The organism is Streptomyces triculaminicus (assembly GCF_017349075.1).
GTDB lineage: Bacteria > Actinomycetota > Actinomycetes > Streptomycetales > Streptomycetaceae > Streptomyces > Streptomyces triculaminicus.
The window spans coordinates 1-42,453 of record NZ_JAFMOF010000009.1; the positions used below are offsets into that span (position 1 = coordinate 1).

The window sequence follows — 42,453 nt, forward strand, 5'->3', positions numbered from 1 at the left end:
GTCGGGGGAGGTGAGCGCCGCGCTGAGCACGGCGATCCGGGACTGGCCGGCGCGCAGGGTGCCGGTCAGTACGGCGCCGGCGGCCGCCAGGTCCACGGCGCCGCCCTGGGTGTAGATCTCGGCGACAGGGCCGGAGGGGACGCGGGTGGTCAGCGCGACGAGCACGCCGCGGGCGACCGCGGCCTCGACGGCGGCGACGACCTCGGGGGTCGCGTTGCCCGCACCCGTCGCTACCAGGACGATTCCCTGGGCGCCCGCCTGGACGGCGGCGTCGAACAGCAGCGGGTCGGCGTCGCAGTGGTGCATGACCATGTCGACGCGGGGGAGGGGCTCGCCGCCGGCCGGAAGGGGAAGCGCCGCCGGGCGATCGGGCCGCCCGTGGACGAGGAGGCGGCCGTCCTTGACGTCCGCGACGGGGTGGCCGGAGGGGTCCGCGAACGCGTCCGCCGCCAGGGTCTGCACCTTGATCGTGCCGCGGGCGGCGTGTATCCGGCCGTCGAAGGCGACCAGGACGCCGTGGCCGCGTACGTCGGCCGAGCTCGCCGCGAGCAGGGCGTCGTGGAGGTTGCGCGGGCCGTCGCCGTCGACGGCCTCGAGCGGGAGCTGGGCGCCGGTGAAGACGACCGGCCGGGGGTCGTCGTGGTGGAGGTCGAGCAGGAAGGCCGACTCCTCCAGGGTGTCCGTGCCGTGGGTGACCACGATGCCGTCGACCTCGGGGTCGGCCAGCACCTCGTGCACGGTTCGCAGGAGGGCGAGCTGATCGCGAGTGGTGAGGCGGGCGCTGTTCACGCTCATCAGATCGACGACCCGTACGGAGACGCCCTCGGGCACCGCGGCCGTGGCCAGGACGTCCCCGCCCCGCGCGTCTGCTGCGAAGCCGGAACCCTGCCAGCGGCTGGCGATCGTTCCGCCGGTGCTGATGACGACGACCTGTCCCACGTGCCCGTCCTTCTCAAGATCGGTACGGCCGTCGACGGGGGCGTGACGACCGGGCAGGGGAACAATAGGACGAATCGCGCGCAATTGGATCGCTAAAAAGAGCGGGGTGACCCGGGAGTCGTGGTGGAAAATTGCGCCGAGTAGAGCGTCAGTAGAAATATCTTGCGCCGGCTCCAGAACGACGGCCGCCTGGCCATCCAGAAGCCCGCCCCGCGCCGGGCTGCCAAAGGAGTCGCCTCACCGCCCGGCGGGCCCCGGGGCGAGGTCGGCTCCTGGGCCGGCGCCATCTCCGTCGTGCCGGCGGTTCTGCCGCCACGTCGCGACGACCTCCTCGACGTCGAAGCGGCCGAGGAGGAGCGGCGGGCCGGGCGGCGGCATCTTCAGGGCCGCGCCGATCTCCTTGTTGATGTCCTCGATGACGCGGCGCGCCTCGGATTCCGAGCGGGCCGCGAGAGCTTCGGCGAGGGCATCCTCGGCCGCCTTGCGCAGGGCGAGCGCCGGCGGGAGGAACGAGACGTGCTCGCGCCGCATCTTCTCCTTGATCCACCAGTCCTCGTCGTACGGACGGCTCACCCCGGCCAGCGGCTTGCCGAAGCCCGGTAGGTCGCTGAACTCGCCTCGCTGCTGTGCCTCGCGGATCTGCTTGTCGACCCACGACTCGAAATCAACCCCGTGGGGTTTGCGCTCGGTCACCGCGTGCTCCTCCCGTTCCCCCCAGCATCCCCCCACCGCGCGCGTACCGGCACCCGAGAGGGGCGCAGCTCCCGTGCGGGTGCTGCGCCCCTGGCGCGTTCTGTGCGTGTGGCGTCTGGATCAGTACGCGGAGTTGACGTTGTCCATGGAGCCGTACTTGTCGGCCGCGTAGTTACAGGACGCGGTGATGTTGGCGACCGGGTCATAAATGTCCCAGGACGTGCCCTCGACGTGATACGCCTTGAACGTCGGGTCGATGATCTGCAGCAGACCCTTCGACGGCACACCGTTCACCGCGTTCACGTCCCAGTCATTGATCGCCTGGGGGTTACCCGTCGACTCACGCATGATGTTGCGCTTGATGCCGTCGTAGGAGGCCGGGATGCCCTTGGCACGCAGGATGTCCAGGGACTCGTTGATCCAGCCGTCCAGGTTGTCCGCGTAGGCCTTCTTCACCGGAGCGGGCTTCGCGGCGGGCTTGGCCGGGGCCGGCTTGGTGGCGGGCTTCATCGGCTTACGGGCCTCGGAACGGCTCGCACGCTCACGGTCGGCCTTCGCCTTCGCGGCGGCATCGGCCTTCGCCTTCGCCTCGGCCTTCACCGCGGCAGCGGCCTTGACCTGCGCCTGACCGGCAGCAGCGTCCGCGGCCTTCGCCAGCTCGGCATCCTGCGTCACACCGAACTCCTGAGCGCTCAGCGACACGGTCTTCACACCGACCGAGTGAGCATCCGCAGCCTGAGCCTGCGGCACCAGGGCGAACGTCAGAGCGGCGGCACCAGCGGCGGTCACCAGACCCGCAGCGGAGAACTTATGAGCCTTGGACAGAGCGGAATAACCGGAGACGGTGGAGCGCATAACGAGCTGAACCCTTCCAATCGCTTACGTCGCAATGGCCGTCAATGGCGCAAAAAGAGCGCCGTTTCTCGGTCGACGGCGCCGTGCGACTCAGCAATTGTTAGCGGCCCGAAAACCCCCTGACAAAGGGTGTGACCTACGAAAAAACCCCGTAGAAGCCCCACCCGAACATCCCGGAATGCCCTATTCGGGACCTTTGGCGCCACGGCCTTTCTTCGTATGTGACGCAGGCCCCATGAGGGGCCTCACAGCCCGGGCCGGGTTCGCTGACGCAAGGTGACGGCCTGTGCGCGCTCTTGATGCGCCGGGGTGGGTGGCCACGCAGACTCGTGCTCATGGAATTCGGTGTGCGGTGGTCGGCCGCGCGGTGGTACGTGATGGTGCCGGTGGTGGCGGTCGGCGTCCTGGCCGCGACCTGGGGGCGTGAGCCGCCGACCGGAGTGATGGCGCTGGTGGGCTGCTGCCTGGCGGGGGCGGTGCTGGCGGCCGTGCACCACGCGGAGGTGATCGCGCACCGGGTGGGCGAACCGTTCGGCTCCCTGGCCCTGGCACTGGCGGTGACCGTCATCGAGGTCGCCCTGATCGTCACCCTCATGGCCGACAGCGGCGGTAAGGGTGCCACGCTGGCGCGTGACACGGTCTTCGCCGCTCTGATGATCACATGCAACGGGATCGTGGGGCTGTCCCTGCTGGTGGGCACGCTCAAGCGGCGTGTCGCCGTGTTCAACGCCGAGGGCACCGGAGCGGCGCTGGCGACGGTGGCGACGCTGGCGGGGCTGAGCCTGGTCCTGCCCACCTTCACCACCAGCACGCCGGGGCCGCGGTTCTCCTCGGCTCAGCTGGTATTCGCCGCGCTGGCCGCGCTGGTGCTCTACGGGCTGTTCGTGGCGACCCAGACCGTGCGGCATCGCAGTTATTTCCTCCCCCTGACCAGCACCGGCGAGGTCGTCGGGGCCGAGGGCCATGTCGAGCCGCCCACGGCGCGCGCCGCGCGTGCCAGTCTCGCGCTGCTGGGATTGGCCCTGGTCGCGGTCGTCGGACTCGCGAAGGTCACATCCCCCACCATCGAGCGCGGTGTGGCCGGTGCCGGTCTGCCCCAGTCGGTGGTGGGGGTCGTGATCGCCCTGCTGGTCCTGCTGCCCGAGACCATCGCCGCCGTGCGGGCGGCTCGGCGCGACCGGATCCAGACGAGCCTCAACCTGGCCCTCGGCTCGGCCATGGCCAGCATCGGCCTGACCATTCCCGCGGTCGCCGTCGCCTCCCTGTGGCTGAAGGGGCCGCTGGTCCTGGGCCTCGGGGCCACGCACACGGTTCTGCTCGCCCTCACGGTCACTGTTGGCACGCTCACCGTGGTGCCGGGTCGTGCGACCCTCCTCCAGAGCGGCGTGCACCTCTCCCTGCTGGCCGCCTACATCGAGCTCGCCCTCAGCCCGTGAGCTGCCCCGTGGCGCGGAATGGGGCGCGGCCGCCGCCCGGGGGCAGAGCGTGGTCGAACCGCCGTATCCCACGGCTCCACTGGAGAGCGCGCGGGACGCTGCGTCAGTCGTTGTGGAGGTGCCGGCGGTCGGTGGCGGTGTGCGGTGTGATGGGGGTTGGGGCGGTCCAGGCGAGGAGCATGCGGAGGGCGTCGTGGGAAGGAGTGCGGGGTTCGGCGGCGTAGGTGATCAGGGCCTGATCGGGGTCGTCCGTGGCGCGCAGGGTCTCGTAGGTGAGGTGGAGGTCGCCGACGAGGGGGTGGTGGAAGCGTTTGGTTCCGGAGGTTTTGTCCTGGACGGGATGTTCCGCCCACCAGCGGCGGAAGTCCTCGCTCTTGACGGACAGTTCGCCGATCAGGCCTGCCAGGTGTGGATCGTCCGGGTACCGGCCGGCTTCCCAGCGGAGATAAGCGACGTTTTCGCGGGCGCAGGCGGTCCAGTCGGCGTAGAGGTCGCGGGAAGCGGGGTTGAGGAAGGTGATGCGGGGGATGTTGCGCTCGGCGGGTGTGAGGGCCGAGTAGTCGCCGAGGAGGGCAGAGGCGGCCGTGTTCCAGGCGAGGACGTCCATGCGTCGGCCCATCACGAGCGCCGGGACGTCCCGTAGTTCGTCGAGCAGTCGCCGGAGCATGGGGCGTACCTGTTGCCGTTCGGGCCGGGACCGGTCGCCGTGCCGGGTGACGGGCCGGGACTGGGCGAGGCGGTGCATGTGCCGGGTCTCGTCCTCGTCCAGGCGCAGAGCGCGGGCGAGGGCGTCGAGGACGGCCGGTGAGGGATTGGCCGCGCGGCCCTGCTCCATGCGGATGTAGTAGTCGACGCTGACCCCGGCGAGCTGGGCGAGCTCCTCGCGGCGCAGTCCGGCGACCCGGCGCCGGCCGCCGAAGTCGGGTAGGGCGACGTCCTGGGGGCGCAACCTGGAGCGGCGGGTCCGTAGGAACGCCCCCAGATCGATCGTTGTGCTCATAGGGTGAATTGTGCCCGGTCGCCTCGGCGGTGAGCCTGGCCCTGCCAGGACTAGGCTCACCGGGCGCGTGCGGCACGATGGCCACCTTGGGCGTTCCACCACAGCGGTCCGGTCGCGATGACCGCCCGGAGAAGGTCAGGCCTGGCGGGTCGGCAGGATGATCGACTGGCGCAGGTTGACGTGCCGGGGACGGCTGACGGTGTAGGAGATGACGTCGGCGATGTCCTCGGAGGTCAGGGCGGGGATCGCGTTGAACATCCCGCCGAGCTGCTCGCGCAGTACCGGGTTGTCGATGTGCCCGCCGAGTTCGGTGTCGGTCAGACCCGGCTCGATGTTGCTGACGCGGACGTCGCGCGGCCCGAGCTCGGTGCGCAAGGCGGCGGACAACTGGGTGACGGCGGCTTTGGTGGCCGCGTAGACGGCGTAGTCGGGGAAGAGGACGTGAGAGGCGATGGAGGAGACGTTGACAAGGTCGGCGGTGCGGCCGTCCGCGGCGGCCGCGGTGAGGTCGGGGGTGAAGGCGCGGATGACGCGCAGGGCACCGGTGAGGTTGGTGTCGATCATGCGGGTCCACTCGTCGATCCGGCCGTCGGCGAGAGGATTGGGCAGCATGACACCGGCGTTGTTGACGACCAGGTCGACCTGGCCGTAGGCCTCGTGGACGGCCTTGACGGCGGCGTCGACCGAGGCCGGGTCGGTGATGTCGGCGGTGACGGCGAGAGCCTGGCCTCCGGCGGCGGCGAGTTCGGCGGCCAGCCCGTCCAGCCGGTCGGTGCGCCGGGCGAGCAGGGCGACGCGGGCGCCGTGGGCGGCGAGGAGGCGGGCGGTGGCCGCGCCGATGCCGCTGGCGGCTCCGGTGACGACGGCGGTGCGCTCGGCGAGGGCGGGGTAGTTCATGGGTGCTCCCGGATCTGCCGCACGGTCCGGCCCCGGCGGGGCCGGACCGGTGCCCGGACCGGGGATGCCCCGGCGGGCTGGGTGCGGTGGCTGACAGGGATCACACTGCGCCCGGCCGGAACGGTGATCCAGAGCTCTGTCTTTCCTGGGAAAGCCAGTACCACCCTGGAGCACCCGGCCGGCCCTGTGCGGCGCGCCGCGGCCGGCACGCTCCGGGTGGTCGCCGTCGGTTCCGCACAGGACGCACCTTCGTCCGGGTCGACGGACCGGGACAGCCCGGCGGCGAAGGACGAGAAGCCGAGCAGGCTTCCCCGCGCCGGGATCCGAGGGCCGACCGCGAGCCGCAGCAGGAACGGCAGTGCTGCGGGCGCCGCCGGGCCCAGCAGCAACATGTGGCTCATGAGGACGTTGACGGCCGGGATCAGCCGGTGTGGGTGGGGCGTGAGTCAGGGAGGGTGCCGGCCGGCCAGAGGGTGTCGGGGAACTGGACGCTGAACGCCAACAGGGGCCCGTTCGTCGGTGCCCAGCGCGGCGGTCACGCGTCGCTTGGTATCCGGGAGCACCGAGGTCCGCCTGCCGTCGGCGTCGTAGAAGAGGCCGGCCGGCGTCGCACGACACTGCCGTTCGGCATCACCCGACGGCACCGCGCCGTTCCCCGGTCCGATGGAGGCGGCGTGTTCCGGGGTGAGGTCGTCGCGGGCGGCGCGCTCTTGGCCTGCTGCCGGGTCAGCCCGCAGTGCCGCAGGCAAAGTCCCAGTTCCTCCGGGCTCCCGTGGGCGGCGATCCAGTCGCAGAAACCCTGCTCAGGAACCTCTCGTCGAACGCGTCGTCTTGTGTGGTGCTCACGTCGGCGAACGCTGTCCAGCGGGCCGGCTCTTCCAACCGGCCGGGTCACGTATGCCCCCGCACTTCCCGATACCGACGCCTGCCTCCGGCGTCTCGTGGTGACCTCGTATGATCACCGGACTCATTCCCCGGCACGAGAGGCAGCCGTCAGTTCCATGGACAGCTCAGCGATCGAGCACGCGCAGCGAGTAGCGGCGCGGGTCACGGCCGAAGCCGGGGGCGAGGCGTGGAACACCCACCACAAGGCCTTGACCTTTTTCCTGGCCGGCGCCCGGTCGGCGATGGAGGAGGAACAGCGCGCCCGGCAGTTGACCGACTGGAGGGAGCGGCTCGTCGCCTGTCTCGCGGCGGACGCCTACGCCGAGGTCGCCGAACTGCAGGACCAACTCCAGGGCTGGATCCTGACGGAGCTCGGGCGTCGTGACGGCTCCGTAGGCGGGCTGCTGGCGCATTACCCCCTGCCCAGGCCGCCGCGCGAACCGCGTTCGGTCTTCCCCATGCCGGCATCGGACGTCTACGGTGACGGCCCCGAGTTCTACTTCGCCGATGTCTTCGCCTTCGTCACCGACTACCTGGCGATCACCCTTCGCCGTCCCTTGGACGGTACGTCCGCCACCTGGTGCCCGCGCTGGTGGGAGCACCCCGAAGCGGGCGCCCGGTTGTCCGCTCTCTGGCTGGCCTGGGAGCACCTGCGTCACGATTCCGGGCTCGGCATGACCACATGGTGGCTCCAGCACGCCGATCCGCACCTGCGAGTCCTGATGGACCCCCGGCAGGGCCCGTTCGCCGCCTGCTCGCCCTCGAAGGGGCATACCCAGACCCCCTTCGAACCGCTCCCGGTGGACCCGTACGACCCCTCCTAGCGCTGTGACGGGGAAGGTTCGCCGGTTGCTGCCGGGCCAAGCCGCAGGGACCGACACTCGCCGGTGCTCCGGCGGAGTCCCCTGTCGTCGCATCACCCGTCGTCGTGAGGCAGTCTCCCCACGCTCGCCCGGTCGACGGAGACGTACAGGCCGCTGCCGGTGACCACCCGGCACTGCTCGCCTTCCTCTTCCTCCCGGAGGACGACCACGGGTGTCCCAGCGGCCAGGACCCCGTCGGGTTGCGGATGCGGCTCGGCCCGGTCGAACCAGTACGGCTGGTCCTGTTCAAGGACGTGGCTGAACCGGTTGGGCGCGGGACGTACGACATTGTCACGGGGGACGAGCGCCTCGGCTCCCAGGACGGTGACGTCCGGCCGCGAAACCACGTACTGTTCCCGTTGCCCTTCCTCCGGCGCGGCCCCGCGCCCGGTCTTCGCATGACGCTTCCGCTCACGGCTCATCGGCCGGTTTCCCTCATGCCGCGGTGACCAGGCTGTCCGAGGGCAGCACGGTCGGAATGGTGGGCAGCACGATGCCGACGTCGATGGGGGCGATATGCGTCCGCAGTGTGCCCTCCTCGGCGAGGTCCAGGAGACTGGGCAGGCTGTAGTCGTCGGCGGCCTCCAGGTCCACCACGTAGCCGAGGTCTTTCATGGCCGCCACGGTCAGACGGCTCAGCGGATTGGGTGCCTCCTTGACGAATCCGGTCATCAGCTCGTTGGCGAACAGCTTCTCCCTCCAGTGCGCGTCGCGTGTGCCCGGCTGCCCCTCGTTCTCCACCGGTACCGGCTTCGGCAGGTCCGCACCCCTCAACTTCCTGTATTCCTCCTGGGCGTTCTGGCCACGGAAGACGGGATTATCGCCGCCGACGCCCTGGACCAGCCCCTTCTTCAGCGCGGGTGAAGTGATGAGGCCGATGACGTGCCCCATTTCGTGGGTGATCACATCCACCAGTGTCCCCTTGGCCTGCATACTGGCCAGATCATCCTTGTCGAAGGACATGATGCCCGTCGCGGGAAGGAATTCCCCGGGCCCGTTGGCCGGTCTGAGCAGCCCCGGTCCCGCCTGCCCCAGGATGATTCCCGGTCCGTCGATGGTCGTGCCCTCGGCCCGGATCAAGAGGTCGTCGATGACCCTGCCGTTGACACTCACGTCCGGCAGGTCTCCTACGATGACCTTGGCCCAGCGGTCCGCCGCGGTGGTGAACGCGGCCTTCTGGGCCTGGTTCAGACCGCCGAGGAATTCCACCTCGATCGTGTATGGGGACGTGGTCGAGGCGAGTTCGCGAGCACGCGCCTCGTCGGCTCTTGCATAGTAAGTTTCGTATTCAGCCATGATTTCCCTCCTCCACGGAAGGGTCTCTGCGGTTGCGGTTGCGGTTGCGGTTGCGGCCGCACCAGAGCGTCATACGAGACGTCCTGCAGGAGCCGGCCGTGCGGGGAGTTGTCCATGGGGTTCGGCTATGTGTGCTTCATGCAGCGAGGGCAAGCTCTGCACAGGCCCCGGCACCTCGCGCGCATCGGCTCCATGCTGCGTCGTCCCGTGCCGGCACGGCTGCCTTCGGCGCCGCCCGAGCAGCGGTCGGCTCGCCGCCCAGTACTCACTACGCTACGCTTCCCCGCCCACGTATCAACCCGGGAGAGGCCCGGAATCCAGGTGGCCGGTGACCGGCCCGCAGCCTCCGCACGGGACTGCCCCATGCGCCGGCCGGCTCCGCGCAGGGAGGCGCCGCTACGGCGACACCGTGTCACGACTGCCCGCGGATGTGCTGATCGCGAAGGAACTGCAACACCCAGGCAGCACCCGCCTCGTGTCCTTCCTCGTTTCGGTGACGCAGCCAGGTCACGGCCGGCCCCGGGGGAACGCTACGTGCGCTACCTCAGGCAGTCGAACGTCCGTCGTCGCACGCCAGCGCGGTCGAGCCCTCGGTTCAGGAGGGATTCGGCCCCGAGTGGTCAGTCATGCGCGGCGATCAGGGGCCGCGAGCTGACGACGTTGTCCTCGGCATCGAGCCACACGTGCTGTCCCGCCTTGTCGATAGTCAGGCCGAAGTTGCCGAACCCCGGTCGTCCCTGCTCAGTCCACCACGTGTGGGCGGCCTCGATCTCGTCCCACAGCCGTCGGTGACCGTATTGGTAAACAGTGAACCTGGCCCCATTGTCACGGAACAGCACGCAGGCCCAGGAACGGTCGTTGAGGCTGAGGAGCCACACCGGGCGGGCACCGTTTTCCACCAGCCCCTTGGTGTGGATGACGGCAGGCACGCACAGGCCCAGAGCGAACTGGTTGGCGTCCCACAGCGTCGTGCCGAACACCTCGTCGTGGGGCAGGGCGGTGTGAGACTTTTGGGCGCCCTCTTTGGCGTCGGCGGTGACGTACGTGTCGTAGTCGCCGACGGTGAGACGCTGTGCCCGAGCCCTGGTACTGGCGCCGTCGTCCCACTGCGTGATGATCGCCATGTCGGAGCAGGCGTACCGGTTCCAGCTCTCAAAGTCAGCGGATCGGTCCACCGTCACGTGCTCCTCGCTCGCCTGGTCGTACGGCCACATCACCGAGGGCAGGAACCGCTTCCGTGGCGTATCCGCGAACGCAGTCACCCAGTCGGGTGTCATCGATCCCTTCGTCAGGAGCTGGCGGCCTAGCGTCTCCCAGCTAGGCCGCCCAGCCTCCTCAGGGCGCTCAAGGTTCACTTGCGGTGCTGCCCATCACCTTGGGGAGGCGCCCCGTCCGGGGTCGGCGGTTCCTTGGGCGGCTCGTACTTCTGCCCGGGCAGCATGTCGTCCTTGTCGTCATCGTCCTTGTTCCGCTTACCCATGTGGCTGCGCCTCCTTGTGCGGGTCGGAGCGGTGACGACAAGACGGTAGTGCTGGACGTGGCGTTTGCAGGCGGTGTTTGCTCATAACGGCCGGGAGGCGATGACAAGCCCACCGCCGTCCAGCGCCACGGCCTGGTGCCCGCGTCGATCCTCCGGCGTTGGTGACCTCGATCCAGCAGGCGCCTCGCACGGCGATCGCGACGCTCACACCCGGTAGAACGCCCTCCCGTTGTTGCGCAGGACCGCGTCCAGGTGCTCTCCGGCCGCCTCTGCGACGAGGTCGATGTCGGAGTCGGTGAAGTGACGTGGGGCCCGGGTCGAGGGGAGGTCCGTCCCCACCATGAGGGCCGTCGGGTCGGCGTTCAGCACGGCGCGGATCGCGGCGGGGACATCGAGGCCGACGCGGCCGAAGCCGGTCGCCTTCACCCGTACCCCGTGCTCGACCAGCGCCAGCAGATGGGGGAGGCCCTCGGCGCTCAGGCCCAGGTGGTCAATGCTCACGGCGGGGAGCGAGGCCAGGGTTCCGGCGAGGTCGGGCAGGTCGCGGGAGTCGACGTAGAGCTCGGTGTGCATGCCGGCCACGTCGTGGACGCGACGGGCCAGAGTGCCGAGGTGCGCGACGGCCGCGGAACCGCCGCGGCGCAGATTGAACCGCACCGCCCGCACACCCCGCCCGGCGAGTGCCGCGATCGCCTCGTCGGGCAGGTCGTGCGGGATCTGAGTCACGCCCACGAAGCCTGGACCGAGCCTGGAGAGCGCGTCGAGCAGACAGCCCTGGTCAAAGCGTTGGAACGACCCTGAGACGACCGCGCCGCCGACGACGCCCAGCGCGGCGACGCGGTCCCGGTACTGCTCGGCGGTGAACTCCTCGGGCATGAAGCCGTCGTTCTCGAACAGCGGGAAGCGGTGGTCGATCACATGGAAATGGGCGTCGAAGAAGTGCCGGTTCGTCATGGACGGACATTCTGCGGTGCCGGTGCCCCGGCCGCCCGGCCGCATGACCAGGGCCTGTCTGATGGGTCGGTGACGAACCGAGACGAGAACTCGTTGGCCACAGTCAACAGCCCTCGTATACGCGTGATGTGATCTCGTTTCGGTCGTCGGGTTGCAGCGCGCACCACCCTGGCAGGGGTTCGCCGCATGCAGCAGGGGACGTTCGGCCGCGGGCACCGGTCCCCGAGGCCGGGATCGGGGTAGGGACGCGGAGGGCCCCGCACGGAACCGGGAGGCCGGGGGTTCACGTGCGGGGCCGCGCTCACGGGGTGGGGGCTGTCAGACTTGGGTCAGGGTGTACGTACCCGTGCCGTCCTGCCTGCCGCTGGAGTACTGGCGGATGAGTTCCCCGTCCGCGTAACGGTCGTGGCCCATCATGGAGCCGGTGTACTTGTTCTGAAGACCGATCTTCGTGCTGCCGGGTACGTCGCGGTAGATGTAGAACCGCTGGAGGTCGTCCTCCCCGCAGGTGGCCGTTGTCAGGTAGGCCTGCTCCTGGTTGGCGATGTTCGCCGGGATGGTCGCGCATCCGCCGTTGCCCCAGTTCCACAGGGACGCCTCGATGACCCCGTTGCGCTCCGTCACGTTGCACAGCCGCCAGTTGTCCAGGTGGGCGCTGAAGAATGTGGATTCGCGCAGGCGGATGCCGTCGTTGGCCAGGAGCGGTGCGCTCCAGTTCAGGGGCTTGCCGGGGACGTCGATCTTGTAGACGGCGGGTTGGCAGTTCAGGGCGGCGCGCGTAGCAGGCTTAGCGGCTTGGGTGGTCTTCATGCTCTGGGCGGCCTTGGCGGCTGTTGCGGCGTTGTCGGCGTCGTGCTTGGCCTGGTCGGCCTTGGTCGAGGGGACGGGACCTGCCGGGTGCTTCGCGGTGGCGGCGGGGGAGCCGCAGTCCAACAGGCCCTTGGCCTTGGCCATGATGCTGTTGGCGGGGACCTTGTCCTCGCAGCGCACCGCGCCTTCTTCGAGGGTGGTGTAGGTGGTGTAGCTGCCGGTGTCGGGTCCCTCGGTCCACTTCAGGCCGCCCGCATCCGAGCGGTTGCAGTTGAGGCTGCCGTAGGTGCCGGTGACCTTCTTCGTTCCCTCGTACAGTCCGTAGTAGCCGGGCTGGCGGAAGTTCCACGAGATCGACTGGGAGGTGCTGGATGTGTGGGTGTAGTTGACCTGGACGTTCAGGCCCAGGCTTGCGCCGACGGAGCCGAGGGCCTCGACGGCGAAGCTGCCCTGAACGGTGCCGTTGAGGCCGACGGAGACGGAGATGGTCTCCGTGGTGTTCGTGTTGACGCTCTGGGTGCCGGTCGAGCCTTCGGTGACGTACCAGCCTTTGAAGTGCGTGATGGTGGGGGCGACTTCGGCGCTCTTGATGATCGGGTGGCGGGTACCGAGATCGGCTGCGGTACAGGTCTGGCCGGGCTGGACCGTCTGCCCGGCGGCGGCCGGGGTGGCGGCCAGGCCCACGGCCGCCGTCGCGGTGGCTATGAGCGCTCCGAGCCCTCTGCCCAGGCGGGTTCTTGTGCGGCGCATCGTCGTTTCCCCCTGTGTGTGGTCTGTGAGGCGAGTGAGAGTGAAAATAGCGCCGCCGAGGACGACAGGTCTATACCACAACTGGCCAAAAAGAATCAAGAACTGTCCCGAATTCGGTTGGCAGGAAAGGGCGTTGACCAGTTCCATGCCTTCGTTGTGCCCGCAAAGGGGCCACCGAAGGAAGGGACCACCTTGTGAAACACGTCAGACGCGGCCTGGCGGCGATAGCCTCGCTCGCCCTCACCGCAGCCCTGTGTGCCCTGGGCACCTCACCGGCCACAGCCTCCCCCGCGAGCCGGGTGACCCCTCAGGGGCACGGCACGTGCACGGCCGCTGCCGACGGCTCCGCGCTGCGCAAGCGTGGTGTGGCCTGGACCTGTGTCGGGGCGGATCCCGTCGCCGACTTCGCCCCCGGCCCCTCCTTCGCCCCCGCTGATCCGGGGGAGGCGCTCAAGCTGTGCCTCGAACACTCCAGTAAACGTGTCATCTCCAACCGGCACGCGTACTGCACGAGGATGCCCCTCAAATACATTCTCCTCGGCAACAAGAACGAGAAGCTCGGCGAGGCCCACATCGTCCTTCTGGCCGTGGGCATGCTCGACTCCTACAAGGGCCAGTGGGACGAGGCCATCATCGCTAACCCCGGCGACATGGACGACAAGGTGTCCTCCGTGGAGGTGGCCCTCAATTCCACGTGCAGCGGCATGTGCAGCACGACAGGACCGGCCTTCGGCGGCACACACGCGATCGTGACCAAGGGCGGCGACCCCGTGCAGAGCACCATCACCTACATATCCGGCGTCGCCGCCAAATCAGGCACCTCCTCCCATAGCATGCCCACCTACTACGTGGACGGAGCCGCCGTCGGCGGGGTCGGCGTTCCCGGGTATGACAGCGCCATCTTCGACGGCCCCGACGTGCGCTGTGACGGGGAGATCGGCAACACCACCGGCTGCATCGTCTTTGGGCACACGCCCAACGTGACCTTCTCGAAGGCGAAATACCGGGGAGCGGCCGTCGCCTACGAGTGGGCGCAGAAGAACCTCACCGGTAAATTCGGCGACGCCAACCACCTGCTGTCGCGGTATATCGACCCTCTTGACCCGGAGGCCGAAAAGAGGCGTGCCAAGACCTGTGACCGTGGGCCGTACGCCTTCCCCCGGGGAGCCACCGGAATACCCAACGACTCGTGTGACGAGTATCCCTTCGCCCGGTCCTGGCAGGGCGGGAACGACGGCGAGCACTGTATAGACATCACCCCGCGCCAGATCGGCGGCGTATGGGACGTCGCGGGCGTCACCGTCGACCGGGGCACCCCGCCCAACGCGCCCTGCATCCGGGCCCATGTCGACAATAAAGACAACACTGCTGCGGGTGGCGAGCTGGGGCGGGCGGTACAGTCCGACCGCATCCTCGATAGTGAGTGGTACCAGGTGATCATCACCCCGTAGGCGGCGGGCCTGCCTCCCCGGGCACCCGGGGAGGCAGACCAGGGGCCGGTTAGGTTCCGTCTGACGGGTCATGCACGAAGCCGCAGGCGTATGGCCGCAACGGTCACAGTGCCGTTGCCGGAGACGAGCGTCTCACCGTTGCAGCGGGTGTCGCGGCCTCGGCGCGGGCGGTTCCGCCGGTCGTCGGCCGCCTGCCGGCTCAGCAGCAGCGACCGATCGCCTGGACCTCGCCGAAGTCGCCCTCCGCGAACGCCCTCGCCGGGATCGTGAAGTACATCGTCCCGGCGTCACCCCAGCCCCAGCCGAGTTCCGCGTCCTCCGCGAGCTGGAGCAGGTGCACCGCGGGGCCGTCGGCGTCGCGGCCGGTCACGGCGGACGCGTACGAGGTGTCGGGCCAGCCGAAGGCGCAGTGGCTGCCCGCGGTGTTCCCGTTGAGGTCGTCCATCGCGTCGAGGATGAGCGATGTCGCGCCCCAGTGCCTGTCCCCGTCGAACTCGATGTCGTCGTCCTCGACGTCCCAGCAGTCGGGAAGCATGGTCACCCCGACCGCGTGGACGAGACGCAGCGGATAGCGCCGGGCCGGCTCCGGTGCCGCCGTCTCGACCGCCCGCGCGGGGTCGGCGGGGACGACGCGCCACGCCTCGGGCGCGTACACGTCCAGCTCGCGGTACTCCTCGTACGGGATGTCCGGGTCGAGGTGGAAGAAGTTGAGCAGGCCCGGCCGTACGGGCAGTTCGTCACCGAGCCAGGCGGCCAGCGCGTCGGTGTCGAGCACGGCGTACGCGGACAGCGGGACGCCGTCGAGTACGGGCCACGGCGTGCCTGGTTCGAGCAGGGCGGATCCGCCGAGCCGGGACAGGCCGGTGGCCGGAGCTTCGTCCGTCGCCGGGATCAGCCGGAAGCCGCGCCGGGCCATCGCCGCGAACTGCCGGCCCGCCTTGTCTCCGAGCCGTTCGGTGCACACCCGGTGCAGGACGGCGGAGTCATCGAATCGCATGCCGGGATCTTCTCAATGCCTGCCGGCGACGGGTCGGCGGGGTCGCGGGACGCAGGGGGACCACCGGGCGTCGTCTCACCCGCCTCAGCCGGACAGCCGGGAACGCAGCAGCTTCTTGTCCGGTTTGCCTGCCGCCGTCAGCGGAATGTCGTGCAGCAGGTGCAGGGCGTCGGGGGCGTAGAGATGCCCCTTGCGGGCGGTGACGAAGTCCCGGATCTCCTCCAGCGAAGGTCGCTGCCCGGCGGCGGGCACCACGGCGACGTGGACGTGCTCCACCGACTCCTCGTCCCGGCTGCCGAAGACCGCGCAGTGGGCGACGCCGGGATGATCCAGCAGCAGGTCCTCCAGCTCCGCCGGGTAGACGTGGCCCCCGACGACCACGATCACCTCCTTGATCCGGTCCACGATGTAGAGGTAGCCGTCCTCGTCGAGGTAGCCGACGTCGCCGGTGTGGATCCAGCCGTCGCGCAACACCTCGGCGGTCAGTTCCGGCTGCTTCCAGTAGCCGCGCATCACATAGGGCGAGCGCACCTGCACCTCGCCCCGCTCCCCGGGCGGCAGGGTGGTGCCGTCGGCGTCCCGGACGGCGATCTCGACGCCGGGCAGGGCCCGGCCGACCGTCAGCTGTCCGCCGCGGCCGGTCACCTCCTGCCCGCCGGGGCCCACTTCGGTGATGTTCATCGCCTCGGCCTGCCCGTACCAGCCGTACAACACGGGCCCGAGGACCTCGGCCGCCTGCCGCAGCCTGGCCGGTGAGGCGGCGGTACCGCCGTAGGTGATCCGGCGCAGGCTGGACAGATCGGTGCCGGCCAGGTCCGGATGGTCGAGGAGCTGGTAGAGCAGCGGCGGCAGCAGCCAGGTGTGGGTGATGCGCTCGCGCTCGATCGCGGCCAGTACGTCCCCGGGGGCGAAACCGTGCCGCAGGACCACCGAGCCGCCCTGGTGCAGCGTCATGTCGGCGAGGAATCCGGCGAGATGGGCGAGCGACGTGCAGGCCAGGTAGCGGGGAGGGTCGCCGGCGTCGGCGAGCCCGTGGCCCAGGGTGCGCCGATAGGAGTCGTGGGTCATCTGGATGCCCTTGGGGATTCCGGTGGTTCCGCCGGTGTGCCGAATGCACCAGTCGTCGCCCGGACCCACCAGGCCGCCCATCGGCCGTGCCGGGCGGCGCGCGGCCGTGGCGAGCACGTCCTCGGCGAAGCCGCACGGACCCAGGGAGAGCATCGGCGGAACGCCGGCGAGCCGCCGCAGCTCCTCGGCGGTGCCGTGCCGCTGGTCGTCCACCAGCAGGAGGGAGCAGTCCACGCTCGCCATGATGCCGGCCATGACCGGCGGGCTCATGCCCTCGTAGAGGCCGACCACCCGGGCACCGGCGAGGTTGGCGGCGTAGCGGGCGACGATCGCCTCGGCGGTGTTGCCGGTGAGCAGGGTGACCGTGCTGCCGCGTCCCACCCCGCGTTCCGCCAGCTCCCCGGCGAGCCGGTGGACCCCGTCCCGGAGCTCCGCCGCGCTGATCACCAGCCCCTGGGCAGTGGTGATGGCCGCTCGCGACGGCTCGGCGGACAGGACATCGAGGACGGCCTCCACATAACTGGTGAAGCCCTCGTCCGTGGCGGTGTGTCGCCGACTCATCGCTCTTCTCCCTTGTCGGAACCCGGTTGACGTGGACACCTGTGACGCTAGTGCCGTCCGCTCATGCCTTCCACGACCGCTTTGGCCATGTGCTCATGACGCGTCGGGCATGAACGACTCCATGGCCAGCCGGCGGAAGTCCAGTGCGGCGGGGGAGAGGTAGGCGTTCTCGCGCCACACCAGGGTCAGCGTCCGGTGACAGTCCGCGGCCGCGTCCAGCCGCGACCAGGCCACCGGGCTGCGTTCGCCGAGGGTCCGCCGGGCGACGGCCGGCATCAGGCCGATGCCCAGACCGGCGCGGATCAGCTCCGGGGTGGCGGCGGCCTCGTCACCCTCGAAGGCCACCCGCGGTGTGATCCCTTCGCGGGCGAAGAGCCGCTCCAGCAGGGCGCGCTGCCAGTGGCCGGTACGCGTGCTGACGAACTCCTCGTCGGCCAGCTCGGCCACCGCGACGCGCTCCCGGCCGGCCAGCCGGTGCCCGGGCGGCACGGCCAGCAGCACCTCCTCCCGCAACAGCTCCGCCGAACACAGTCCAGGACCGCCCAACGGCTGGGAGGCGAGCGCGAAGTCCACCTCGGCCGAGCGCAGATGCCGCCGCATCGAGTCCACCGGAGCCTGGAACAGGCGCACGTCCACCCCGGGCCGGTGCGCGCGGAAGGCGGCCAGCACCCCGGCCAGCTGGAGGAGGGTCTCGGCGGCTACGGCGACCCGGCCCGGGCCCGCACCGGCGGCATCGGTCATCTCTCGGCGGGCGTCCTCCAGTTCGGCCAGCGCCCGCTCGACCCGGTGCAGGAAGGCCGCGCCGTGCTCGTTGAGCCGTATCCGGCGACCGTGCCGGTCGAAGAGCGGGATGCCGAGCTCCGACTCGAGCCGGAGGATGGTCCGGCTCACCGACGGCTGGGCGACCCGGAGCTCCTCCGCGGCCCGGCTGATGTGCTGGTGCCGGGCCACGGCCCGGAAGTAGCGCAACGACAGAAGATCCATGGCGACAGTCTCGCCGAGACCCACAGCACCCTCGGCCGGACTTGATGACCGCCGACCATACCGTGGCCTCCGCCTAGACGCCCGTGCTGAAGCTGTAGTTGGTCGAGGAACAGCAGGGCCGCCACCGCTACGTGCGTCTGGCCGGTCCGCACGTAGCCGAGCTGATCGAGAGCCTCGCCGGGGCCCGACCCGGCGCTGGCATGCACGAGCCCATGAGGCGTGTTTCGGCAACCGAGCCCACCGAGGACCAGGGATTGATCGGTCACTAGAGTCACCTGCATGGCAGCACCAGTACTTCAGGCGATCGAGGCGGACGGAACGACCTGGGACGACCCGTCCGAGGAACAACTTCACGACTTGCTGGCCGATATGAGCCTTACGTGGCGTTTTGTCGTCGTGAGGCGGCTCGACGCGGAACCTGCCGACCAGCACTTCATGCAGGTCTACCTCAACGACGACCTGAGCTGTCAGGTGGAATACCGAGAGGGAGGGCCGGACAGGCACTTCCAGGCATGGGTACCCCGCGAGCACGAGACCTTCGCCGTAGAACCTGTGGCTGAGGTGCTTCAGGCCTGGGCCTACGGGCGACCCGGTTGGCGTGAGGCTCTTCCCTGGATCCCGTGGTCACCCGCAGCGTAAGGCATTCCCCACCATCCCTTCGCGGCCATGCATTGATGACTGCGACCGGGAGAGTTGCTTCGTAGTGGGCGTATAACGCAGGCGGGTGCGGTTCTTCCGAAGGCCAACTCGTGATCCCGTTACGAGCTCACCGGACCTGACGTCCCGAGCCCGGAAAGTCATGTGATCCGTCGGGCAGATCCTGGGGGCGGCGAAGAAACGGACGCGGTCGGCCGTACGGGACAGCCACGCGCCATACCCGCGCCGTTGCTCCCGCCGAACTGGTTGCCGCCCACTTCACCGCAGCCGTGTCCGTCGCCCACCCCGGACGAGTTGGCGAAGGCTTCCGGTCCGCTTTTCGTGTACGGAATCGCCATGGTCCATGTCGTCTCACGGGGCAGCTGTCCCGTGCCACAGAACCTTGACGGATCGCCATCGAAGATGGGTCAGTAGGCGATATATGCCGTTGAATTTTGACCCACCTCGGTCAATACGTCGGCATTGTTGCTGTCTATGTCGTTCGGACTGCCTGACGGCTCCACGGTGTCGTGGGCACGGGACTCGAACCTGTGCGGTGATGTTGTTTCACATGAAGCCGTCCCGTCACGTCGGCGACCCGCTGCTGAGCAGCCCTCGAGCACCTGCTGATGCGAGGTGCTCCGTGTCCGGAATTGCTGCTCGCGGCGCCGAGGTTCAAGGGTTCGGCGTCGTTCGCCCCCTGGCCCTCGCCTCATGACCCACTCCAAGCGCACAACGACCGCCAGCACCCCGGACGACGATCCCTGGGCGATCAACCCCTACGAAAATCGGACAATGGGCCTCGGTGCGTTGCTCGAAACAAGCCTTGCTGTGAGACTCAGGGCGCCTGACCGGAGAATTTCGCCGACGTCTCCAGCGGGCAGCCTCGGGACTCGCGACGCTCGGACCCTTTCCTCTGTACTTACCGGATGCTGTTCGGGCTCTCCGCCGGTCTCCACTGAGAAACCGGAGAAGGTCATGCTCACACGACGTAGATTTTTCGGACTCGCCACTGCGGTGTTGGCGGTGTCGGCCCTCTCCGTGGCCGGTGCGCCTGCGCAAGCCGAAGGCTTCAGCCCGATCAACGTCTGGAATTCGAGCCACTGTCTCGACAATGCCACCGAGAACTCCGCGAAGCTCCACATGTGGTCCTGCAGCGGTGGTTCCGAGCAGAAGTGGCTCGAAGGGTTCAACACCCAGACCGGCCTGTTCACCTTCACCAACCAGCGCACGGGACGGTGCATCACCGCGCCGGCCTCGGGGTCGGGGACGGTCACGATGGCGTTCTGCAACGCGGCAGCCCCCACCCAGCAGTGGCGCGTCCTCTTCGCGGACAACCCCAACGGGCCGCCCTCAGGCTGGTACCAGGTCTGGCAGAACGTGTCGAGCGGGCTCTGCCTGTCGACGCCCAGCGTGCGAAACGGCACCCTTCTGCAAACGACGGTCTGCGATCCCTCCCACCAGTACTACAGGTGGCATCAGCAGTAAGAGCCTGCAGGACGGGAAATGAGGTCATCGGGTTCGCCCAACTTGCGCGCGCCGCGGCCGGAATCCTCGATCGAGGGCCAGAGCATGGGATTCGCAGGCGTCAGGGGCACTCGCAGTGCTCGGCTTCGTGGCAGTCGGACCAGAACCCCTGCAGACCAACGAAGCCGCCCTGGAGACTCTCGCCCGTCCTGGCGTGGTCGGCGTGCCCATCCGTGTCACGACCGAGGCGGCGCCGCGGCAGCGTGCCCGCACCGCGTACGAGGCCGCGCGTCGGGAGGCGAGCGCACCGAACCGCTCATGGGTCGACGTCCGTACGGGGGCCGGCCCGGGACGCTGACCGGAGTCCGGACAAGTGTCTCCCGGAAGGCAGGGTGCTCGACCCGCGTCAGGCCGTGAAAGCGTTCAGCTTCGCGCCTGTCACCGGAGCCTTGGGCTTGAACGTGTAGTCGAACTTGTACGTCGTCTCGTGCGAGCTCGTGAAGTGCGGGCACACCAGCGGGCCGACCATCCCGCCCTTCGCGCCCATCTCGATCCACCAGCCCGCGCAGCGCCCGTCCGGCGTGCCCCAGCCCTTGCCCGGCAGCAGGTCCTCGACCCAGCCGGTGACCCGCGTGGTGCCGTCGCCCTGCGGGCACATCGATATCTCGCCCCGCCCGAAGGACTTCGTCCCGGCGGCCGTGACGCACGCCGGCCCATCGGATGGCGCGGCCTGGGCGGTCGGGGCGGCCAGCAGCGTCAAGGTGCCGGCTGCAGCGGTCGCTCCGGTCAGGGCCAGGATACGGACAAAGCGCCTCATGCTCGTTCCTTCTCCCTTAAAGGGCTGAGACCGAGACAACCACGAAATGGATCAACAACGCCAGGGTGCGTTCAACCGTCCGTAGAGGACGGCCGACGCGGGTACACCGTGCAGCAGATCGCCGACGACCTCGGCGTCAAGCGCACCCCCGTATGCGGGCACTTCGGGTGACGGGGTAGATCTTCCTCAGTCGTCGAGTAGCCGCCATGTGGTGAGGGCGAGCCTGATCCGCATCAGTCCGGTGGGTTCAGTGAGTTCGATGCCCAGGGTCTTCGCGATCTGTTCGAGTCGGCGGGCGACGCTGCTGTGGTGCAGGTGGAGGAGGTCGGCTGCCCGGCGCAGGGAGCCGGTGGCGCAGTAGGTCTCCAGAGTCTCCATGTCTTCCGGGGTGCCGGAGATCCGGGCGATGGCGGCCACGTCGGCGTTGTCGCGCGAGGCTTCCTTGGGTATCTCGGCCAGGAGCGCCAGCGCGCCCAGGTCGGCGTAGCGGACGACCGGTTCGCGCGGGCCGGTGAAGCGGAGGGCGGTGCGGGCTTGCAGCCAGGAGCGGTCGGGGCTTTCCGCGGCGCCGATGCCCGCACGTACGCCCGCCGGAAACCGGGCCGGATCGATGGCGGTGGCCAGGATGACGCCCACGTCGGCGAGAGGTGCCGCCTTCACCGGGCCGGCCGGGCACAACAGGCCGCCGAGCCGGCAGAGCGGGAGCCGAGACCGTACGGCGACGACGCGGACCGGCTGGTCGGCGGCGAAACCCAGCAGCCGAAGCGCCCGTGCTCTGGCCGCCTCGTCGCTGTCGGCGCTGATCGCCAGTTCGACGAGGGCGGGGTCGGCCATGGTGGTGCGGGCTGGGCCGTACTGCTCGGCGACGGCCGCGGCGGCGATGGCGAGCCGGTCGAGGAGCACGTCGTCGAGGGGATTCGGCGGGCCTGGGCGTTCCAGCCACACCGTGCCGATCTCCTCCTCATCGAGGGTGATCGGCACCGTGGTGGACGCGGGTGCCGGCGGGGCGGAAGCGTGCCTGCCGTCGGGCGAGACGCGGGTCACCCGCCCTGTGCCGTGGAGCCGAATCCCTGCCACGCACTCGGCCAGGCCCGCCGAGGCCCGGGCGAGCGCCGGGAGATCCACCCGTCGGCGCATCAGCGTGTCGTAGAACGCGACGATGCGCATCGCGCCGTCGATGTACGGATCCAGTCCCGACAGCCGAACGGCCAGTGCTTCCATGGCAGAAGGATAGAAGGACCGGGGTGCGCCGATCGGTGCGTGATCGCGATGGGATGCGCGACGGATGGCGGGTGACCCACCGGGTGACGACCGTGAGGATGGTCGTCATGGATCCCGAACTCGAAGCATTCATCCCGTTTCTCCCGCAACTGGACATGAACGACCCGGTCACCTCGCGCAAGATTTTCTCCGAGCGTGCCGCCGCGGCGCCGGCACCGGACACCTCGAACATGGAGGTCGAGGACCGCACGGTGTCCGCCGACCCGGACGTGGCGGTGCGGGTCTACCGCCCGCACCAGGCGCAAGGCGCCATCGTCTGGCTGCACGGCGGCGGCGGAGTCTTCGGTGACCTGGACACCGAGCATCCCTGGGCCGCCCGGATCGCGGGCCTCTCCGGGGCGGCGGTGATCTCGGTGGGCTACCGCCTGGCGCCCGAACACCGGTTTCCGGCCGCCCTCGACGACGCCTATGCCGTACTGACCTGGACGGCCGAGCACGCGGACGAACTCGGCATCGACCCCGCGCGGATCGCGGTCGGAGGACACAGCGCCGGCGCGAACATCGCGGCCGCGGTGGCCCTGCGGGCGCGCGACGAGCAGGGGCCAGCGGTCCACTTCCAACTGCTCAACCAGCCGGGACTGGACGACCGGCAGGAGACGTGGTCGGCGCGGAACTTCACCGACACGCCCTGGTTCAACCGCGACAAGCTTGCCGCAGCGTGGCGGCACTACCTGGGCTCCCAGCCCGCCACACCGTACGCCGCCCCGGCTCGGGCCACCGATCTCTCCGGCCTGCCACCGGCCTACATCGCCACCGCCGAGTTCTGCCCGAACCGCGACGAGGACATCGCATACGCGCTGCGCCTGATGCAGGCGGGCGTGTCGGTCGAGCTCCACCAGTGGCCCGGCACCTTCCACGGGTCGCAGGCGATCCTGTCCGCCGAGGTCTCGCAGCGGCAGATCGCCGAACTCGGCGCCGCCCTGCGCCGCGCGCTGGCCCAGTGAGCCGTGGATGCCGAAGGCACGGGGAGAGTCCCCGTTGCACTCATTGATCATGAAAGGACGGATGTCTTGAAGATCCGACGGGCAATATGTGGAAGCGTGGCCGCGCTGAGCGTCTGTGCGGGCACGGTGGCGGCAGCTCCCGCGCCCGACGGGACAAGGGCCGCACCGGCCGCCGGCACCAGCCCGGCGACCGGCCTCGATCCCGTAGAGCTGAAGTCCGCCACGGACGGTGTCCACCGCGCCGGCGTGCCGGGGGTGTATGCCGAGGTACGCGATGCCGGCCGGACATGGCGCGGCGCCTCCGGGGTCGCCGATGTCACGACCGGCCGTCCCGTCACGCCCGACATGCGCCAGCGCGTCGGCAGCGTGACCAAGACCTTCACCGCCGCCGCGGTCATGCAGCAGGTCGAGCAGGGCCGCATCCAGCTCGACGCGCCGATCGGCGGCTATCTGCCGCAGCTGGTGCCGGGAGAGCGCGGCAGGAAGATCACGGTCCGGATGCTGCTCAACAACACCAGCGGCCTCCCCGACTACATCCGCTATGCATTCCCTTCTCTGCAGAACATGTCGCCCAAGAGCCTGGACGACAACCGGTTCAGGCAGTTCCGCCCGGCCGAGCTGATCGAGATAGGGGTCAACGCGCCTCCCGCAGGCGAGCCCGGAGCCACTCCGGGGGTGTACTCCAACACCAATTACCTGCTCCTCGGCCAACTCCTGGAGCAGGTGACCGGTACCACGGCCGAGGAGTACATCACCCGGAATGTCATCGAGCGTGCCGGGCTCAGGCACACCGAGTTCCCGGCCGGGCCGGGTATCAAGGGACCGCACTCGCGGATGTACGAGGCCCTGTGGGGCCTGAACGACCCACCGCGCGACTACAGCGTCTACAACATGTCCTGGACGGGGACGGGGGCCGCTCTCGTATCGACCATGGAGGACCTCAACCGCTTCTACGGCAAGCTGCTCGACGGCAAGATCGTCAACCAGGCGTCGCTGGCTCAGATGCAGCGCACGGTCCCGGTCGTCGCCCTGGACGGAACGATGATCGAATACGGCCTCGGTCTGCACAAGGTCGACATCCAGGGTTGCGGCACCTTCTGGGGCCACGACGGCACGGTGTGGGGGGCCGGAACGATTTCCCTGACCCGGGCCGACGGCAAGCGTCAGATGTCCGTCGCGGTCAACCTTCAGAGGTGGAACAAGCCGGACTCCTCGGGGAAGCCGCAGCACCACCCCATCGACGACGCGCTGAAGACGCTGTACCGGCAAGCGATGTGCGGTGACGCACACGCCCAGGCCAAGAATGCCTCATAGGTCCCGGCATTCGTCCCGTAGCCGGATTGCCGCACGCTCGCTGACCCACAGGGCTTCTCTTCTTCTACGACCCCACGGACCCCGCCGGCCTGCGCGCCGAGGCAGCCGCTCAGAACCAGCCTGCTGCTCGGCCCCGACCTGGCCGAGGTCCCCGAGGGAGCGCCCGGCGAGGTGTACGTCGCCGGGGATCAGGTCGCCCAGGGGTATCCGGGTCTTCCTGCCCGGACCGCCGAACGCTTCGTCGCCGATCCGCACGGCCCGGCGGGCACCCGTATGTACCGTACCGGCGACCGGGCCGTGCGCGGGCCCGGCGGGGCGCTGGAGTATCCGGCCCGCGACGACGACCAGGTGAAGATCCGCGGTCACAGGGTCGAGCCCGGCGAGGTGCGGGCAGCCCTGGCCCCCTGCCCGGGGTGGCCCAGGCGGCCGTGGCGGTGCGGGACGAAGAGCTGAGGTAGCCCGACCGTGTGACGTGCCCGGGCGAATACGGTCGCGTGGCGCGCCGGACTGTCCCGCCCGCGACGCAGGGTGCTTGGGTCTGGGGGCCGGGCATACGACGGCTCTCATGGTCGTCCTGGCGGCCGGCCGGATCCCGGCCTTCTTGTGCGTGTCGCCCGTCCTGGCGTGCGTGCCGTCCGAAACGCCGAAGGAGAGATCGTGGTGCCAGGAAGTGTCGACGAGAGCCGCAGGACGGTGTCCGCGCAGCTTCTCAGGGGCCAGAAGGCGCTGGTGACCGGCGCCAACTCGGGTATCGGCCTGGCGACCGCCGTTGCCTTGGGCCGGGCCGGAGCGGACGTCGTGGTGAACTACGTCGTCGGTGCGGACGAGGCCGAGAAGGTCGTGGCGCAGATCAAGGACTTCGGGGTTCGCGCCTACGCCCACGAGGCCGACGTGTCCGACGAGGACCAAGTGGTCGCCATGGTCGCGCGGATGGTCGAGGAGTTCGGCACCATCGACATCATGGTGGCCAACGCGGGCCTGCAGCGGGACGCGGCCGTGACGGACATGACTCTCGCCCAGTGGCAGAAGGTCATCGACGTCAACCTGACCGGCCAGTTCCTCTGCGCGCGCGAGGCCGCCAAGGAGTTCGTACGGCGCGGTGTGGTGGCGGAGGTGTCCCGTTCGGCCGGGAAGATCATCTGCATGAGCTCGGTCCACCAGATCGTTCCGTGGTCGGGGCACGTGAACTATGCCTCCTCCAAGGGCGGTGTGGGCATGCTGATGCAGACCCTCGCCCAGGAGCTGGCCCCGAAGCGGATCAGGGTCAACGCGGTCGCGCCCGGCGCCATCCGCACACCGATCAACCGCGATGCCTGGTCCACCCCCGAGGCCGAGGCCGACCTGCTGCGCCTCATCCCGTACCGCCGCGTGGGCGACCCGGACGACATCGCCAACGCCGTCGTCGCCATGGCGTCCGACCTGCTCGACTACGTCGTGGGCGCCACGCTCTACGTCGACGGCGGAATGACGCTCTTCCCCGGCTTCGCCACCGGCGGCTGATCACCGATGCAGGATCACGTCACGCCCCGCCGGGTGGTGATCCTCGGCGGGGGCTTCGCCGGGCTGTTCGCCGCCCGCGCCCTACGCCGGTCACCGGTCGCCGTGACGGTGGTCGACCGCCGTGCCCACCACCTCTTCCAGCCACTGCTCTACCAGTGCGCCTCCGGAATCCTGTCCGAGGGCCAGATCGCGCAACCGCTCCGCACGGTGCTGCGACGCCATCACAACGTGAGCTGCCTGCTCGCCGAAGCCACCGACGTGGACGTCGAAGCCCGGCTGGTCCACGCCCGACGACCGGACGGCGGAGCCGTCGAGCTGCCCTACGACGACCTGATCGTCGGAGTCGGCATGCGCCAGTCCTACTTCGGGCACGACGAGTTCGCCGCTCACGCCCCCGGCATGAAGACCCTGAACGACGCGCTGGACATCCGCCGACGGATCTACCAGGCATTCGAGATGGCCGAAACGGCCGCAGACGCCCGGGAACGGCAGCAGTGGCTCACCTTCGCGCTCGTCGGCGGCGGGCCGACGGGTGTCGAACTCGCCGGACAGATCAGGGAGATCGCGGGCCACACGCTCGACCGGGAGTTCCGGACGATCGATTCCGCCCATGCCCGGGTGCTGCTCTTCGAGGGGGCCGACGAGGTGCTGGGCGCGTTCGGCCGCCCCCTGGCCCATCGCGCGGCCCGCACACTGCGGAGCCTCGGCGTGGAGCTCCACCTGGGCACGAAGGTCACCGACGTCGACGCGCACGGCCTGACGGTTCAGGACCAGGACGGCGCGACCACCCGGTTCGAGGCACGCACGGTGCTGTGGACGGCCGGGGTCGAGGCGCCGCCCATCGCCGCCGCACTGGCCCGGGCGACCGGCGCCACACAGGACCGGGCCGGACGCATCGTCGTCGAACCCGACCTCACCGTTCCCGGCCACCCGGAGATCCGCATCACGGGCGACGTGATGAGCCTGAACAAGCTGCCGGGCCTGGCCGAGGTCGCCATGCAGTCGGGCGCGTACGCCGGCCGGGTCGTGCGCCACGCGGTGGAGGGCAGGACGAAGCAGCCGAAGCCCTTCAGATACTGGGACCTCGGCAGCGCCGCCTACATCTCCCGCGGCCGGGCCGTCGTCAAGGCCGGCCCGCTCCACCTGTCGGGCGCGATCGGATGGCTCGTCTGGCTCTTCATCCACCTCGCCTTCCTCACCGGATTCCGCAGCAGGCTGGGAGCGGTGCTCAGCTGGTCCGTCGCCTTCGCCACCAGCTCGCGACGCGAGCGCGCCTTCACTTTGTCGGACGCCGGCGCCGACGCCGGACGAGGTGAAGGCGCGCCCGCCGGCCCGGCACCCGTGCAGAAGGCGCCCCCGCCGCCTCCCTGACCTCGGCAACCGGCCGGCACCTCCCGGCTGCCCCCCTTCGCACCCTTGTCGTTCCTCAGCCCCCGCGTCCCGCGGGGCAGACCCTCGAGGCGCACATGCTCAGCACAGCGGCCCTTCTGGCGAACACCCCGCCCCAGCTCCTGCCGGCTCGTGAGCTGATGGCCTTCACCCTGGCCTCGCACATCCTGCTGGTCCCGTTCGGTGTGGCGCTGCCGTTCATCACGGTGCTGATGCACCACCGGGCGTTGCGCCGCAACGACGCCGTCGCCCTTCGGCTCGCACGGCGCTGGTCGGCGGTGATGGCCGTCCAGTTCGCCATCGGCGTCGTCACCGGCACCGTGCTGTCCTTCGAGCTCGGCCTGCTGTGGCCCGGGATGATGGGCCGCTGGGGCGACGTCTTCGGCCTCGGGTTCGGCGTCGAGGCCTGGGCGTTCTTCCTGGAGGCCGTCCTGATCGCGATCTACCTCTACGGCTGGCGCCGGCTCAAGCCCTGGACGCACTTGTGGCTGGCCGTACCGCTGCCGCCGGCGGCCCTGATGGGCGCGTTCGGCATCATCGCGGCCAACTCCTGGATGAACACCCCACAGGGGTTCGGCCTCGACGCCCAGGGAAATCCCGTCGACGTCGATGTGCGGCAGGCGGTCTTCACACCGATGTTCGGCCCGGAGTACTGGCACTTCGTGGTCGCGATGTTCATGACCGCCGGCTACGTGGTCGCCGGCGTGTACGCGGTCGGCTGGCTGCGCGGGCGCCGCGACCGGTACCACCGGCTCGGCTTCACGCTGCCGTTCACCGTCGCGGCAATCCTCACGCCGGTCCAGTTCATGCTCGGCGACTCCGCCGCTCGTGCCGTCTTCCACAAGCAGCCGGTCAAGTTCGCCGCCATGGAGATCGTCTGGAAGACGGACACCCACGTGCCCGAGTACATGTTCGGACGACTGAACAGCGACGGGACGATCGCCGGCGGACTCAAGATCCCCCAGCTGGACTCGATCCTCGCCGGTTTCAAGCCCAGCACCCAGGTGACCGGGCTGACGTCGGTCCCGGCCGCCGACCGCCCCACCGCCGTCCAGGCCACCATCGCCCACTGGGCGTTCGACATCATGGTCACCATCGGCAGCCTGCTGATCCTGCTCGCTCTCTGGTACGCCTGGTCCTGGTTGCGACACCGGGACCTCCCTCGCAGCCGCTGGTTCTTCCGCAGCGCCGCGATCGCGGGAGCCGCGTGCCTGGTCACCGTGGAGTGCGGCTGGATCACCACGGAGGTCGGCCGTCAGCCCTGGATCGTCTACCACCACATGCGGGTCTCGGAGGCGGTGACCACCACCAGAGCCGGATCGCTGTGGGCGATGCTCGGCATCGTGATGGCCGTGTACGTGGCCGTCTTCGGCGCGTTCCTCGCGATCGTCCTGACGATGCGAACTCGCTGGCGCATCGCGGACGAGGGCTCGGCCGCCGAGCGCGCCGCACTCCCGCCCGAGACCGACACCCCCTACGGGCCCAGAAGCGAGCCCGAGCCGGCAGCCACAGGGGCCGCGCCTGGTGGCGGGTCCGACCGCACGTCCGGCGGTGCGTCATGATGGCCGCTCTCATCGCCTGGGTCATGGTGCTCGCGATCGCCGCCTACGCCTGTGCCGGGGGCACCGACTACGGCGCGGGCTTCTGGGATCTCCTGGCCGGAGGGGCGGAACGGGGCCGGCGGCCCCGGTGGCTCATCGATCACGCGATGGAGCCGGTCTGGGAGACCAACAACGTCTGGTTGATCTTCGTCTTCGTCATCATGTGGACCGGCTTTCCGAGGATGTTCCAGGCCGTGTTCGAGGCGATGTGGCTGCCCCTCGCGCTCGCGGCCGTGGGCCTGGTGCTCCGCGGCGCCGGGTTCGCCCTTCGCAAGCCGTCCCGCCGCCTGGCCCAACGACGGCTCTATGGTGCGATGTTCGCCATCTCGTCGCTGCTCACGCCGTTCTTCCTCGGGGCGGTGCTCGGAGGCATCGCCGCCGGTCGGGTCGCGGTGGGGATCAACGCGTCCGCGGACGCCTGGGCCAATCCGACCTCCGTCCTCGCGGGTCTGCTGGCCATCGCCGCCACCGCGTTTCTCGGGGCGGTGTTCCTCTGCTGCGACGCCCGGCGGTTCGGCGCCGACGACCTCGTCGGCTACTTCCGGCTGCGGGCCCTGCTGGCCTTCTGTGCCGTGGTCGTCCTCGCACTCATCGGTCTGCCCGTCACCCACAACCACGCCCGGTATGTCTGGGAGGGCCTCACCGGGGGCCTGGGCCTGCTGCTGATCGCCCTGGCCGCGGTCTGCGGTCTGGCCACGGTGTTGCTTCTGCTGCGCCGGTCCTACGGCTGGTCCCGCTACACCTCGGTGGCGAGTGTCGCCCTGACCATCGGCGCCTGGGGCTTCGCACAGCGACCCTACGTGCTGCCCACCTCGCTGACGGTGGCCCAGGCGGCCGGCGCCGCCCACACCCTGCGTTGGCTGGGCATCGTCACGGCCATCGCGATCGTGCTTGTCGGCCCGGCGCTGGTGCTGCTCTACCGGCTCGACACCATGGGTGAGCTGGAGCCGCTCTCCGACGCCGACACCCGGGCCGCCAGGGCGCCCGGGGACACCCTGTAGCGGCGCTCCGCCGGCTCCCTCGTAGCGTGCGGCACCCCGTCAGCCGAGCCGGGCGGCGATGTGGTCGCCGACCCGCAGGGCGTTGGCGATGGCCGTGAGCGACGGGTTCACCGCGCCGATGCTGGGGAAGAAGCTGGTGTCGACCACGTAGAGGTTGTCCAGGTCGTGGGCCTTGCAATGGACGTCCAGTGCGGAGCTGCCCGGGTCGTCACCGAACCGGACGGTGCCGGCCTGGTGCGCGGTGGCACCGATCGGCATGCCCTTGTGCAGGTAGATGCTGTGCGACAGCAGGTGGTGCTCGTGCATGCCCAGGCGGCCCAGCATTCCCTGCAGTTTGTGCTGGAGGCGCTTCAGTCCCGCGATGTTGTTCTTCTCGTCGAGAGCCAGGTGGATGTCGTCGTTCTTGTCGAGGGTGACGCGGCTACCGGGCAGGGGGAGGTCCTCCCCGCACAGCCAGAAGTCGACGGCGTGGTGGGCCAGCATCTCGAACGGCATGTCGGGCGTGACCGCGCCGGCCCAGCGCGGCGCCTCGCCGTGGATCTGGTCGGCGTCCGACTTGCCGAGCATCTGGATGCCACCGAGCGGGAAGTCCCAGTCGTCCGCTCCCAGATACCAGTCGTGGAGCGCCAGGGTCTTCTGGAACCTGGTGGGGTTCGGTTCCTTCGACACCGCCATCAGCGCCAGGTTGTTGTGACGCATGTAGTGGCGTCCCACCACGTCCGAGCTGTTGGCGAGGCCGCCGGGGTGCTTGTCGTTGGCCGAACGCAGCAGGAGGACCGCCGAGTTGACCGCGCCGCAGGCGACCACCACGATGTCGGCGCTGTAGGACTCGGTCGTTCCGTTTCCGAGCCGGGCCACGACCCTGGTGACGGTGCGTCCGGTCGGGTCGGTCTCCAGGCGCCGTACGTCGGCGCCCGTCACCATCGTGACGTTGTCGTGCTTCAGCGCCGGGTCGACGCAGATCACCTGCGCGTCGGACTTGGCGCCCATCAAGCAGGGGAAGCCGTCGACCCGGTCGCAGCGGATGCACACGCTGGAATGGGTGGCCCGGCCGTTCTCGTCCTGGGTGAGGTTCACCCCGATGGGCAGGTGGAAGGGGTGCAGTCCGTGCTTTTCCAGGTCGTCGCTGAGCTGCTGGATGCGCGGCTCGTGTGCCACCGGTGGGTGGGGGTACTGGCCGCTGGCCGGACCCTCGGTGGGGTCTTCGCCATGCCGCCCGTGCACCAGGTAGAGCTGCTCGGCCTGCGTGTAGTACGGCTCCAGATCCTCGTAGCGGATCGGCCAGGCGGGTGAGACGCCGTCGTGGTGGCGCAGCTCGCCGAAGTCCTCGGGCCGGAGACGGAAGAGGGCGGCACCGTAGAACTTGGTGTTGCCCCCGACGTAGTAGTTCACCTCCGGGGGGAACTCGTTGCCGTGCTTGTCGTACCAGAACTCGGGGGCACGGTACTTGCCCTTGACGAAGACCGCGGTGGAGTCCCAGTTGTCCCGCTCCCGTGGCAGGTAGTCGCCGCGCTCCAGAATGAGGATCCGCTTGCCGGTGGGGGCCAGCCGGTGGGCGAGAGTGCCGCCGCCCGCTCCCGTACCGATGATGATGACGTCGTGGTGATCGTCGGCCATGCGGAGATCCCGTTCTCGGAGTCGTTGGCCGCCCTGGCCGTAGCGCCCTGAGGGCCCCTGTGCTGCACCGCGCCGGACGCGCGGGCACGCTGTCGGGACGTTCAGCACTAAATGTGAAGCTATCGGGCGGTCCAGGGAGTGGCGACCGTAGGGGAGCCGATCAGGTGTGCAGTCAGTGGGCCGCCCGCACGGCATTCGCCGCCGCGTCGACGATGACCTGCGGGTCGCCTGCCGCGTCGACGGTCAACCCCGGCTCGTCCGGTCGCAGTGGTTCGAGGGCGGCGTACTGGGAGTCCACCAGCTCGGCCGGCATGAAATGGCCGGCCCGTCGGGCCACCCGTTCGGCCGCGGTAGCCCGGTCGAGCGCCAGGTCCAGGAACCACACGCCGGCGCTTGCCCTACGGAGCAGATCCCGGTACTCGCGCTTGAGGGCCGAGCACGCCACCACCGCGCCCTGGCCGGAGTCGGTCGCCTCCCGGATCCGGTCGGCGAGCAACAGCAGCCATGGCCGGCGGTCCTCGTCGTCGAGCGGACGGCCTGCGGCCATCTTGGCGCGGTTCGCGGCGGGGTGGAGGTCGTCCGCCTCCAGGAAGGGCACCATGAGCCGCCGGGCGAGCAGTCCGCCCACGGTGGACTTCCCCGAACCCGAGACACCCATGACCACGACGACGGCCGGCACGGGGGCAGCTGCTCGCACGACGTTCAGAGGACGGCGATCGGGTTGACCGGTGAGCCCGTGGCGTCCGGCAGTCGCAGTGGGGCGATCACGCAGAGGAACGACCAGCGCCCCTCCGTCTCGCACACCGGCGCCAGACCCTCGAACTGCAGGTAGTCCATCAGGTGAAGGCCCATGGCGTGGATCGCAAGCACATGCACGGGGAAGTCGACCCCCTCGGTGGAACTCGGGGCCGTGTCGTTGTTGCCGTCGCCGCCGAGTACGGCGACCCGCCGCTCCGCCAGGAACTCCAGCGCGGACGGATGGAGCCCCGCGCGCGCATTCGCCGCGTGCCACGCGCCCAGCTCGCTCCTGCGTTTGCGGTGGCCGACCCGGACGAACAGGAGATCGCCCTCACTCACGTGTACGTGCTGGGCGGTCTCGGCCGCGGTGAGGTCGTCGGCGCTCACGTGGTCGCCCGGTTCGAGCCACGGCACGCCACGGAGCCGCGGGACGTCCAGCAGCACGCCGCGTCCGACGATCCCGTTGCGAGCCACTTCGACGGAGAGCGCCTCGGCGCCGCCGGACGTGACGCTGCTCGCGGCCACGCCGCCGTGCAGCGTGCCGTCGTAGATCACGTGGCACAGCGCGTCGATATGGCTGTCGGCGTCGCCGTGCACGTTCATGGCGAAGCTGTCCATCGCGAAGTGGAGCCCGTCCACGGTGTCGTCCTCCGGCTGCACGCTCATGCGGTGCCTCGCCGGCTCGGGATTGTCCGGACCGGGCAGCGTCTCCACAGGCGAGGCGAGCGTCACCGTCCGGCCGGTCCGCACCTCGCGGGTGGCGGCCAGCACCCGGGCCGGAGTGAGTGAGGCCAGGGCACCCCGGTCGCCCCTGGCCCAGGCGGCGCGCGAGAGCAGGCGCCGGTACAGCACGTCGAACTCGGCCGCGGTCAGCCGTGGCGGCCCTGCCGGACGGGCGTGCGTGGCCATGGGTCAGCGCCTGTCCTCCGCGTCGAGCGCCTCGTCGAGGGTGATGGCGGCCATGATGAGGGACAGATGGGTGAACGCCTGGGGGAAGTTGCCCAGTTGCTCCCCGCTCGGACCGACCTCCTCGGCGAACAGCCCGACGTGGTTGGCGTAGGTCTGCATCTTCTCGAAGGCGTAACGGGCCTGGGACAGCCGCCCCGCCCGGGCCAGCGCGTCGACGTAGAGGAAGGTGCACAGACTGAACGTGCCCTCCGAGCCGCGCAGCCCGTCCGGCGACGCCGCCGGGTCGTAGCGGTAGACAAGGCTGTCGGAGACGAGCTTTCGATCCATCGCGTCAAGCGTGGAGAGCCAGGCCCCGGCCCGGGGAGCGATGAACCCGACCCTGGGCATGACCAGCAGTGAGGCGTCCAGGACGTCGCCGTCGTAGTGCTGGACGAAGGCGCGCTCCTTTTCGCTCCAGCCGCGTTCCATGACCTGCTCGAACACGGCATCCCTCGCCCCCCGCCACCGTTCCAGGTCGGCGGGCCTGCGGAAGTATTCGGCCAGGCGCAGCCCGTGGTCGAAGGCGACCCACGACATCACCCTGCTGTAGGTGAAGTTCTTGCGGCCGCCGCGGGTCTCCCAAATGCCCTCGCCCGGCCGGTCCCAGTGGTCGGCGAGCCAGTCCAGTGTCCTGGTGAGTGCCTGCCATCCCTCGAAGCTCGTCTGCTGCGCGATCTCGCGCCCCTGGGAGATCGCGTAGAGGGCCTCGCCGTAGATGTCGAGCTGGAGTTGGTCGGCGGCGCCGTTGCCGATGCGGACGGGGAAGGAGCCGCGGTAGCCCTCGAAGTGATCGAGTGTCTCCTCCGGCAGGTCGGGATCGCCGTCGATCCGGTACATCGTCTGGAGCGGCTCGCCCTCCTTGCCCTCGCGCTCACGCAGCCTGTCCACCAGCCAGTGGACGAAGGCGGTGGCCTCGTCGGCGAAGCCGAGGTCCAGCATGGCCCGCACGGACAGTGAGCCGTCGCGTACCCAGGTGAACCGGTAGTCCCAGTTCCGCTCGCCGCCGACCTGCTCGGGCAGGCCCGTGGTGGCCGCCGCGACCAGGGCGCCGGTGGGGGCGTAGGTGAGGAGCTTGAGGGTGATGGCCGAGCGGTGCACCAGCTCGGGCCACCGCCCCCGGTAGCGGGACTGGCGCAGCCATTGATGCCAGAACCGGGCGACTTCCTCCATCTGTGCGGCGAGCCCGTCGACCGTGGGGGGTGCGGGTGCCTCGCCGTCGGACGCGCAGACGGTGAACACGGCGCCGCCGGACTCTCCGGAGTTCAGCGTCACCCTTCCGCGCACGTCCTGGCCGTCCCGCTCCAGCGGGAAGGTGGACTGCAGGTGCGCGTCGAGCCCCGGGGCCCGGAACAAAGCGCCGTTCTCGCCGAGCTCGAGTTCGTGCCCGGCCCGGCCGTAGTCGAAGCGCGGCCGGCATTCGAGGGTGAAGTCGACCGTCCCCCGCACGGCGCGGACCAGGCGGACCAGGGTGTGCCGGTCGGTGGCGGTGCGGGTCCGGTCCGGGGGCATGAAGTCGACCACCTCGCCCACGCCGTCCGGTGACATGAACCGGGTCACCAGGATCGCGGTGTCGGGGTAGTAGAGCTGCTTGCAGGTCCCGTCGGGGTGCTCGGGAGCCAGCCGCATGTACCCGCCGCCGTCGTGGTCGAGGAGCGCGGCGAAGATGCTGGGGGAATCGAACCTGGGAGCGGCGAACCAGTCGACGACGCCCTGTGACGAGACGAGCGCGGAGGTCTGCAGATCGCCCACCAGGCCGTGCTCGGCGATGGGAGGGTAGCGGTCCATGGCTGCTCCGAAGTCTCGGGAGAGGCCCCCTGTGTCCACTATCCGGCGACCCGGTGGGCCTTGCCACGCCGCTGCGGTCGACGACCGTACGCCCAGGGGCGCCGCCGCCGGCGACGGCGATCCGCGGCGAGCACTCGTACGGCGCAACGGCGGCTGCCGGGGCACCGTAGCCGGGGCTTGGCCGTGCGGCCGAAGCGACCGCGGCCGCGGACCCGAGGTACCGCACTCGGTCCGTCGTCCGCCCTCCCGGCGGGCGTTACTGACCGGGGTCGGCCGGGTACAGCTGGGCCCCGACCCGGTGCACAGGCACCGCGGCGCCTCGGTGCAGCGCCGGCGGAGCGACGGAGGTTGTGCATGGAGATGATCCACATCCGACTGGTGAGCCCCCCTGATCTCACGCCTCGGGCAGTCGGGCTGTTGAGCGGCGACCGCTACGTCTTCAATCTGACGGTCCTTCCCGGACTGGCACGCAACCCCGACGGCGACGCGGTCGAATGCGACATCCTGGCGGGCGCGGCCAACGCCGTGCTGCGCGGTCTGCGCGAGCTGGAACTCGACCGCCGCGGATCCATCATCATCGAACCGGTCGGGATGGCCTTCTCCGGCACCGCGGCCGAGGCGGAGAAGCAGCAGCTCGGGGCGCTCGCGCACGCCCCCGTCTGGGAGGAGGTCGAAGCACGCATCCGCGCCGAGGGCACCTATCTGCCGAGCTTCTACGTCTACCTGGTCATCGCAGGCGTCATCGGGGCGGTGGGAATCATCACCAACTCTCAGATCCTGATCGTCGCGGCGATGGTCGTCGGACCGGAGTACGGCGCCATCACGAGTGTCGCCCTGGGCATCGACCGTGGCAACCGCATCAGGATCCGGCAGGGCCTCTCCGCCCTGACCGCGGGATTTCTGCTGGCCGTCGTGGTGACCTTCCTGTTCTCATGGACGATCCGGGGCCTCGGCCTCCAGCCCGAGGCGTTCGACCTGGGCATCAGACCGGTCTCCACACTGATCGACGCCCCCAACAGCTTCTCGGTCGTCGTCGCGGTCCTGGCCGGCATCGTCGGGATCATGTCGCTGACGCAGGCCAGGACGAGCGCGCTGTTCGGCGTCTTCATCTCGGTCACCACCATCCCCGCCGCCGCCGACATCGGCGTCTCCTGCGCGTTCTCCAGCTGGAGCGAGGCGCGCGGATCCCTGATCCAACTCCTCCTCAACATCGTGCTGCTGATCATGGTGGGCGTGCTGATGCTCCGATTCCAGCGGGCCGTCTGGCGGTACATCGGCCGGCGCAGCGGGCGCTCCGGCGGGAGATGAAGCCACCGCCGCCGTCCAGGGAGCGTCACACCACCCGTGCGCCGAACGGGCCGGCCCCGCAGCCGGGCGCAGCGGTGGCTCCGCCTCCTGTGGTCCCGGTGGGCGAACGTGCCGGGCGATCGCGCCCGCGCGAACGTGTCGCGCTTGACCGGGCAGGTGCGGGGCCGCACGCTCCCGACGAGGGGGCCAGGACCGCGGGCCACCGTTGCGCCCATGCCCGAGGACGCCGGTCGGGCGGACCGAGGAGGCCACAGGTGCAGGAGAGCCGCACCGGACGACAGCTGACCCTGCGCCATGGTGTGCACAGTGCGGTCGTCGTCGAGCTGGGCGCGGCGCTCCGGACGTACGCGGTCGGAGAACGCACCGTGGTCGACGGATTCGCCGCACACGACCTGATCACCGGCGGGCGCGGCCAGATCCTGGTGCCGTGGCCCAACCGGATCCGGGACGGCCGCTACCGTTGGGATGGGCAGGACCACCAGGTGCCGCTCACCGAGCCGGCAAGCGGCAACGCCATCCACGGACTGCTCCGGTGGACTTCGTGGCAGGTCATGGAGGCGAGCGACAGCCGGGCCGTCCTGGAGGTTTCGCTGTGGCCACAGCCGGGCTACCCATTCCGTCTCCACCTCCGCGCCGAGTACGCCCTGGGCGAGGGCGGCCTCGAGGTCGCCGTCACCGCGCGCAATCTCGACGCGCGTGCCGCCCCCTACGGCTTCGGCCAGCATCCCTACGTCACGGCGGGCACCGAGGTAGTCGACGAGTCGGTGCTGACCGTCCCCGCCCGGACGTGGCTGCGCACCGACGAGCGTGGCCTGCCGGTGGCCGCCGAGCCGGTCGCGGGGACGCCGTACGACCTGCGGACACCGCAGACCGTCGGAGCACGTCGACTGGACACCCCCTTCGGCGACCTCGACCGGGACACGGACGGGCGGGCCGTGGTTCGCCTGGCCCATCCGTCGGGTGCGTTCGGCACGGACGTGTGGCTCGGCGAGGGAGCCGACTACGTGCAGCTCTACACCGGCGACACCCTCCCGCCGGGGGAACGCCGCCGCGCGGTCGCCGTCGAACCCATGACCTGCCCGCCGGACGCCTTCCGCAGCGGCACGGCTCTCATCAGCCTCGGCCCGGGCGAGCGGCACACCGTCCGGTGGGGGATCACGCCATGGGGGGAATGAAGGCACGGTCATGGCCCGCGCCCTGATCCCCATCGGGCCCACCACGCGGCGAAGGGGCGACCTGTGACGACGGATCAGGTCCTCATCGGAGTGGGCCTGACCCTCGTGCTCGCGGTCGGCTCGCAGATCCTGGCGAGCCGCCTGCGCATCCCCGCCCTCATCGTCCTGCTGCCGACCGGCTTCGCCGCCGGCGCACTGATCGACGACGTCAACCCCGAGCGGCTGTTGGGAGCGGCATTCTCACCGCTGGTGTCGCTGGCCGTCGCTGTGATCCTCTATGACGCGGGCCTCGGGCTGGACCTGGCGAGGATGAGAGGCCACAGGCGCCGCGTCGTTTTCAGGCTGATCTGTATCGGGGTACCGATCACATGGCTGCTCGGCGCGCTCCTCGCCGCGCCTTTGCTGGGCATGTCCCAGCAGGCGGCCGTCATGATCGGCGCGATCCTCGTGGTCTCGGGACCGACGGTCGTCGGACCGCTGCTCAGCTTCGTGCGCCCGAAGGACCGGCTCCAGCACATCCTTGTCTGGGAAGGCTCCCTCATCGACCCGGTCGGAGGCATTCTGGGAGCACTGGTCTTCCACGCGGTCGCGGCCGGCACGAAGCACCACTTCTACAGTGCGGCTGCGGACTTCCTGACCAGTGTGGGCATCGGAGCGGCCGGCGGAGTGGCCGGGGCGGCTCTGCTGTGGGGGCTGTTCCGGGCGCTGCGGCCCGGTGAGGTGCTCGGCACCACGGCGCAGCTCGCAGCGGTGATCGGGGTGGCGGCGCTCTGCGATGTCCTGCGCGAGGACACGGGACTCATCGCCGCCGTGATGATGGGCCTGGCCGTCGCCAACCTCCCCGGCTTCGACATCCCGGCGCGCCGGCCGTTCTTCGAGACCCTGGTAACCCTGATCCTGGGCCTGCTCTTCATCTCCATCTCGGCCACCGTCACCCCACAGTCGCTGCGCCATGTGGGGCTACCCGCGCTCGGGCTCGCCGCCTTTCTGGTGCTGGCCGTCAGGCCGATGGTCGCTGCTGTGTCCACCCTCGGCACGGATCTGACGCGCGGCGAGAGAGGCTTCATCAGCTGGATGGCGCCGCGCGGCATCGTCGCGGCCGCCACCGCGTCGACGTTCTCGGCCGGCCTCGTGGCCAAGGGGATCGGCGGGGCATCGAAAATCCTCCCCGCCACATTCGTGGTCATCGTCGCGACTGTGACGCTCTACGGGCTGACCGCCTCGCCCGTGGCCAGGCGCCTGGGCGTCGTGCGCCCCTCCCGCTCGCGTCCGCTGCTGGTCGGTGGTGACCCGTGGGTGGTCGACCTCGGTGTGGCCCTGAAGTCGGCGGGGTTGGAGGTCGTGATGTGGGCGGGGCAGGAGCAGCAGCGCGAACGCATCAGACAGGCCGGGATCGAGCTTGCGCCAGGTGAACTACTGGCCGCCGTCACGGGCCAGGTCCCAGAGCTGGAGGGCATCACGGCGGTGTTCTTCCTCACCGCCGAGGACGACTTCAACGCACTGGCGGCAACGATTCTGCGCGGCAGCGTGGAGGGGGTGGTACACCACCTTGCCGCACCGCCCGAGAGCCACGGCGTGGTGGCGCCCTTCGTCAGTGGCGAGGTCCTGTTCGGCGCGGATCTGACGGGGCCGACGTTTTCCCGCAGATACAAGGAGGGGGCGGCCGTCCTGGCGCGGCCCGCCGGCGCTGCTCTGCCGCCTGGTGGCGACCTGCTGTTCCTGGTACGCCCGGACGGCCGCCTCGATCCGGTCACGGACGCCGGCACGCCGTTGCCCGGGCCGGGGGACACGGTTGTTCTGCTGGCCCCCGGCGGGCGAGGTACCGCGCGAACGCCGGAGTAGGCCGGCCGCTGCTCATGCTCATGCCGCATGAGTGCGGTCCGCACGGATGTGGGGCCGGCCTGGAGGGAGCCCCGTGCCACCCGCTTGGGCGGCTTGGGAATGCCCGTGGGATGACGGCGTGCCAGGGTGGGAAACGCCGCCTGGAGCGGGTGATGCGGCGATCGGGGTTCGCTGAGGACAACCGGTGAAGCCACGTCTCGGGTCCGCGTCGCGAGGAGGCGAGGCGCATGCCGGACGCCAGGACAGGCCCCACGGACGCGTCACCGCCGGATCCGTTCACGATCCTCCGGAGCCGCAATTACGTGGTGCTCCTGGTGATGGCCGCGGTGGTCGGAGTACCGGTGACCGCGGCGGCGTTCGGCTTCCTCGCGCTGGTCGCCAAACTCCAGCCGATGCTCTACACCGATCTGCCCAAGGCGCTGGGGCTCCACGACACGCCGCCTTGGTGGCCGCTGCCCCTGCTCGGCATCGGGGGACTGCTCGTGGGGCTCACGGTGCAATACCTGCCGGGGCATGGAGGCCACGAGCCGACGGCCGGCTTCAAGCCCCGAGGCACGCCCACACCGATCGAGCTTCCTGGTATCTTCCTCGCCGCCCTGGCGACTCTGGCCTTCGGCGCGGTGCTCGGACCGGAAGCGCCCCTCATCGCTCTCGGCGGCGGACTGACCGCGGGCGCCGTGCGCCTCGCCAAACGTGATGTCCCGGAGCGGGCGAGCGCGATGATGGCCGCGGCGGGCAGTTTCGCGGCGATCAGCTCTCTGCTGGGATCGCCCCTGCTCGGAGCGTTCTTCCTGATGGAGGCCTCGGGGCTCGGCGGACCGATGCTGGCCCTGGTCCTGGTGCCCGGCCTGCTCGCTGCGGGCATCGGCGCGCTCGTCTTCATCGGCCTGGGATCCTGGACCGGGCTGGGCACATACTCGCTGGCACTCACCGACCTGCCCGAGGCCGCGACACCGACAGCCGCGGAATTCGGCTGGGCGCTTGTCATCGGGCTGTCGGCCGCCATCGCGGGCGTGGGCATCCGGTGGCTCGCCGTTCGCCTGAAGACGCACGTCGAACGCCGACGTGTGCCGGCCACGGTGGTCATGGGCCTGGTCGTGGGGGGACTGGCGATCGGTTATGCGGAGAGCACCGGTAAGCCGGAGACCGATGTGTTGTATTCGGGCCAGTCGGCGCTGGGACCATTCCTCGCGCACAGCACCGCGTATTCGATCGGAGCACTGTCGCTGCTGGTGCTGTGCAAGGGCCTGGCCTACTGCGCTTCGCTCAGCAGTTTCCGGGGAGGCCCCATCTTTCCCTCGATGTTCGTGGGCGCGGCGGGCGGCATCCTGCTCTCCCACCTCCCGGGGCTGTCCCTCGTCGCGGGGTTCGCCACGGGCGTGGGAGCGATGAGCGCCGCGATGCTCAGACTTCCGCTGACCTCGGTCCTGCTGGCCACCCTGCTGCTCGGGTCACAGGGGCTCACCGTCATGCCGTTGGTGATCGTCTCGGTCGTGGTCTCGCATGTCGTGTCCGCCAGGCTCACACCTCCTCCTCCCTGAAGCCGGAAGGGAATTCGGGGCCGAGCCGGCAGCAGTCCTGAGACCGTGTCTTTCTGCCGCCTCCGGCACCGCCACCGACTTCACCCGACCCTCCGCCCTCGCAAGGGACCTCTTGATGGGGTTCCTGAAATTCCCCGCCCTCTGCCTATGGTTTTTCCCGGGCCTTGCTTCCCCGTGGTTTCCCGGTCCGGGCCGGGTTGTCGGGGATGCGGTGCGTTACTCCTCGTACTGGATGCCGTAGGGGGCGGCGATGGGGTTGAGCTCGGCGGGGTTGAAGGTGCCGTCGGGGTTGTGGGTGGCGGGTCCGGCTTCGGTGAGGTCTTCCAGGTAGCACTCCCAGCCGCCGGGTGAGGAGATCTGCAGTACGCGGGGCGGTATGTCGGTGGCGCGGCTCAGTGCGTGCGGGACGCCCTTGGGCAGGAGGATGAAGGACCCGGCGGGGACGGTGAGGTCTTCGCCGTCGAAGTGCACGCCGAGTTCGCCTTCCAGGACGTAGATCATCTCGTCCGCGAGGTGGTGGGTGTGCCGGGGAATGTCACGGGCCAGGGTGACTTCCAGCAGGGACAGGCGGCCTTCGGTGTCTTCGGTGCGTGCCTTGAGCTGGAAGGGCGGGGGCAGGGAGACGCGGCCGGGCCTGCGCTCGCCGGGCAGCAGCTTGATGAATCGCTCGTGTGACATGAGGGTCCTGTCTCTCGGTGCCGGGGGAGAGGGTGTCTCGGGCGGTGGTTCACCGGTCGGGGTCGGCGGCCTGGAGCACCTCGGTCAGCCGGGTCAGGGCGGCCACGACCTGCTCGCGGTCCTTGCCGAGGCCGGCCAGTAGCTCGACCTCGCGCTCCAGCAGGCGGGGGAAGAGCGTGTCGATGGCCTGTGCGCCCGCCTCGGTGATGACGACCTCCACCGACCTGCGGTCCGCCGCGCTGGGGGTGCGCCGGATGTAGCCGCGCTCCTCCAGGCGGGCCAGGCTCTTGCTCACCGCCACGCGCGAGATCCCCAGATGTGCGGCCAGACGGCGGGCGATGACCGGCCCCGACGCGTGCCGCAGCGGAATGAGCAGGTCCAGTTCCGGCGCCGTGACCGGCGCCGCCTCATGCAGTGGACGCAACGCCCGTTCATGCAGCGTGTGAACCCGCCGGATCAGCGCGATCACCTCCATCGGGGAGGTGTCCATGTCCGGATGCTGCGCCGTCCACCGCGCACGCATGTCCTCAAGGGAAGGAAGCACACCCAACCAATCGTTAACCAGTGAACAGTTGGTTTCACTATAGGCCACTCGGGTTGCCGTCTCCGGACCGGGTGCCGCCCAAGCGATCGCCCAATCCGGCGCGCGGAAGCGGGAACCGGCAGAACCTGCAGGTTTGTTGACCGGACGGCCAGGTGGGGGACAGGAGCGTCAGTGCGGAATTTCAGGGATCCTCATCGTCCTGCCCGCCGTCGAGGGTTCTGCTCAGCCGCCGGATGGGTCGGCGAGTTGTCGTTGGTGGTGGGTATGCCGGCCGGCCATGGCGTTGTCGGGGGGCGCGGGTGGTGGCTGAGCCGGGGTGGTGTCACTCCTCGAGTGCTGCCGTCATGTGGTCGAGGTCGGCGAGGAACTGGGCGAGGCGTCGGGCGGGGACGGCTTGGGTCATGCGCT

39 protein-coding genes are annotated in these 42,453 nt (G+C 69.9%); 17 read left to right on the plus strand and 22 right to left on the minus strand.

From position 1 onward, the window contains the following. The 3 genes from J1792_RS33215 to J1792_RS33225 all read right to left on the minus strand — a co-directional run. A partial coding sequence (locus J1792_RS33215) for an asparaginase (protein ID WP_207248945.1) occupies window positions 1-939 on the minus strand: 939 nt, incomplete at its 3' end. A 237-nt stretch (window positions 940-1,176) separates the two neighbouring features. Next, entirely contained in the window at window positions 1,177-1,632 is a 456-nt protein-coding gene (locus J1792_RS33220; protein ID WP_086566186.1) for a DnaJ family domain-containing protein, read from the minus strand. A 120-nt stretch (window positions 1,633-1,752) separates the two neighbouring features. After that, a complete protein-coding gene (locus J1792_RS33225; RefSeq protein ID WP_207248946.1) occupies window positions 1,753-2,487 on the minus strand; it encodes a transglycosylase SLT domain-containing protein in 735 nt (244 codons plus the stop codon). A gap of 335 nt (window positions 2,488-2,822) precedes the next feature. Between J1792_RS33225 and J1792_RS33230 the strand changes: the two genes are divergently transcribed. Continuing rightward, on the plus strand, window positions 2,823-3,923 hold the full coding sequence (locus J1792_RS33230) for a calcium:cation antiporter (RefSeq protein WP_086566198.1): 1,101 nt from the start codon (window positions 2,823-2,825) through the stop codon (window positions 3,921-3,923). Window positions 3,924-4,026: 103 nt separating this feature from the next. Here the strand turns inward: J1792_RS33230 and J1792_RS33235 are convergent, their stop codons facing one another. Together J1792_RS33235 and J1792_RS33240 are read right to left on the minus strand one after the other, a co-directional pair. Next, entirely contained in the window at window positions 4,027-4,923 is an 897-nt protein-coding gene (locus J1792_RS33235) for a helix-turn-helix transcriptional regulator (RefSeq protein ID WP_086566184.1), read from the minus strand. A gap of 135 nt (window positions 4,924-5,058) precedes the next feature. Next, a complete protein-coding gene (locus J1792_RS33240) occupies window positions 5,059-5,820 on the minus strand; it encodes an SDR family oxidoreductase (RefSeq protein ID WP_086566183.1) in 762 nt (253 codons plus the stop codon). 1,001 nt (window positions 5,821-6,821) lie between these two features. On the opposite strand from J1792_RS33240, the gene J1792_RS34910 reads away from it, so the two are divergent. After that, window positions 6,822-7,529: a DUF4913 domain-containing protein gene (locus tag J1792_RS34910; RefSeq protein ID WP_242647050.1), complete on the plus strand. Its 708-nt coding sequence runs from the start codon at window positions 6,822-6,824 to the stop codon at window positions 7,527-7,529. Between the two features lie 92 nt (window positions 7,530-7,621). Here the strand turns inward: J1792_RS34910 and J1792_RS33250 are convergent, their stop codons facing one another. From J1792_RS33250 to J1792_RS33270, 6 genes are all read right to left on the minus strand, one after another. Continuing rightward, window positions 7,622-7,915: a hypothetical protein gene (locus J1792_RS33250; protein ID WP_143587542.1), complete on the minus strand. Its 294-nt coding sequence runs from the start codon at window positions 7,913-7,915 to the stop codon at window positions 7,622-7,624. A gap of 88 nt (window positions 7,916-8,003) precedes the next feature. Beyond that, entirely contained in the window at window positions 8,004-8,864 is an 861-nt protein-coding gene (locus J1792_RS33255; protein WP_207248948.1) for a leishmanolysin-related zinc metalloendopeptidase, read from the minus strand. A 620-nt stretch (window positions 8,865-9,484) separates the two neighbouring features. Beyond that, entirely contained in the window at window positions 9,485-10,141 is a 657-nt protein-coding gene (locus J1792_RS33260) for a hypothetical protein (protein ID WP_207248949.1), read from the minus strand. A 74-nt stretch (window positions 10,142-10,215) separates the two neighbouring features. After that, a complete protein-coding gene (locus J1792_RS35240; RefSeq protein WP_278186479.1) occupies window positions 10,216-10,344 on the minus strand; it encodes a hypothetical protein in 129 nt (42 codons plus the stop codon). Window positions 10,345-10,548: 204 nt separating this feature from the next. After that, on the minus strand, window positions 10,549-11,298 hold the full coding sequence (locus J1792_RS33265; protein WP_086566180.1) for an amidohydrolase family protein: 750 nt from the start codon (window positions 11,296-11,298) through the stop codon (window positions 10,549-10,551). A gap of 318 nt (window positions 11,299-11,616) precedes the next feature. After that, the gene (locus J1792_RS33270) at window positions 11,617-12,858 is read right to left on the minus strand and encodes a hypothetical protein (RefSeq protein WP_207248950.1); all 1,242 of its coding nucleotides are present in this window, start codon (window positions 12,856-12,858) and stop codon (window positions 11,617-11,619) included. A gap of 194 nt (window positions 12,859-13,052) precedes the next feature. On the opposite strand from J1792_RS33270, the gene J1792_RS33275 reads away from it, so the two are divergent. Next, the gene (locus J1792_RS33275; protein WP_086566178.1) at window positions 13,053-14,309 is read left to right on the plus strand and encodes a NucA/NucB deoxyribonuclease domain-containing protein; all 1,257 of its coding nucleotides are present in this window, start codon (window positions 13,053-13,055) and stop codon (window positions 14,307-14,309) included. A 199-nt stretch (window positions 14,310-14,508) separates the two neighbouring features. Here the strand turns inward: J1792_RS33275 and J1792_RS33280 are convergent, their stop codons facing one another. From J1792_RS33280 to J1792_RS33290, 3 genes are all read right to left on the minus strand, one after another. Beyond that, window positions 14,509-15,306 (minus strand): DUF1963 domain-containing protein, encoded by a 798-nt coding sequence (locus tag J1792_RS33280; RefSeq protein WP_086566177.1) that lies wholly within the window; start codon window positions 15,304-15,306, stop codon window positions 14,509-14,511. A gap of 84 nt (window positions 15,307-15,390) precedes the next feature. Further along, a complete protein-coding gene (locus J1792_RS33285; RefSeq protein ID WP_086566176.1) occupies window positions 15,391-16,935 on the minus strand; it encodes an AMP-binding protein in 1,545 nt (514 codons plus the stop codon). 93 nt (window positions 16,936-17,028) lie between these two features. Then, window positions 17,029-17,919: a LysR family transcriptional regulator gene (locus J1792_RS33290; protein WP_207248952.1), complete on the minus strand. Its 891-nt coding sequence runs from the start codon at window positions 17,917-17,919 to the stop codon at window positions 17,029-17,031. A 279-nt stretch (window positions 17,920-18,198) separates the two neighbouring features. On the opposite strand from J1792_RS33290, the gene J1792_RS33295 reads away from it, so the two are divergent. The 3 genes from J1792_RS33295 (at window position 18,199) to J1792_RS33305 (ending at window position 20,380) form a co-directional block, all read left to right on the plus strand. Continuing rightward, on the plus strand, window positions 18,199-18,558 hold the full coding sequence (locus tag J1792_RS33295) for a hypothetical protein (protein WP_207248953.1): 360 nt from the start codon (window positions 18,199-18,201) through the stop codon (window positions 18,556-18,558). Between the two features lie 975 nt (window positions 18,559-19,533). After that, window positions 19,534-20,043 (plus strand): RICIN domain-containing protein, encoded by a 510-nt coding sequence (locus J1792_RS33300; protein ID WP_086566174.1) that lies wholly within the window; start codon window positions 19,534-19,536, stop codon window positions 20,041-20,043. A 127-nt stretch (window positions 20,044-20,170) separates the two neighbouring features. Next, window positions 20,171-20,380: a hypothetical protein gene (locus J1792_RS33305; protein WP_143587541.1), complete on the plus strand. Its 210-nt coding sequence runs from the start codon at window positions 20,171-20,173 to the stop codon at window positions 20,378-20,380. A gap of 48 nt (window positions 20,381-20,428) precedes the next feature. Here J1792_RS33305 and J1792_RS33310 read toward each other — a convergent pair whose 3' ends face one another. After that, the gene (locus J1792_RS33310) at window positions 20,429-20,839 is read right to left on the minus strand and encodes a hypothetical protein (protein WP_207248955.1); all 411 of its coding nucleotides are present in this window, start codon (window positions 20,837-20,839) and stop codon (window positions 20,429-20,431) included. Between the two features lie 186 nt (window positions 20,840-21,025). After that, a complete protein-coding gene (locus J1792_RS33315) occupies window positions 21,026-22,060 on the minus strand; it encodes a helix-turn-helix domain-containing protein (RefSeq protein ID WP_207248956.1) in 1,035 nt (344 codons plus the stop codon). 107 nt (window positions 22,061-22,167) lie between these two features. Between J1792_RS33315 and J1792_RS33320 the strand changes: the two genes are divergently transcribed. From J1792_RS33320 to J1792_RS33350, 7 genes are all read left to right on the plus strand, one after another. Next, on the plus strand, window positions 22,168-23,064 hold the full coding sequence (locus tag J1792_RS33320) for an alpha/beta hydrolase (protein WP_086566194.1): 897 nt from the start codon (window positions 22,168-22,170) through the stop codon (window positions 23,062-23,064). A 210-nt stretch (window positions 23,065-23,274) separates the two neighbouring features. Beyond that, window positions 23,275-24,378, plus strand: a complete 1,104-nt coding sequence (locus J1792_RS33325) for a serine hydrolase domain-containing protein (protein ID WP_086566193.1) — start codon at window positions 23,275-23,277, stop codon at window positions 24,376-24,378. 171 nt (window positions 24,379-24,549) lie between these two features. Beyond that, window positions 24,550-24,831: an AMP-binding protein gene (locus tag J1792_RS33330; RefSeq protein ID WP_278251544.1), complete on the plus strand. Its 282-nt coding sequence runs from the start codon at window positions 24,550-24,552 to the stop codon at window positions 24,829-24,831. 207 nt (window positions 24,832-25,038) lie between these two features. Next, on the plus strand, window positions 25,039-25,878 hold the full coding sequence (locus J1792_RS33335) for an SDR family oxidoreductase (RefSeq protein ID WP_086566192.1): 840 nt from the start codon (window positions 25,039-25,041) through the stop codon (window positions 25,876-25,878). Between the two features lie 6 nt (window positions 25,879-25,884). Then, complete coding sequence (locus J1792_RS33340; RefSeq protein ID WP_086566171.1) at window positions 25,885-27,249, plus strand: NAD(P)/FAD-dependent oxidoreductase; 1,365 nt, start codon at window positions 25,885-25,887, stop codon at window positions 27,247-27,249. Window positions 27,250-27,344: 95 nt separating this feature from the next. After that, entirely contained in the window at window positions 27,345-28,829 is a 1,485-nt protein-coding gene (locus tag J1792_RS33345) for a cytochrome ubiquinol oxidase subunit I (RefSeq protein WP_086566170.1), read from the plus strand. After that, window positions 28,829-29,869: a cytochrome d ubiquinol oxidase subunit II gene (locus J1792_RS33350; RefSeq protein ID WP_207248958.1), complete on the plus strand. Its 1,041-nt coding sequence runs from the start codon at window positions 28,829-28,831 to the stop codon at window positions 29,867-29,869. Before J1792_RS33345 ends, J1792_RS33350 begins: the two co-directional genes overlap by 1 nt. Window positions 29,870-29,908: 39 nt before the next feature. Here the strand turns inward: J1792_RS33350 and J1792_RS33355 are convergent, their stop codons facing one another. From J1792_RS33355 to J1792_RS33370, 4 genes are all read right to left on the minus strand, one after another. After that, window positions 29,909-31,486, minus strand: a complete 1,578-nt coding sequence (locus J1792_RS33355) for a GMC oxidoreductase (RefSeq protein ID WP_086566168.1) — start codon at window positions 31,484-31,486, stop codon at window positions 29,909-29,911. Window positions 31,487-31,658: 172 nt separating this feature from the next. Then, window positions 31,659-32,183: a gluconokinase gene (locus tag J1792_RS33360; protein ID WP_278251545.1), complete on the minus strand. Its 525-nt coding sequence runs from the start codon at window positions 32,181-32,183 to the stop codon at window positions 31,659-31,661. Between the two features lie 5 nt (window positions 32,184-32,188). Beyond that, complete coding sequence (locus J1792_RS33365; protein WP_207248959.1) at window positions 32,189-33,133, minus strand: cyclase family protein; 945 nt, start codon at window positions 33,131-33,133, stop codon at window positions 32,189-32,191. A gap of 3 nt (window positions 33,134-33,136) precedes the next feature. Continuing rightward, the gene (locus J1792_RS33370; protein ID WP_086566166.1) at window positions 33,137-34,957 is read right to left on the minus strand and encodes a glycoside hydrolase family 15 protein; all 1,821 of its coding nucleotides are present in this window, start codon (window positions 34,955-34,957) and stop codon (window positions 33,137-33,139) included. Window positions 34,958-35,311: 354 nt separating this feature from the next. Here J1792_RS33370 and J1792_RS33375 point away from each other — a divergent pair, with 354 nt between their 5' ends. From J1792_RS33375 to J1792_RS33390, 4 genes are all read left to right on the plus strand, one after another. Then, on the plus strand, window positions 35,312-36,265 hold the full coding sequence (locus J1792_RS33375) for a DUF389 domain-containing protein (RefSeq protein ID WP_086566165.1): 954 nt from the start codon (window positions 35,312-35,314) through the stop codon (window positions 36,263-36,265). Between the two features lie 254 nt (window positions 36,266-36,519). After that, window positions 36,520-37,440: an aldose 1-epimerase family protein gene (locus J1792_RS33380; RefSeq protein ID WP_207248961.1), complete on the plus strand. Its 921-nt coding sequence runs from the start codon at window positions 36,520-36,522 to the stop codon at window positions 37,438-37,440. 63 nt (window positions 37,441-37,503) lie between these two features. Then, window positions 37,504-39,282, plus strand: coding sequence for a cation:proton antiporter (locus tag J1792_RS33385; protein ID WP_207248962.1), 1,779 nt, complete (start codon window positions 37,504-37,506; stop codon window positions 39,280-39,282). 227 nt (window positions 39,283-39,509) lie between these two features. After that, window positions 39,510-40,823, plus strand: a complete 1,314-nt coding sequence (locus tag J1792_RS33390) for a chloride channel protein (RefSeq protein ID WP_086566162.1) — start codon at window positions 39,510-39,512, stop codon at window positions 40,821-40,823. Window positions 40,824-41,039: 216 nt separating this feature from the next. Here J1792_RS33390 and J1792_RS33395 read toward each other — a convergent pair whose 3' ends face one another. Beyond that, window positions 41,040-41,501, minus strand: a complete 462-nt coding sequence (locus J1792_RS33395) for a cupin domain-containing protein (protein ID WP_086566161.1) — start codon at window positions 41,499-41,501, stop codon at window positions 41,040-41,042. Between the two features lie 49 nt (window positions 41,502-41,550). Beyond that, window positions 41,551-41,991: a MarR family winged helix-turn-helix transcriptional regulator gene (locus J1792_RS33400; RefSeq protein WP_242647051.1), complete on the minus strand. Its 441-nt coding sequence runs from the start codon at window positions 41,989-41,991 to the stop codon at window positions 41,551-41,553. Window positions 41,992-42,453: the final 462 nt, after the last annotated feature.

Bases quoted from the DNA above. Each gene is read 5' to 3' on its own strand.
- J1792_RS33295 (WP_207248953.1), top strand. From the start codon at position 18,199: ATGGCAGCACCAGTACTTCAGGCGATCGAGGCGGACGGAACGACCTGG.
- J1792_RS33270 (WP_207248950.1), bottom strand. From the start codon at position 12,858: ATGCGCCGCACAAGAACCCGCCTGGGCAGAGGGCTCGGAGCGCTCATA.
- J1792_RS33225 (WP_207248946.1), bottom strand. From the start codon at position 2,487: ATGCGCTCCACCGTCTCCGGTTATTCCGCTCTGTCCAAGGCTCATAAG.
- J1792_RS33390 (WP_086566162.1), top strand. From the start codon at position 39,510: ATGCCGGACGCCAGGACAGGCCCCACGGACGCGTCACCGCCGGATCCG.
- J1792_RS33340 (WP_086566171.1), top strand. From the start codon at position 25,885: ATGCAGGATCACGTCACGCCCCGCCGGGTGGTGATCCTCGGCGGGGGC.
- J1792_RS33350 (WP_207248958.1), top strand. From the start codon at position 28,829: ATGGCCGCTCTCATCGCCTGGGTCATGGTGCTCGCGATCGCCGCCTAC.
- J1792_RS33235 (WP_086566184.1), bottom strand. From the start codon at position 4,923: ATGAGCACAACGATCGATCTGGGGGCGTTCCTACGGACCCGCCGCTCC.
- J1792_RS33300 (WP_086566174.1), top strand. From the start codon at position 19,534: ATGCTCACACGACGTAGATTTTTCGGACTCGCCACTGCGGTGTTGGCG.
- J1792_RS33290 (WP_207248952.1), bottom strand. From the start codon at position 17,919: ATGGATCTTCTGTCGTTGCGCTACTTCCGGGCCGTGGCCCGGCACCAG.
- J1792_RS33370 (WP_086566166.1), bottom strand. From the start codon at position 34,957: ATGGACCGCTACCCTCCCATCGCCGAGCACGGCCTGGTGGGCGATCTG.
- J1792_RS33255 (WP_207248948.1), bottom strand. From the start codon at position 8,864: ATGGCTGAATACGAAACTTACTATGCAAGAGCCGACGAGGCGCGTGCT.
- J1792_RS33260 (WP_207248949.1), bottom strand. From the start codon at position 10,141: ATGACACCCGACTGGGTGACTGCGTTCGCGGATACGCCACGGAAGCGG.
- J1792_RS33320 (WP_086566194.1), top strand. From the start codon at position 22,168: ATGGATCCCGAACTCGAAGCATTCATCCCGTTTCTCCCGCAACTGGAC.
- J1792_RS33345 (WP_086566170.1), top strand. From the start codon at position 27,345: ATGCTCAGCACAGCGGCCCTTCTGGCGAACACCCCGCCCCAGCTCCTG.
- J1792_RS33285 (WP_086566176.1), bottom strand. From the start codon at position 16,935: ATGAGTCGGCGACACACCGCCACGGACGAGGGCTTCACCAGTTATGTG.
- J1792_RS33375 (WP_086566165.1), top strand. From the start codon at position 35,312: ATGGAGATGATCCACATCCGACTGGTGAGCCCCCCTGATCTCACGCCT.
- J1792_RS33365 (WP_207248959.1), bottom strand. From the start codon at position 33,133: ATGGCCACGCACGCCCGTCCGGCAGGGCCGCCACGGCTGACCGCGGCC.
- J1792_RS33310 (WP_207248955.1), bottom strand. From the start codon at position 20,839: ATGAGGCGCTTTGTCCGTATCCTGGCCCTGACCGGAGCGACCGCTGCA.
- J1792_RS33355 (WP_086566168.1), bottom strand. From the start codon at position 31,486: ATGGCCGACGATCACCACGACGTCATCATCATCGGTACGGGAGCGGGC.
- J1792_RS34910 (WP_242647050.1), top strand. From the start codon at position 6,822: ATGGACAGCTCAGCGATCGAGCACGCGCAGCGAGTAGCGGCGCGGGTC.
- J1792_RS33265 (WP_086566180.1), bottom strand. From the start codon at position 11,298: ATGACGAACCGGCACTTCTTCGACGCCCATTTCCATGTGATCGACCAC.
- J1792_RS33280 (WP_086566177.1), bottom strand. From the start codon at position 15,306: ATGCGATTCGATGACTCCGCCGTCCTGCACCGGGTGTGCACCGAACGG.
- J1792_RS33395 (WP_086566161.1), bottom strand. From the start codon at position 41,501: ATGTCACACGAGCGATTCATCAAGCTGCTGCCCGGCGAGCGCAGGCCC.
- J1792_RS33240 (WP_086566183.1), bottom strand. From the start codon at position 5,820: ATGAACTACCCCGCCCTCGCCGAGCGCACCGCCGTCGTCACCGGAGCC.
- J1792_RS33230 (WP_086566198.1), top strand. From the start codon at position 2,823: ATGGAATTCGGTGTGCGGTGGTCGGCCGCGCGGTGGTACGTGATGGTG.
- J1792_RS33400 (WP_242647051.1), bottom strand. From the start codon at position 41,991: ATGGACACCTCCCCGATGGAGGTGATCGCGCTGATCCGGCGGGTTCAC.
- J1792_RS33315 (WP_207248956.1), bottom strand. From the start codon at position 22,060: ATGGAAGCACTGGCCGTTCGGCTGTCGGGACTGGATCCGTACATCGAC.
- J1792_RS35240 (WP_278186479.1), bottom strand. From the start codon at position 10,344: ATGGGTAAGCGGAACAAGGACGATGACGACAAGGACGACATGCTGCCC.